Source organism: Mycoplasma sp. 246B, from assembly GCF_054353935.1.
Map to the genome: position 1 here is coordinate 1 of NZ_JBTHHM010000005.1, position 47,066 is coordinate 47,066.

Below are 47,066 nucleotides of genomic sequence, written 5' to 3' on the forward strand. Positions count from 1 at the left end.
CAAACTCTCGAAAAAATTGACTGTCATGTTTTATATCTAGTTTTCAAAGAACTTTTTTGAACTTTTTTTAAAAGTCGCTTAGATATTATAGCAGTAAAATAAAAAAGCAAAATTATTTTTTTATTTTTTTTTGATTTTTAATTTGTAATTTATCGAAAGAATAATTATTCTTCTCTTACATATTTTATATTTATTTTATATTATATAAATGAATTTGTGTGAAAAAGTAGTAAAATATTAGCAAACATTAAAAATAATATAAAAGGAGATTCAATGACAAGAAAGTATAAGCTTCTTTCAGTACTTTTTGGTACTTCAAGCTTAACTACACTAATTGCTGCTAGTTGTGGAACTTCGCAGCAAAAGAAAACACCAGGAACAGGCACAGAAACAGCTCAATATCCAACCGACAAAGCTGCTTCTGATAATACTGTTCGTCTAGCAACTGCACAAGGAAAGGTATACCCTTTAATGATTGCTCTTAAGCAACTTGTGCCTTTATATAATCAAACAATGAAAGATCAAGCAGGATATTTACCTGTTGTTTTAGAGACAGCTGATGAAACTAAAGCAAAAAGTGAATATGAACTTGGAACACAAGCTGAAAATTATATCAGAACTAATGATGCAAAACTTGCTAACTTACTCTTAGGTAACAAAACCACTGCATATCAAATTAATTCATATGGTAAGATTTTAGATGTTTCTGATACTTTACCTAACAATTTGTTTCCAACTAAAATCTTAAAGAATCACAACAACTTAGTTGGTGAAGATACATCAGGTGGAAAAATTTATAACCTTCCTTTTGATGTTTCTGATACTAATGGATTTAGTATTAACATCGACTTATTAAACAAAGCATTAGAACTAATGAAAACAGCCGGTGCTACTGTTGTGAGTGAAGGTAAAGTTTTTGAAAAACTTACTGCAAACAAAGACAAAGGAAATAACATCCCTGCTGAATCAGTAATTAACTACTTAAAAGCAAAACCTGGATCACTAACAGGATATATAGTTAATCAAAAAACTTTTGAAGGTGTTGAAAGTTTATTTGAATTTGCAAGAAAATTCTATTCAGCAGTCGAAGTTGATACTGCTAAAGTTGCTACAGCAACAACCGAACTTATTCCATTACAAGCTTTTTCAATTGACTACCAACAAGATGAGTTTTACAAACTTATCAATAATGATTTAAATTATAAAAAACTTTGAGAACTTGAACCTACAACAAATAATCAATTTGACTTGTCTAAAATCAAATACAACTTACCAAGTGATCAAGCAATGAAAGACAAATTTGTTGAAGTATTTAACAAATTTGTAGATAACCATTCAATACAAGTTCAAACCAAGGTAGGTGATAAAGATGTGTCTAAACCTATCTTATTTAGAGATGTAAAATTCGAAAATAACTCAAATGAATGAGCATCATGACATATGAGACAATATCAAACCATTTTTGCTATAGTTGCTTCTGTCGGTCTTGAGCAATCAGTTAATTCGCAAACATCTCGCAATTTCTTTGCTGCTAAAAACCCTGATGCTCCAAAGAAATGAACAACTCGTGATGATGTTTTCTTACAACAACAAATTACTAAAAACAAAGCAGATGATACTAATGCTACCTATTTTGAAGGTGGTTCTAGTTTAATCCCTGTTGCTGTTGGTAGTAAAGAAGATGCTGCTACAAAGATGTTTTTAAACTGATTGTATAACGGTAAAACCACATGAAATAATAAAGAGGTTAATGTTCGTGATTTAATGTCTGAACTTTCTGCATACATCATTCCATTAAACACAGATTTAACTCGTGGAGTAAGTTTTTACAACAATGTGGAATCAGATTTAGATACACAAATTGCTGCAAATGAAACAAAACTAAAAACTTTATCAGATGGTGAAGAAAAAACCAACCTACAAAAAGCAACTGAAGCATTAAAATCACAAGCTAACTATACACACTCAGCTGCATTATCATTCACTTCATTAAAAGAATTTAACGATGGTAATGAAGATTTATTTAGCTTACCAAGTAATCCTAAAACAACAAAGATTAATGCATACATCGCTACACAATTGCTTAATTCAACCCTTGATAAAAATGCAACTAAAGCAAACGGAACAGATGTGTTAAACCATGTTTTAGATTTAATCAGTAAAGAAAACTAATAATACGAAATCATGTGTATACATGATTTTAAATTTTAACTTTTAACTAGTATTAATAAAAAGGACACAAATGAAAAAATATACTAAACTCTTTTCTATTATTTCCCTTGCTTCAGTAGCTCTTGCAGCAAGTTGCTCACAAAGTAAAACAAAACAAACTGAATATCTAACAAACAATGCTGCAAAAGATAAGAAAATTGTTTTTGCCACTGCACAACCTAATTCTTGACCTTTAATGTATGCATTAGAAAAGATGATTCCTCTGTATAACAAAGAAATGAAAGACCAACCTGGGTTTTTACCTGTAGAGTTACAAACAAAGGAAATAACAAAAGCAGATGGCGAATTTGGTTTAGCTACACAAACTGAAAATTATATTAAAAGTAACGATTCCAGACTTGCTAACTTGCTTTTAGGTAGCAAAACCACTGCATATATTATCAATAAATATCAAAAACTTCTTGATACATCAAAAGAACTTCCAATTTCTTTATTTCCTAAGAAAATACTTGAAAATCATACTAGTGTTGTTGGAGAAAAACTAGGTAGCAAATTATTTAACTTACCTTTTGATGTCTCAGATACCAACGGATTTATATTAAACATTGACTTAATGAATAAGATGTTAGACTTAATGCGACAAGCAGGAGCAAATATCGACCGAAATGGAAAACTTTTTGATACCTTAAATGAATATAAAGATAAAGGAAATCACATCCCTGATGAATCAGTAATAAATTTCTTAAAAATAAAACCAGATTCATTAAAAGGTTACGCTATAAATTCTAAAACTTTCCAAGGGGTTGAATCGCTTTTTGAACTAGCACACAAGTTTTATGATTCAGTTGAAATAGATAATGATAAGGTTGCTAAATTCAACAAACCTATTATCCCTTTACAAGTCTTTTCAATCGATTACACATTAGATGAATTTTATAAAGTGCTAAATAATAGACTTAAAGGTAAAAAACTTTGACAACTAAACTCCACAAATGGTCAATATGATCAAAGTAAAATTACTTTTAATTTAGCAACAAATAAGAAGATGCAAGCTGATTTTATCGATGTTTTTAACGAATTTGTTAAAAACAAATTAACTATTGTACAAGCATCAAATGACAAAAATGTTAATGATGTTTTATTTAGAGATGTTAAATTTGAAGGAAAAAGCGAATCAAGTTCTTCACATATGCGTCAATATCAGGTAATTTTCAGCATCTTTGCTTCTGTTTCATATGAATACACATTTAATTCAAAGACTATTAGATATTTTAATAAACCAACTGCTGATGTGTTAGCAAAGTGAACCACAAGCGATGATGTTTATTTACAACAACAAGTTTTAAAAAATAAGGCAGACGATGATTTTGCAACCTATATCGAGGGTGGATCATCATTAGTCCCTATTTCAATTGATAATGGTGGCGATGAAGATAAAGCAACTACTATGTTTATTAATTGACTTTACAATGGAAAAACTACTTGAAATAATAAGGAAATTAATGTCCGTGACTTAATGACACAATTAGCTGCTTATGTTATACCTTTAAATAAGGATTTAGAACGTGGAATCAGTTTTTATGAAAATGCTGAAAAAACCTTAAAGGATGAAATTGATGCTAATGAAGCAAAACTCAAAAATCAACCTAATAAAACCTTAGATGATCAAACTGAAGAACTAAAAACAGAGACACATCACCTTCATTCAGGAGCATTGTCGTTCACATCTTTAAAAGAATTTGTCGATACAGATGTAGCAAAATTATTTGATTTACCAGGTAATGAAACTACCTCAAAAATCGATGCTGTAATTAAGGAATCATTAATAAATTCAACATTAAACAAAAATCCATCTTTTAAAACAGGACAGCAAGTTTTAGATGAAGTTCTACAAATTATTTCAAAAAATCAGTAATAAGATTGCACTATGTGCAATTTTATTTTGCTAATTCTTTTATTTATGATTTTGCATTATAATATAGCAATAATCCATAAGGAGTTATAATGAAAAAGTTACTGAGATTTTTATCAATCGCATCATTAGCAACATCAGCAGTTGCTATTAGTTGTTCAAATGCACAAAAACAAAGAGAAAGTAAAATTCTTTTTGCTACATCACAAGGTGATTATTTTCCTTTGATTATGGGACTAAAGGAAATTATCCCTTTGTATAATCAACAAATGAAAGACCAACCTAATTTTCTTCCTGTGCAACTACTAACTAGCAATGACACCAAAACTAATTCAGAATTAAAATTAGCAGCTCAAAATGCAGAATATATCAAAAACGATGATAGCAAGCTAGCAAACATTTTTTTAGGTAACCAAGCAGGTGCATTTTTAATTAATTCATATAATAAACTTTTGGATGTTTCAAGTGTGTTACCAGTTAGTTATTTTCCAAGCAAACTTGTTACAACTCACACTAATTTAGCTGGCGAAAAAATTAATAATACTCGTATTTATAATCTTCCTTTTGATGTTACTGATATAGATGGTTTTTCTATAAATATCGATTTGTTAAATAAAGCATTTGAATTTTTAAAACAAGCTGGAGCAACTATTGATGAAAATTCAAAAATATATCAATATGCTTTGCAGCACAAGGATTTAGGTAACCAAATACCAAGTAATTCATTAATCAACTACTTAAAAATCAAAGACGATACCAATTTAAAAGGTTATATAATTAATGATGCTACATTTAACGGGATAGAATCACTTTTTGATCTTGCTCGTAAGCTTAAAAGTATATTAGAATTTGATAAATCAAAGGTTGAAACAAGCGATCAAATTGATGATTTAGCGATTTTCACAATCGATGAAAGAGATGATGCATTTTTAAAAGTTTTAAATAACAAACTACAGGGCAAGCGAATTTGGCAACTTCAAAAAACTAATGATAAATATGACTTTTCAAAGGTGAAATACAATCTTGAAGATGCTAACATAAAAAAGGCATTTATAGATACATTTAATGAATTTGTCGCTCTAAATCATAATGAGTATTTAAATAATGCAGTTTTTCAAGATATAAAATTTGAAAACCAAATGGATGAATGAGGTTCATGAGCATTGCGTGATTATAAAGCGATTTTTTCTTTTGTAGCTAATGTAGGTTATGAGCAATCTATGGATAGTCCAATTTCCAGATTTTTTTATTTAAGCAAAGATGATAAAGAAAAATATAAAAAATGAGCTCAAAGAGATGATATTTATTTACAGGAGCAACTTACTAAAAACAGAGCAAATGATGCTTTTTCCACATACATCGAAGGTGGATCAAATTTAATCCCAATTTCAATTGATAATGGAGGAAAACAAGATAATGCAACTTTATTATTTTTAAAATGACTTTATCAAGGAAATGTAAATTATAATGGTGAATACATTAAGGTTACTGATTTATTAGCACAAAAAACTGGTTATATAATCCCACAAAAAAGTCAAATTGAATCTGCATCAGATTGATATGTTCAAAGACAAACTATTTTAACTAATAAATTAAAGTTACTTAAAAATCAACTTAAAACTAATTCAAATAATTCCGATGAAATCCAAAAACAAATTGATAAATTAAGCACAGAAAGCAATTATTTATATGCAGCTGATACAACTTTCAAAGGATTAAAAAACTTTGAAAACAGTAAAAGCGAAGATATTTTTTGAGTTCCTATCGACCAAACAACATCTGCTATTGTCGAAAAAATTCGCTCTTTACTTCTTGATTCTACATTGAAAAAGAATCCAAAAATAATAACAGGAGAACAAGCATATCAAATCATTTTAAATATGATAAAAAACTCATAGTTATTGTCATATTTATTTTTGTTTTTGTATATTTGGTAAAATTTATTTATGAATGGTATAGCAAGTGTAAAAAATCTTGTTTTTGTAAAACAAAAAAAAGAAATTTTAAATATCCCAGAATTATATATTCCTGAAAATAAAATAATATCGATAGTTGGGCCATCAGGAGCAGGCAAAACTACCTTATTAAATTTGTTATCTAAAATTGAAACACCAAAAAGTGCTGAAATCACTCTTTTTAACAATATGCAGACTGCTCAAATAGGTTATATTTTGCAAGAAAACTTTCTTTATGAGGAAATAAGTGTTTTTCATAATATTTATCTAAGCGCAAAAAACTCATTTGTTTGAAGACATGAAAAAAGGTTAGAATTCTTACAAAATTTTGATGCTAAATATTATTTATCACCTTTTTTACAAAAACTTATTAATAAGTATAAAGAAACAAAAAACGAAAAGAAAGAAAGATGATTATTCTATACAATATGACATTTTTTGTTTTTTAAATATATGTTTAAAAACCAAAATGCATTTAAAGTTTTACAAAAAGAATCAAAACTTAAGCAGTTTTTCAAAAAAGACCTAGATTTTATTGCTGATAAAGTAGAAATAAAGCAAATTTTAAAGCAAAAAGCACAAAATATCTCAGGTGGTCAAAAGCAGCGTGTATTAATTGCTAAAGCGATAATTAAAAAGTCTACTTTGATGCTTATGGATGAACCCTTTTCAGCTCTCGATGTTAAGATTAAAGAAAAAACTATTGAATGAATTTTAAAAATCAAGAAAGAATTTAATTTATCAATTATTTTAGTTACTCACGATCAAAATGATGCTTTAAAACTTAGTGATTATATAATGGTAATGAATAATGGCAGAATAGAACAATTCGATACAAAAGATAAAGTGTTAGAAGAACCTGCATCATACTTTGTAGCGCACTTCTTTTGCTCACCAAGATTAAATCTAATCAAAGAGGATGATATATATAAATATTTTGTAAAACCTAAAGATATTCAAATTTCCTTATCGACTGATTCAGAATGAATTGTTAGACAAAAGGAAAATATTGCTGATCTAACAATATATACAATACAAAATCAAGACAAAGAATATGTAGTTTCAAACACAAATTCAACATTGAATATTTTAGATAAAGTAGATGTAAATATACCAGAAAACAAAATAATGAGTTTTAAACATGAAGAAGTTATCGATCAACAAAACTAAATTATCTAATGTTTCACTTGCTTTATTATATATTCTACCTTTGTTAATCCTTGTAATCATCTTTTATATCTACCCCGTAGTGAATTTATTTCATGAATCATTTATAAATTTTCCATCAAAAACTAAGAAAATTTATTATTCTTATGGTTGAGATAATTATCGTCGTGTTATAGAAGATAACGACTTTCAGACAGGATTGAAAAATTCCACCTTTTTGTTTTTTGTACCTACATTTATCTCTTTATTTTTATCTATAATTGTTTCTTATTTAATCAGTTCTTTAACTTTAAAAAGAACTAGAAACTTTTTTTTAAAGTTAATTTATTCACAATTTTTTATTTCTGGTTATACAGTTGGATTAGCCTTTATCTTACTGTTTGGTGAAGAGAACTTGTTTTTTGGTATATTTAACTCGAAACGGAGTTTTCTTTACGGAAATAACTTATTAAGTATTAAATTTTATATGACGCTGTTTCAACTTTGACGATCAATGCCCTTTAATATCATTATTTTTGGTTTTATTTTTAGTCGCATTAATGTTAAATATGCTAAATTAATTAAAATAGATAATCTTAGATTCTGAGATCGACTTAAATATTTATATTATGTTGAATTCCGAAAATACTTTATTTTAGTTACATATACAAACTTAATTTTCTCTTTTTTAATGTATCCTGGTGCTATCATACCTGAAGAACGCATCGTACCAACTGGGGCCCATACACTTACAAGTTATATTTTTTCATTAATTAAACCTTTTGCAGGAACATTATCAGTAGATACAAACAAAGCATATGCAGCAAGTTTACTAGTAATTTTATACTTACTGTTTCTGTTTATAATAAGCTGATTAGGTTTATTTGTATTCAAAAAGACTTTTCAACTTATTATAAAGTATAAAGGAGCAAAAGATGTATAAAAAAGCATTTAAGGAAGCATTAATTATTATTTTAATAGTCATTTTAATCATTATCATCTTATTTCCGATTTATATTTTAATCGTCTCTGCCTTAATGCCTACCGATGATGTGGTTAATAAAAGATTTACTATAAGATTGAGAAAGTTTGATTTTTCTAATTTCAATTTCTTTAGTGATATTCGTTTTTGAAAAGCAGTTGGACTTTCTCTAAGTAGTTCCTTGATGCTTTTATCTATTCGTTTGATAACATACACACTATTTGTCATAGGTATTTCAAAACTCGGAAAAAGATCTAAGAAGGTTATCTTACTTATAATACTTATTTTATCTTTCATCCCTGAATTTGCTATATACTTATCATTAAATAAGGTGCTTAATGAACTGAACATCACAAACAGTTTAACACCTTTATCACTTGTTACAAATGGATTTTTCTCTTACTTTTTTATGTATAATCTACTTATCCATTTTGAAAAGAGTAAACAAAAATATTATAAAGCAATGAAAATTGATAATCTCACATTATGACAGAAAATATATTTAATTTATTGAAAAGAAATGAAAGAAACCTATATTCTCTTGATTATTTTTAGTTTTGTTTCTGTATGAAATGATTATTTATGACCAAATTATATACTTAGCGGAACAAATGATGCAACTGTCGGTATCTGATTTAGACAAATTGGACAAGTCCCTGCTGGAGGAAGTTTGCTAAACATTCAATCTGCTGGGGCATTAGTTGTTATTGCTATACCATTAACAGTTTACTTTATTTTTTCTAAGAAAATTGTTCGTTCTGTTTAAAATACTTTTAAGTCTTTATTATAACTTAAAAGTATTTTATTTATAAATATCAATATTTTGAATGTTTAATGTTTCTATTTTATTTTTCTTTTCTTTCATACCATTTTTATATAATGTAATAATAACCCCATTTATTTGGGTGTTGTTCGAACTTACAACAAATTTTTCTTTTTTACTTCCATCATCATTTATTTTAGCCATTATTTCAGCAGGATTTACACCAATAGCAGAATTAATAGGACCTACCATTCCGGCATCAGTTATATAGACTGTTCCGTTTGGTAAAATATGTGCATCGTTTGTTTGTACATGTGTATGTGTCCCACATATAGCATCAACTTTTCCGTCTACATACAAACCAAAAACATATTTTTCGCTTGTTGTTTCTGCATGAAAATCTATAAAATGAAAATCTGCTTTTTGGAAATTATTTGTTAATTCATCAAAGGATAATAAAAATGAATTAGCATATTGTTCCTGTCAAGGCTTAAACAGTTCGTTAAAACTTACTCCCATAAAAGAAGAAACTCTTAATGTTGAACCATTTATACTAAAAACCTTTGATCCAAATCCCTCATATTCATAATTAACATTAAAAGGTCTCACTATATCTGCTTTATTAATAATTTGCAATATACTTTCATCAGCTCAAACATGATTTCCCATTGTAAAACAATCAATTCCTGCTTTTTTTAAGCGATAATAATCTTCCACCGACAAACCTTTACGTCCTGTTACATTTTCTCCTTGTGCAATGACAAAATCAATATTGTGTTCTTTTTTTATCTTATATAAATATTTTTCAACAGTTATAATACCTGGTAATCCAAAAACATCACCTAAAAACAAGATTCTGATACTCATAATACATATATTATAAATGTTTATAAAAATAAGTAAGGCTAATGCTTACTATATTCTTGAACTTGACTTAGGATTTCATCATATATATCAGAATGTGTTAATAAATAATCACGTAGGTTTTTCTTACCCTGAGCAACATTTTGTCCTTGATATCCATATCAAGCACCCTTTTTATCAAGTATATCTTTTTCAGTCGCCATATCAATTACTTCACCAATTTTATCAATTCCTTTATCGAAGTAAAATTCACTTTGTCCACTACGATATGGTGGTGCAATTTTGTTTTTAACAACTTTAAATTTAATTTCAGCACCTATAACTTCTTTATCTTCAATAATTTGTTGTCCCTTACGAACTTCTACACGAATGCTTGAATAGAATTTCAACGCACGACCACCTGGTGTTGTTTCTGGATTACCAAAAATTACCCCAACTTTTTCGCGGATTTGATTAATAAAAATAATAGTAGTTTTATTTTTATTAAGATTTCCTGTTATTTTTCTTAATGCCTTTGACATTAAGCGGGCTTGAGCACCAATTTGTTGATCTGTCATTTCTCCGTTCAATTCTGCTTCTGGAACTAATGCTGCTACTGAATCGACTATTATTAAATCAATATTACCTGTTTTTGCTAAAATATCGACTATTTCTAGTGCTTGCTCACCACTATCAGGTTGCGATAGTATTAAATTATTAACATCTACACCTATTTTTTGAGCAAATAATGGATCTATTGAATGTTCTGCATCGATAAATGCCGCAACTCCACCTTGTCTTTGAATCTCTGCTACTGCATGTAATGATAAAGTTGTTTTACCACAACTTTCAGGTCCATAAATCTCTATGATACGCCCTTTTGGATAACCACCACCAAGTAAATTATCTAGTGTTATGCTGCCACTACTGAATGTTTCTACTGCTAATTCAGGAACATCTCCTAAAAGCATAATAGATTCTTTACCAAACTTCTTTTCGATTTGATTTATTGTTGTAGTTATAATGTCTTTATTGTTTTCCATTTCACCTCCAATATTATAATAAAATATTCAATAATACGGACCAATAAAGAACAAAATACAAACTATTTCACTGTATTTATCAATGTATATCTCATTTCTCTACCACCATATTCTTCTTCAAAAACAACTTTTGTAGCAGGTGATGGCGAAACATTCGGATCTGCTCATATTCTTGTGCTATTTACATATTTTTTTAAATCAAAATCTTCTAATTTTTGTTTACTTAATAGCAATTTTGGATATGTATAAATATATTCACTTAATTTTTTTCTTGTTATTGTCTTTTTACCACCTTTTTCAGTAGTTTCTATTTCAAAAGAAAGGATATATCCTTGTTTTGTTAACATAAATATTCTTTCTTCATAATGATATGTTGGTTTTTTTATAGAAACTTTTACATCATTTGCAATACTAAATAATTTTTTCTTAGGGAAAAATGATGGTGGGATTTTTGATAAATCATTGCATTTAAGTTCACCCTCATCCTCACATTCATCGTCATCTTCATCAACATCAGAAGCTTTGCTATTTTCTCCCTCCATATCCTCATCTTTTTCATCGGATTCTTGTATTTTTTTAGAGTCTTCTGGTTTTTTCAGTTCTTCTTCTTTTTGTTTTTTTTCTTCTTCCTCTAGTTGATTATTATCTTTTTGATTTTCATTTTGTTCATCTTTCTCTTTATCATCATCATCTGTTTTTTGGGTTTTTGGTTCATTGAATGAGTTCTTTAGTTTCTCTAACAAACTTTGATTTTGTGTTTTTTCATCTTTTTTAGGTTCAATATAATTTTCTTCTTTTGGTTTTTCTACAATCTCTTTATTTTCTTGCTTATCATCTACTATTTCTTTCTTTTCTTTAGGTATTTCTCGTTCTAATGGTTCTTCAATTTCATAAAAATTATATCTTTGCACAACAAAATCAATTATCTCATTATTATCTGCTATAAAATAATCTTTATAAATCTTTTGTTTAGTCTCTGCATCATCAACAACATCTGCTTTAACAAATTCATCTGTTGCGATATTTGGTGACTGCATAAATTTAAATTTATCTAAATTAAATAACAAAAACAATCAATTCTCTTCGAACAACACCCTTTTTTCATCTTCTGCTTTTTCTGTTGTAAAATTTCTTTTAGTCTTAAATGTTTTATAGTCAAAAGAACCTTTGTCATAGGAAGAAATGAAATTATTTGAGTATCTTAATCAAGTTTTTAAAGAAGTTAAATACTCTTGTGCATTAATACTCTTTTGCTTTTTAATATACTTTTGAATATCTTCATTATTATCATACAATTTGTGTAAAATTTCTTGGATATAGCCGTTTTTTATAAAGTTATCTCATTTATCATTTTCTGCATTTACAGAATTATTTACTAAGAAACTAACTTCATTTTGCTGTGGCTTAGAACAAGAAATAGCAGCAAGCACTGGCATAATAAATAATCCTAAACTTATAGTTTTTCTAACTCATTTTTTCATTCTTTCAAACTCCAAACATAAATGCAGGTTCACCATATTTTTGTTTTTTCACCATTACATCTTCAAATTCTGGATATGCATTAGGATATTGATGTATAAATAATGTGTGAACAACTGATGAAACTAGCGGAAGTGAAATGGTATTTGCTTTTGAACTACCAAAATATCAATTCATTGCTTTCATAGATAATTTAGGATTTTCAGTATCTAGATTTTCTATTAAAATTCTGAAAACCATCTTTCCTTTACTAATATAATAGATAACACTATTTCGAAATTCTACGCTTTCAATTCCTTGAATCTTATTATCTAAATAATTGTCATAAAATCTAAATGGTGGATATGAAATTTTTGAATCAATTGATTTTTTGTATTCTGAACTTGCTGTTTTCCCATTTTGCAGTCCATCATAGACATATTCGATAAATTCAAAATCGAATTTGTTTATATTTGTGAAAAAATAATATCAATTTTGGGAGAATATTTCATTTTGTTTTATCGCAAAATCTCTAAAATGAACTCTTATATCAGATAATTGTTTTATTTTATTTACGAGTTGTGATTCTTTTTCAATTATTTGTTTACTGTTTATTTTAGGTGTGAATTTTAGTTCCTTTAAATCTGTTTCGATATCATCTATTTCATCTTCTATATTACTTAACTGTTCTTTATATTTTTGTAATAATTTATTATATTCCTGTGACATAGTCAAAAAAGTCTTTTCAATTTCATCTTTACTTTGCTTTTGGTTATTTATAAATTCAAGTTTTTTAACCTCTGAACCTTTAAACAGATCATTTAAAATATCATTAATAATAGCATCTGTTTTCTTTTGTTTAATGTCATAAGGATTTGAACTTATATCTTCTTCGTTTGATATCAAAGCACTTAGTTTTTCGCCTTGTGAATAATTGGTGCAAGAAACAGATATCAAAGGAACTAAAAATAATGAATTTAAAAATATTTTTTTAACTTTCATCACTGTCTCCCAGACTAAAACGAGAAATATAATTATATTTGTGGTTTAGATTGTATTCATAAATGCTTCGATGTAGCATTTCTGAATAATTTTCTCTTTCGAATAATTTTGCAAAATTTTGGTCTGTAAATTTTGCAAAAACTTCTTTTTTTATTTGTGCATCTGTTTTATTTTCATCTTCATCTATTATCTTTTTTTGGTAATTAAATAAACTATCAAGTGATTTTTTATATGCATCTTTTCAACTTTGGATAAATACATCATAAACTTCATTGAATGTCCCTAAAACTCTTGTGGTTAATATTTCAGGTAATATAAAAATATGCTTTTGCGGTTGGTTATTGACTTGTTTTTTATATACAAAAACAGTCATAATTGAGCCATCGGTAAGTTCTATAAATAATATTTTTGTATCTATATATTTATTTAACTCAGATGCTGCTTCTTTGTATTCATCTGGTATCAAATTAATGAATCTTTGTTCATAAATTTTCTTAATTTTGAATTTATTTATTTTATACAAAAGCGAATCAGTATTTTTTACTTCATCATCTTTGTTTTTAATCATTAACTTTTCAAACAACAAATCCATTATATTTGTTGTTTGATTATTTAAATAATCACGATCATCTTTGAAATTTTCACCATATGGGTTATAAATAAAAGTGAATTTATTAATATTATTTAAATACCAAAACCAATTTTCATTTAACAATTTTGTTAAAACATTTATACCTTTTTTAGCATATTTACCAGTCAATTCACTTCGATCTTTCGAATTTACATAAATAAATAAAGGTGCATATGTTAAAGCAGATGATATATCTGATAAATAACCATTGTTTATTGAATTTTGTTCATTATAAAATTCGTTTTTAACTTGCTCGCTTGTGCTTTCATCAAAATAGTAACTATTAGCAATTGTTAATAAATCATCATTTTGATGAACTTGCTTTACTAAATAATTTCTGTAATCCACTTTACTTTCTTGTTTATTTGTATACGAGTTTATAAATTCGCTTTTGTTAGAGTTTATACTAACAAAAGCAGATACAAGTGATATCGCTGCTACACCCAAAACACTTGCTGATGTTATTAGACTAATTTTTAATCACTTTTTCATAAAAAACCTCTTCTAAATTATTTTCATTTGATCCAGAATACAAAATTTTGCCTTGATGAATCAGTGTAAATGAATCTACATATTTTTTAATTTCACTCAATATATGCGAACTTATAAAAATAGTTGTTCCGTTTTGGTGCAATTCTTTTAGTATTTTGAATAATTGATATCGTGCTGTTGGGTCTAAATTAGCAGCAGGTTCATCTAAAATTAATAATTCTGGATCATTCAGTAATGCTTGAATTAATAGAACTTTTTTCTTTTGACCTGATGAAAAATAAAAAGGTTTTTTGTTTTTTAGATCTAAAATACCGAAGTTTTCTAGCATCTGATCGATTTTTTGTAACAATTTTTCTTTTTCAGTTGCTTGTTTTAAATTTAACATCCCTAAATACTTTAAATATTCAAATGTAGTAATTTCTTTAGGGAATATAGTGTTTTCAGGAACATATCCTAATCTTTGTCTACTATCTGGTTTTTTAATGCTTATTCCATTTATTAAAACATCTCCTTGATAATTTATATATGATCCAATAATAGTTTTTATTGTTGTTGTTTTCCCTGCTCCGTTTTCTCCTATAAAAGCATGAAAACTTCCGGTTTTTACATCAAAATTTAAATCAAAAATACCAGTATTCTTCTTTTTTGAATAAAATTTACTTAAATTTCTAACTTCTAGAATATTCATTATTTATAATCCTTACGATAATATAATTTGTTATTTACTAATACCAATGCTGCTGATAAAATAATTCAAATCAAAAAGTAAATATTTTTTTCAACTACCTTTATATTTGTTCGACTTAGCTCATAAACATCTTCAACTGGTGTAAATAAATAATTGTTAGATTTGTTTAAATCATAGCGAATAATTATTTTTGAATTGTTTTTATCACCTGATACTTCTTGTTTTGCTACATAATCAGAATATCCACCTATATTGTAGTCAAAACCATCTATATTAATTGTATATGTATCAGGATCATAATTATTATTAATATCATTATGTAAAATTGCATCAAAAAGTTTTGTGTCTAAATAAGAAAAATATCCATAATAAATCAATGCAACTGCTAAATAAATTTTCTTTTCTGTCAAACTCTTTATTAACTTGTTTTTTAAAGAACTTGGATCCAATACAACACTCTGAGTTTGTAATCTTAATAAATGACTATTTTCACTATTTAATGCATCTGAAAGATATTTAAAATAGATATCCTTGCTTTCAAGTTGCTGTGTATTTTGTGTTTTATTAAGCACTTGTTGATAAAATTTCTGTGCATAATCATCAAATGCCAAATCTGATAAAAGTTCCTTAATATATTTTCACTTTAGTTCACCTACAATATTTTGCGAAGAGTTATAAACAAATTTATCTTCCGGAAATTCAGTCTTAAAAGTATCAGCACCATCTCTTGCATAAATAATATTGGTATTAATTAAATTATTGAATATAGTTTGATTTTTAAGTGCTGTAGGCACCAAAAATGCATTTTTATTTACTATAACAGCAGGTTGAATAATTTGAGAATCAGGATTTTTAACTTCAGATGTGCTTTTTAACTTATCAGTTACACTATATTGTTTTAGATTAGATTTAGGTAAAAGAATATAATTATAGATATAAGAATCCTTGTTTTTATAAAACAAGTATTTGGATAAATTGCTGTCTTGTTCATCTGAAAATGCATTAAAAATATTAGCATTATTAATATTAAATATATCCAGCATTTGATAAGGTGTAATTAAATATGAATATATTTGTCAATCTCTAGCAGATGCTTTTGAAGTAGCAAAAGCTTTATCAAGAAATTCTTTTTGATTTTTATTGAATTCTGAACTCTCATATCCATTAGGAACTATGTAATATTTATCATATCCATTGTTTAAATAGAATTTTTCTGCATTTACTCTATTTCCTGATAAATGATTCTGATATGGTAAATTTAAATAATATGCATAATTATTTGCTGTTGAAGTGCTTTTGGCAGCAATTATGCTTCCACCTATTGCTAGCGGACTAAAAAGCAAAATAGGTAGTGTTATAGCGACTTTTGTGTTGATTTTGTAAGCAATCAAAGATGTGAATGTTCCAAATAAAATGTATGCTAGAAAGAATGTAGCAAGACTTATAAAGATTAAATATCACATAATTACTAATAGTTTTAAACTTGCCAGAATAAATATATTAGAGAATATAATTATAACAGCTCAATATAGTCCAAAAACTATATTAGAAAATGTTTTTGCTCATATAATGCTTTTTCTCGAAATAGATTTTGATAAAGTAAGTAATTCTATCCCTTCTTCTTCTAAATCTTTATATATATTAATAGTTTTTATTGCTGAAAAGAAAACTGTAATTAATAATTCAACAAAGATTACTATATAAAAGGATAACATTTTTTGTTTTGTATTTATATTTAGTTGACTAAATACTATTGAACTTATTATTGAAATTATAATCCATATAATGGGTACTATAATTGTGTTCTTTTTCTTCAAAATTAATTTATGTATAAAAAATACATAATAGAAAAACTTTTTCATTTGTCTCCTTATATTACTTAATAGTAATATATTAATATTATAGTATAGTAATATAAAAAAGCAAATTATTTTTAATTTTATGTTTTTCTTGCTTTTTTACTTTCACACAAGCATAAAAAACAAGAAAAAAACTACATATAAATTTATGTAGTCTTATTTTTCTTTGTATAAGCAATAATTTTTTGAATTAATTCTTCTTTTTCCATATCAGCATAACCAAAAATATTTAATTTTTCTCCTATTTTATGAAGCTGGCTAAGTGGCAATCTAATAAGCTTTTTATATTCTTCGCTTTCTTGTGGTTTCGGTTCTTGTGGTTGCTGTGTTTGCTGGTTTTGTTGTGGATTTTGATTAGTAAATCCAAAAGGCGAAACAAAGGGATTATTATTTTGGTTTTGACTTACATTTTGCATAAATTCTTTTAATGCCTTAGTTTGTAAGATAATAATAAATGTTTTTCTTATTCGACTTACTTCTCTTTGAACCAAAACAAACAATAACACATAAATAAATAAAATAATTATTGATACAATGAATTTAAATAATATAATCTGATTTCCTTGTAAACCCTTGTAATTACTTGGAGTAAATAAAAAAATTGCTAATGTTATTATGTTATATAAACTAATTAATCAATTAAATAACAATGCTCCATTAGATAAATAACCATAATTTTTTTCTTTTGTTGACCTTTGAACTGACATTACAAAAAATATAATAGTAGAAGCAGAAAACACTAACGAAAAAAATGTAGTTGTAATGTCTTGTTTGTATGTATAAACAGCAGCGCCTTGAATATCTTTTGTTTGTTCATTTGGTTCAACAGTTTTATTAATTGTTTGATATAAATCTACATAAGAATTATAATTAAGACCTACAAATATAATTTGTGCTAAATATAAAGCAGTTAATACAGATAAAAGTCCGATAAAACTAAAAACTCAAATATTAAAATAGTTTTTGTATTTATCTCAAAGACTCTGTGTATCAGCAAATTGTTCGTTATAATACTTCTTCATTTTGTCCTTTCTTTGCTTCATATATTTTAATAAATTCATCAAAATCTAAATTAGCTACATCAAATTTTGAGTCTGGTTTGCTATAAAATTCTAGATATTTTTTGGTTATCGGATGCTCAAATTCTAATTTATATGCATGCAGTCTTTGACCCTTATCATCAACTGATTTACCATACAAAGGATCCCCATAAACAGGATTTCCTATATGTTTTAAATGAACCCTGATTTGGTGAGTTCTGCCTGTTTCTAATTCGCATTTAACTAATGTTTTAGGTAAATAATCAATATAAAAACTCTTAATCATTGTAATATGAGTTATAGCAGGTTTGGAATTTATATTTGTAATAGCCATCTTTTGTCTATCGATGTTCGAACGACCTATTGGTAGGTTTAAAAGTAACTTTTTATCTTCTATTATCCCATCGCATATTGCTAAATATTTACGATTTATTTGATGTTTTGCAAACTTTTCCGATAGCAACTGATGTACTAAATTATTTTTAGCAATTATTAATAAACCACTAGTATCCTTATCAATTCGATGCACTATCCCTGGACGCAATAATCCATTTTCATTAGATAAATTGTTTTTAAAGTGATATAAAAGTCCGTTTACCAGTGTTCCACTAGTATGTCCAGGTGATGGATGCACCACAAGTCCACAAGGTTTATTTATTACAGATATATATTCATCATCATATATTATATTTAAATCCATTTTTTCAGGTTGAACATGAATTTCTTTATCTAAAACTTTCTGTATTTCTATGTTTTGCCCAACTGAAACAACAAATTTAGGTTTATTTACTAAAATTCCATCTACTCAAACTACTTTTTGTGCAATCAATTCTTTTATATCATTTCGAGAAATATTAGAATTATTTGCTATATATTTATCAATCCTCTCTGTATATTTGACTGTTAAATGTAACATTTTCAAATTATACCAAATTTAAAAAAGTCACACGAAAATATTGTCTTAATGTATAATTGAATTATGTTAGGATTTTTAGAAAAAAGAATGCAAAAGGCACTTGAAAAAGTGCAAAAAAAAGTTACCTTAAACGAAGAAGATATTTTGGTAATCATGCGCGACATCAAAATGGCACTTTTAGAAGCTGATGTTAACTTGCAAGTAGTCAAAGAATTTATTTCTAAGGTTAAAGAAAAAGCTTTAGAAGAAAAAATTGTCGGTAAACTTAACCCATCGCAACACTTCATCAAAATATTGCATAATGAACTTGTTGAAATACTTGGTTCAAAAGTAAAAGAAATTCAAATTAGCAAGCGACCTTATATAATAATGATGTGTGGTTTGCAAGGATCTGGTAAAACAACTGCAACAGCAAAACTCGCTTACTGATTCCGTAAGAAGAAAATGGTGACTAAACCATTAGTTATAGCTGCCGATATTTATCGTCCTGCTGCTGTTGAACAACTTGTGACATTAGCAAAAGGTATTCAAGTAGATTTTTATGAAGAAGGTATAAATAACAGTGTAGATAATATTGTTTCCACAGCAATGGCAGTAGCAAAAGAAAATCAAAATGATTTAATCATCATCGATACCGCAGGTCGTTTATCAATTGATGAAAAATTAATGGATGAATTAAAAAGATTAAAAAAGATTGCAAATCCAGATGAAATATTCTTTGTAACAGATGCTTTAAGTGGACAAGATGTTATTAATGTTGCAAAAACCTTTAATGAGGCATTAAAACTTACTGGGACTATAATTACTAAACTTGATTCTGATGCTCGTGGTGGTGCAGCATTAAGTTTAAGATATATCTTAAACCTACCGATTCGTTTTATCGGAACTGGTGAAAAAACATCTAATTTAGACTTGTTCTATCCTGAACGTATGGCTGATAGAATTTTAGGTATGGGTGATGTTATGTCTTTAATCGAAAAAGCCCAAGATGTAATTGATGAAGATAAAGCAACTAAAATGTTTCATAAAATGATTACAGGTGATTTTGGTTTAGATGATCTTCTTGAGCAAATTAACCAGGTAAAAAACCTCGGTAAATTTTCTAAAATATTAAAAATGCTCCCCGGAAACCTTGCATCCAAAGTAGATGAAAGTCAAATAGAAAAAGCAGAAGAAAAGATGTATGTTTATCAAATTTTGATATCTTCTATGACAAAAAGAGAGCGTCAAAATCCAAAACTTTTAAAACAAGTTTCACGGAAAGAACGTGTATTAAAAGGTAGCGGTCGCTCTCCTCAAGAATTTAACAAACTTATTTCTGACTACGAAGCAATGGTAAAACGTATGACAGAAATGGCAAAATCACTTAAAAACGGAGGAGGATTGGGAGGATTAGGTGGAGGTTTTGGTTTCTAAAAAGTAAGTTCAATGAACTTGCTTTTTGTTTTTTTTGCAAAAAGCATATAATTTTTCAAATAAGTAGTTATGAAGCAAGGAATGAAAAAATTTACTGGTTGATCACAAGGAACCAGAGCAGTAGAAGGTAAAAAAGAAGGTGAAAACTTTCTAAAGAACATTTTAAATATCCTAAATATACAAACTCTGCAACTAACACCTGGAAATAAATTTCACAGTGTTAAAAGCGGATTAGAACCAAACAACTATATGTCTCCTGATTTTGTTATAAATTGTCCTAATACATTTAAAATTAAATTCAAAAACCGACCACAATATTTATTTTTAGAAAGTAAATTCAAACAAATAAATGGTTCTGACTGAGAGAAATTAGAATCTAATTTTGGATATCATCATCACTTTTATAATAACTTATCAGAATTATTCGGTCAAGATATAAGAATTCAAACAATTGTTATATTGGTAGGTTTTTGAAAAATATTACAGAAAAATTATTGAAATTTTATAGATTATTACAAAAGCACATATGGTGAATTTGTCATATTTGATTTTGGTTTCAAAGAAGATATTTATACCTTTGCAAGACTAATGGATATTAAATTAAACAAAGAACAAGAACAAAAAATTGAAGAAGCTTGAATAAAAGTACACAAAATAGATTAATTAAAATTCTTTAAGATTTGATAAATTACACCAGCAGGAATGTGTGATGTTTCATTTGCTTCCCCTATTTGCTTTGTATTAAAATCACCAATAGTTTTTAATGCATATTTTTGTTTAGTTAATTTTCCTAATGTCATTGAAGTTTTCTTTAGTGATGAGTGTCCTTTATCCCCAATTTTATAACCTATATCAACATATCACCTACGATAATATTTATAGCATCCAAATTCATCAAGAACTTTTTTAACATGTCTAAAATCACCTGACCCATTAAGGTAATTTTTCTTATATTCAACATTTTCAATTCATTTATCATAATATTCTTTGGACACTTCTTCTCATTGAGTTTCATATGTTCTAGGTCTGCGATCTTTTTTTAATTCTATTTTTATATTTGAATAAAAGCATCCAGATTTATTTTGTGGAAAATCATATGCACCATAGCATGCAACATTTTCATAACCATTCAATCCCAAATTTACTCTTAAAAATTGAAATAACATCGAACTATCAGGATTTTCTATATATCAATATTTTGGTTTAAAAGTTTTTATCAAATTCACGGAATTGACTGCGCATTTTTCACCTAATCTCTTTATAAAAAGTTGTTTTGGTCCGTTAAGTCTTTTAGTAAAACCAGATTTAAGGTTTTCAAATTCTTCCAAACTTCTTTCGATAAGTTTGGAATTTTTGTCACCTTTTATTTCTTGTTTTCAAAAACAAGTTCCTCCTCCAACCATTGATAAAACCTTACTAAAAGACTGACACAATGTTGAACTAAGAATAATGTCAGGTTTTTGTATAGTGTTTTCTTTAATTAATTTATTAAAATCACTGATTATTGAACCAGAACTTAAATCGATATCTATATAAGTTTGGAAATTATAGTCAGTTTGACCACGAAAACTTTCTTTATGTGTTTTAACAACATCGAAAGTATAAACTTTGTAATATTGATCTAAATTATATTCTTTTATTGCTCTTGATACAGAATTGCAACCACCACCAAATAAATCTCAAATAATTTTCTTATTAAATGATTGCATTTTTCTCCTTATATTTATTTTATCAAATTCTTTAATTTTGCTTTCGTTAATCTGTATGCTTCTGAATATTAATTATTTCAATATTTTGCTCTTTTTTAATACTATTTTTATAAAAATCTAATAATAAGATATGATTATTTAATATATATGAAAGGATTTGATGGCAAAAATATTATCTAGGAAATTGTTAATAATTCTTATCTTACTATTTACTTTCTTTTCAACTACATCTACCTTTTTATTGGTATATTTTACTACAGAACTAATAAGTCTACTACAAGAACAAAACCAACAATTTTATACAGATTTATATGCAGATATATCATTAATTTCTATATTTTTAATAAGTAGTATTATCAATGTTTTTCTTAGAAATAAGTTAGATAACGATATTTCAAAATTAGTAACGAATAATATTGTAGACAAAATCTTTAGTGTGCCAAATATAGAGCTTTCAAGTTCAAAATCACAAGAAAATATCAATTGAATTAAACATAAAATCCCAGAATTTCGAAGTATTGTTTTAAAAACTTCATTAGATGCAGCAACATCATTTATAGTAAATATTGGAACATTATTAGTATTAATTATCTTAAGTTATGAACTTGCTCTAATTGGTATAGGTGCACTTATATTACTACTTATTTTCCCTTCCTTTTTAAATCTAATAATTAATAAACATAAGCATACAAATAACCAAAAAGAAACAAGATTTTTAAACTCTCTACAAACAACTTTTAACGGATTTAGACTGTTTTACTATTTAGGAGATGATAGTCATATCATTAAGTATATAGATGAAATTTTGAAAAAGTGAATTATAAGAATAGATAAAGATCATTCTAAAATTAATATTATTGAGACAATTAACAATGCATTTACTTTTCTTATAGGACTCTTTTTAGTTTTTATTACAGGTTTTTTTATAGCCAACCAACATCAACCAGTTGCTATTATTTTTGTACTACCGAGTTTCTTTATCGCTTTTTCATCAAATATTCATAATTTAATTAAATTAAATTCAAAATTAAATGAATATAAAAGTTTTTATAAAAAATTTAATTTTGAATTTAAAGATGTACATCACGATTTTTCTAAAATTACTTTCGGTTCTATAAGTATTAACAACTTAACTTATCAAAATAATAATCACACAATCTTAAATAATATAAATTATGAATTTATCAAAGGTAAATCCTATGCAATAATAGCAAATGACAAAAATACTAGAAACTCATTTATCAACATACTTTTAAAACAAATAAATACATATAATGGACAAATAAGTTTTGATGATAAAAATATAAATAATATAAATACAGCTCAATTTCTTAAAAGTATTAGTTATATAACTTCCCATTATAAGCTTTTTGATGATAGTCTTTATAATAACATTACACTATGAGAAGAAAATCAGGTAAATAAGGTTAAAGTAGTTTTAGATATTGTAGAACTAAAAAACTTAGATATTGATATGCAAATATCAGAGCAATCGCTAAATCGTAGTCAAAAACAGCGAATACACCTTGCTAGAGGACTTTGTGAAGATAATTCTATTATTATCTTAGATGATGCTTTTTCAAATGTTGAAATGAATTATTTAAATAAGATTTTTAGTTATCTTAAAACAAAAAATATTATCGTTATCCATTCAACTGGTAGTATCAAAAATCTAAATCACTATGATTTTATTTTAAATCTTGATAATCAAACGGAGGAATATGAAGAAAGTATTTAAGGATATTAAATTAATATTTATATTTTTTACTCTTTTATCTATATTCATCTCTTTATTCGCTATTGCTATTACTTTTTTAGAAGGATATGCAATTGATGCTTTATTAAAAAGATTTGAAGTAATTAAAAATCATAAGATATTGAATTTTGTTATTTTATTATCTGTTGTATGCTTAGCTTATTTTATTTCTTTAATCGGTAAACATTACTATCAAAAAATAAACAATAAGTTTGTTTTATATATATCAAAATCAATTACCAGCAACCTTTTCTCACAATTTAAAGATGCAAGTATCGAAGTAAAACAAACTTACTGTGTACAAGATATTTTTAAAGAAATAATCGATCAATCAAAAACTATTGATATTCATACTTTTATCCCTTTATCACAATCGATTTCTATTTTATTTACTTATTTAGCTATCATAATATTTTTTGCTATTACAAACTGAATTGCTTTAGTCTTACTCTTGGTAGTTTTAAGTTTTTGCTCGATAATCTATCTTATATTTGCTAAAAAACTTAAAAAAAATTCAAAAGAGAACAATGTCGCTTTTAAGCAACTTATAAATAAATTATCCTACTATATGAAAAGATATCCAGTTCTTTATTTTGCAAATAAAGAACATCTTATCAAGGAATTTATGCAACAAGAAATTTATAAATATTATCAAGCGAACTATAAATATAATTTTATAAATTCTATAAATGATAGTTTTATTAAAATTGTCCTAGAATTTAGTTCTTTCTTAGGTTTGGTTGTTTTAGGAACATTATATTTAAATCAAAATCCCTTTACATCAATTGGTTCAATTTATATATTTAAAAAAGTTATTGAATTATCTAAGAATCAATTACCTTTATTAGCAAATAATATAAAAGTATTAACGACATATAAACACGAATTTACTGTTTATAACTTTCACCATGGAGATTCTAAGAATTTAAGTTTTTAAGTTCAAAAAAATCAATTTAATTTTGTAAAATTTAATAATGGAACACAAAAAGATAAAAAACTCTTTTTCACGCGAAGTAAAAAAGGAAATAATAAATCTAATTAAAAGAGATAATGAATTTGTTGCTTTTTTAAATGGATTTATTTTTTCTAATGCGATTATGTCCGAAACCGAATTTGTTTTAAATATAAGAAATGAATATATTTTTGAAAAACTTGTTAAAAAATTTGAAAAAAAAGGTTTGAAATTTACCCCTAAACAAAGTAAAATAAAAATTAACAAAAAAGATTTTCAAATAAATTTTGAAAATGAAATGAACCAGCAACCCACTTTCTTTTTTGCTGGTGTTTTTGTTGGTGGAGGAAGTATTTCAGATAAAAACTCTACTTCATATCACCTAGAATTAAAGACAAATTATTCAGAACATATAAAAACCATAATTGATAAACTTAATAAATACGAATTTGAATTTAACGTACTAGAAAGAAATTCAAAATTTATTGCTTATACTAAAAAACTTGATAATTTACTTGATTTTTTATCTGCAATAAGTGCTAAAAAATCTTGATTTTCTTTACAAAACATTAAGATAAATCGTGATATGGAAAATTTTTCAAATCGGCTGAATAATATTGATTTTTCAAATTTAAAGAAAGTTACAGATAGTGCAAAAAAACAATTCGATAATATTTGCTATATATATAATAATAATTTAATGAACCTTTTTAATGAAAATCAACTTATTGCATATAGAATAAGAATGGAAAATCCATGGATTTCATTAACTGATATAAAAAATACCCTAGAAGAACATCACAATATTTATATATCAAAAAGTGGAATTAGTCATTGATTTAGAAAGTTAGATAAAGTCGCAAAAGAAAGTCAGAAATAAGAGAAAAATATAATAAATTTTTTATATTTTTGTAATTTAGATATATGCTTTTTCGGAAAATTAAGATATTATAAATTTTAATACTTAATACCAGTTAAAAAAATATATTAATTTCTTTTGTTATCACTACACAAAAATACAAATATGATAAAATATAGAAGCAATAAATTTATTTAATTGCAGAAAGTAGATGAAATCTCACCTGATGGTCATAGCCTTGGGTTTAGCTACAATTAAATGTATCAAACTTCTGATACTTTTAAAGTAGGAGAGCGAATCAAACTTTTTTATAAGGAGACATTATCATACACGACAAAAGAAAAAAACCTACTTCAGAACATTATGTTAACAAAGATATTCCATTTCCAAAAGTTTTCTTAATCGGAAGTGGTGGTGAGAAATTAGGTGTTAAATATACTTCTGAAGCTATTGAAATAGCAAGAAACGAAAAAATGGATTTAGTTTTAATCAGTGTGGAACCTAAACCTATCGCTCGAATTTTAGATTACGGAAAATTTAAATATGATCGTAAAAAGAAACAAAAGGTTATTAAAGAAAAACAAACAACCATTCAAAATCGTGAAATCCGTTTGACTCCTATGATTGGTGAAAACGATTTAACTACCAAAGCAAAAAAAGCTCGCGAGTTTCTTTTTAAAGGTGATCGTATTAAGGTTTCTGTAAAACTTAGAGGACGCGAATTAGGTAGAAAAGACTTAGGTGAAAATATATTATGAAAGTTTTTATCTAAGGTCGAAGATATCGCTGATAAGACAACCGAACCAAAACTTGTAAATGAACGTTTCTTAGACATGAATCTCCAACCAAATAAAACAAAAATCGCTAAATACTTAAAAGAACAGAACCTAAATGCTCAGCATCAAGGTTCTATAGAAGGAGAAACAAATGCCAAAGATGAAAACTAAAAGTGCATTAAAAAAACGTATTAAAGTTACCGGAACAGGTAAGGTTATGAGAGAACAAGCCTTCCGTTCACATTTAGCACAAAACAAAACTACCAAACAAAAACGTCAAGCCCGTAAATCAACTCTTATGCACAGAAGCGACCTTAAAAGATTTAAATCATTGATTTAATCTTTCAGCTTGATATTTTATTAACTAAGAAAGGAAAATAAATATGGCAAGAGTTAAAGGTGGAACAGTTACAAGAGCAAGACGTAAAAAATGAATAAAATTAGCTAAAGGTTACTTTGGACATAAATCAATCGGTTATAAAGTTGCAAAACAAGCAGTTATAAAATCATGAACATATGCATTTAGAGACCGTAAACAAGTAAAGAGAAATTTCCGTAAACTATGAATTGCACGTATTAATGCAGCAACCAGAGCAGAAGGACTTAGTTACTCAAGATTTATTAACGGACTTAAAAAAGCAAATGTTACAATCAACCGTAAGATGCTTTCAGAATTAGCAATCAACGAATCAAAAACTTTTTCTATGCTTGTTAAATTATCTAAGGAAGTTTAGAAAGCACAAAAGAGCAGATGCTCATTTGAGTCAAAATGCAATCTAAAAGCTACACTATAAAAATTAGGTTATTGTGTAGTTTTTTTGTATAACCACAAATTATTTTTCGATGATAAATTTACAATATTAACTTAACAAAAGCAAAAATAATTTTAAACTTACAAAATCATTAACCCTAAAAACTCATTTAATGTAGGATGTAGGCGTGGTATCTCCCAATATCCTACTTTACTACTTTAAAAACCGTTTTTTTTTTTTTTTTTTTGGTTTTAATTTATAATATATTATATGAAACAATATAAAAAATTAAAACATTTGATTTTAGGTGCATCATCAATTGGTGTTATTGCTGTTTCAGCAACAACTACTACAGCACAAAATCAAGATACAACTTCTGCAAGACACTATGATATTGCACCAGAAGTTCAATCTATTACTTATTTGAATAAAACATCCTTGATTTCTAGAGATGTTAATTTAGTTTATGAATCTAATATTGATCAAGCAACTAAAAATCGTCTAAAGGCTGCATTAGCATTTAGAAATATTACATCTTCAGAATCAAGAAATATAGTAGAAGGGAAAACTAATATTCTCGTAGGAATACAAGGTGATAGTGACACCTTAGTTGATGATCAAATTAAAAAAATTGATTCATCAAATGATTTTAATGCTTCTAATTTTGCTAAAAACGATTCATATGTAATTAAAACACAAGATAACTATATTGAACTTTTAGCCAAAGATTCTGATGCTGCTTATTTTGGTGCTACTACTTTGTGACATATCTTTCAACAACTTGATGGATATAAAATAGAAGACTTCACCATTAATGACTATGCTGATATTAAAATGCGTGGAATGATGGATTCGTGAAAATTATATTCATATGCTCCAACTCAAAGTAAGCAAGATATTATTAACTTAATAAATTTTGCATCGTTTTATAAACTTAATACCTACATCTGAAACCCAGATCAAAAAATCTTAGGAGAAAATAAATCAAATCGCAATCAAATTGATAGCAAACCTGGTTGAAGTGTGTTATACACAGCAGATGAACTAAAAGATCTCAAAGATATCACCGAAGCATCAAAACAAAGTCACGTTCACTTTGTTTATACATTAGATGCACTAGGTGATTTTAATGCTAAAAATTCTTCGCAAACATATACCGATGCTGAATATCAAAAAGATTTAGGATTGCTTAAAGAAAAACTATTACAAGTTATCAAAGATGGTGGAGTTCGTCATATTGGAATGTTATCACCAGGTGAAGATTCTACAAAAGTATCGCAGTTATTTAATGATTTAGTAAGTTGATTAAAACAGTTACAAACAACCTATCCAGATTTAAGCACTCAAATTTTATTTGAAGGTAAATATGGTCAAGGTGGTTCTGATTTTACTGATACAAATCACACATCGTTAAATACGGGATATCTACCTTATTATGCTAATTTACCACACGAAGTAATTCCTTTTTTAATTAACGATGCATCAAAAAGATATATTGATGCTTTTACAGTTGATAGATATTCATCTGATTCATATAATATCAAACCTGTGTTTCACAAAACTTTTTCAGTTGATTTAGCAGATAATTCTTGACTACAAAATACCATATTAACTCGTGGAGCAGAAGATTTAATTAAGTTATCTAATAATAACAGTGACAATATCAATCCAGATAAATTTAGTGGATTGGTATTAACTGATGTTAATATCCATCCACAATTTTCTTTGTTTTCATATTATGATTTAGCTAACATCTCTTGAAAAATCTTACCTACACACTCAAATTCACGAAATGAAGCAAAGAAAAAGTTATACTACGATTCGTTTAAAGTGGTTGCATCAAATACACTCCTTGATACTCCAGCATCAATTGCTTTGCGACATGTTGCTAAATATTTATCAGTTGAGTATGCTGGACAAATTAATGTGTTTGGTGATGATCCTTTAAAAGAGGCAGCTACTAATTTTTCAAAATTAGATTTATATACAGGTAATCATTCTACTGAAGCGAATGCATATTTAGAACAATTAGAAAATATTATTTCTGAAATTCAATTACTACAAGATAACAAGGATAATTCATTATTTTTAGCAAACATCAAAGATAACTACTTATCTGCAGTTAAAGATATGTTTTCAGCATATAAATATTATGTGCTAGCTTATTTAGAAAACCAAAAAGTTGCTCCAGTTTTAGACCGAGTAGTTAATTTATATAACATCGGTCAAACTTATTTACAAAATTTTGCAACTTACAAATATGGTGATCCAAAATATGGACAAGTGATTATTAAAAACTTAAATGTAGGTGCAGATGTAATGAAAAATCTGCAATCATATCTACAAGATATAGTTTCAAAATATCTTGATAAAGTTCAACCAGTAGGTGATGATGATAGTGATAACCAACCTAGTGTCATTACTTCAATGTCAGATCCATCTAATGCTTCACTTTCAGATATTTTTATCTTAGGAAACCAAAGACAACTAGTTTATAAAAATAATGGTAGGGGAACTAATAAAATAAAAACAGGTGATTGATTTGGTGTTTCATTTAAAAAACCAATACATGCTAAAGATTTACAAGTAAAATTTGGTTCTAATAATAATAATGGCAATGAATACTTTAAATCCTTTAAAGTACAATATCAACTTTATGGACAAGATGTTTGAAATGATTTACAAAAAGATGCAGATACAGAACATTCAAGTAGTTCAACTAGTAATGATTACACATTAAATGATGGAGCATTAACTACAACTACCGATAATAATAAATGAAATATTAGTGTAAATAAAGATAATGTGTCTGCAATTAGAATCGTAGATACAGAACTTGCAAACACCCAGAGAAATGCTTGGTTTAGAATTTATGAATTTGTTGTAAATACTGATTCTGCACCTAGAATCGGGAAAATTTCAGATAATTTACCAATTTCAGAAGATAATCATAATCATAACAGTGCTGATTCATCGAATAAACAAATATTTAATTTTAAAAATATAACCAATGTTCAAAAATCAATCTTTGATTTATCTACTAATATAAATAACTTTGCTAATAACAAATACATCCAATTTAAATTAACAAATGAATCAGAAGTTACATCAGTAGTCATTGAACAAGGTAATAGTAAATTAAATTCAGGGGTGGTAGAATATTGAGATTCAAATGCATCTACAGTTTCTGATGAAGGTGCTTCTTCATCAGGTACTTGAAAATTATTTGGTAACATCCATAGTGGTGCATATCAAATTATCCGTGGTAAAGCTCGTGCTCAATTTTTTAGAATTAGATCAACAGATACATCACTAACAGGAACTTGAAATCTTGTTTCATTACATCTTTTCGGGCCTTCAAATCAGTTTTTATATACTGATAAAGATGATTCAAATAAAACTAATTTATTTACCACGAAGTTAAATAATAATGAATTTAACTTGTTTGTAGCAACCCCTAATTCTACAACTGCATCATCTTCACAAACTCAAACAACACAAATTACTTTAAATGATGACAAATATGTTGGATTAGACTTATTAAGAATGTATGAACTTACTAATATTAAGTTTAACGGAAATGCTACACTAGATAACAAAGTTGTTTTAGAAACATCAAGAAACGGAATTGAATGAACACAATATACAGGAACACTTGATGATACTAATAAGTTTGCTCGTTATATCCGTGTTAAAAGAGCAACAAATCAAACACCTTCTTTTTCAAATTTAGATGTAAGTGTTCAAAAACCTAAATCATTTGGTACATTGCTTGGTTCAAATGTGCAAATTATTAATGGTTGAGGTAATGATACTCGTTATTCAGATTCTGCATTAGACGGGGATTATACTACATCTGATAATTTTAAAGGATGACCAAAAGCAAATGATTATATTTTATATGATTTAGGTAAGCCTACTACACTTCAATCCCTTAAACTTTATGTAGATCCCAACACATCTGATTATCCACGATTCTTTAAGATATATGTTTCAGAAACAAATAGCAACGAAACAAATAACTGAGATGAAATATTTTATTCAGGGAACAAACAAGCTACATCTGATTCATCTACCACTGTAACAGGACCAACCACCTTTGAAGCAGTCAAAGATTTTCAATATCTTTTTGATAACACTCTATCAGATCAGAGATTAAATTATATGGTTAAAGTTGATCCTCAACGCAACAACTTTACCTATTTTGAAGCAGATGCTAGCAAGATTGCTGCATTAAATAACAAAAATATTAGATATGTAAAAATTGTATTTACCAAAGATATAAATGACTTATTACAAGGAACATCACATAATAAAAATCGTGGTGTAACAATTAATGAAATTGTAGTAAATGATAAATGAGATAATGTACCACATTCTGATGCAAGATTTTCAGGCACTAATTATGAATCTACTTTAAAGATTAATTCACCTAAATACTTTGTAGATGGTGATTATTATACATACTGAACACCTGCTCAAAATAATGGAAATTTAAAATTCTATATCAATCCACAAACATATAATGATAAAGATGTTAATGTCTTTTCTGATGGTAGCGCACAAGATGCAACATTTAATGCAATCTGATATAATACAACTACCAATAAAGAAGAAATTACTAAATTAGGAACCTTAAACCTTGAAGCACTGAGTTTTTCACTTAAAAACTCAGATAATACTAAAAAACTAGTAGGATTCCAAATTAATTGAACAGATAAAAAACCTTTAATTTATGAAATTTCTCCATCTCCACGAGAAACTCAAGACAGCGGAGATCAAACAAATAAACCAACCTTAGCAACCCTAAAAGAATCTTTAGCAACCGCTCCAACTGGATATAATGATTGAACTCAAGATTCTAAAACTCGTTTTGATAAAATAAAGACATCAATTGATGCGATGGCTGCTGAAAATGTTGCATTAACTGATCGTTCACTTCATCAACTTAAAGTTGCTGTTGATGCCGCTAAAGCAGGAACACCAGCAGTTTTGACAGCGAATGTTGCAACCTTAAATAACATCATCAACACTGCATATTCTAATCAATCATACATTCAAGATGCCAACTATGCTAAATATCAATTCTTATTAGATCAAGTGAAACAAATGGCTACTAATCCATCAAAATATTCAAATGATGATTTTAATGAATTAAAATCGCAGCTGGATGCAGCTAAACAAGGATTAAAATATTCTACATATAACCAACAAGTAGCTGAATTTAATATCAAAGAACTTGATAATCTGAATGCAAATCACTATGATCCGCAAACTTATGCACAACTACAAGAAACTAAAAAAGCACTTGAAGCAAAAATCAAGGATGGAACTGCTACTATCGATGATTTTGTTAAACTTAATGCCCAAGTTGCTACCAAAGTTGAAGAACTAAAACCAAATGATTTAGGAACCACATATACAAACCTTGCAGATGCAATTACTAAAGCAAAAACATTTATTGCTGAAAACGCTCTAAAATTCCCACAACAATCACAACAATTACAAAAACAAATTGATCAATGACAGGCAACTTTAAACAACAAAGATGCTAAGTTAGAAGATTTACAAAAAGCTTTAGATCGAATGAATCGTGCTAATGAAGATGCACAAACTCAAAAAGATGAATTAGTTGCTTCATTAGATAATTTATTAACACCACTTGCTAATACTGATGAAATCTATACCGATGCATCATACCAAACATATCTTGATGCAATCAATCAAATTAAAACAATCAATCACGATCCATCGATGTTAACTGCATCAGATATCCAAAAATATGTAAAACAAATTCAAGATGCACAAAGTATGTTAGCGATTTCACCAACTAAACTTGAAACTGCTAAAAAACAAGCTGTCACATTGACCGAAGGTCTAGATTCAGATGTTCAACAAGAATTTAAAGATCAACTTGCAAAAGCAAAAGATACTGCTGCATTAGTTAAAATCATTAATGCAATTAATGATAAAGTGCAACAAAGCAAGAAAAATAAAGAAGTTTTATCTAATAGCATCAAACGTTTATTAGATAAACTAACAAACGAAAAACTCAAAGCAGACTTAGAGCAAGAAGTTAAGGAAGCTAAAACCGAAAATGAATTAGCAAACTTTAAATCAAAAGTGTTACAACTATTAAGTCCAAAACCAACCTTACCTGCTCAGCCAGATACACCAGAAAATGGTGATAATGATACTCAAAAACCAGAGCAAGGCGGAAGCACTAATAACCCATCAAATACCGAAGGTTCAAAACCACAAGAAGGAGGCAATAGTGGATCAACAATCACTCCACCTACTTCCGAAAACAAACCAAAAGACCAAAATCCACAAGATAATAAAAATACACAAACATCAAAAACTGTTGAAAAATATACTGGACTTACTGGTGGAGCAATCGCTGGTATTGTAATCGCTGTATTAGCATTTGTTCTTGGTATAGCAACCTTTGGATATACTTGATTTAAAAACAAGAAGAAAAAATCAAATCAATAATTTAAAACTTCGCATCTGCGATGCCTAAATGCAATATAAAAAGCTACACTATAAAAATTAAGTTATTGTGTAGCTTTTTAAATTGTGTTTTAGAAGAGCAGATGCTCTTTTTGTTTTGTTTATCGTTTTGATTTATCATACGGGATTCCTGCTGCGGCAGGTCCATATGTATTGCGACTTGTAGCAACTAAGACTATTAAAGTTACAATATAAGGTAAGATTTGGAACAAGTCTTTATAACGACGGAATCCTTCCCCGAATGAGATCGCTCCATAAAATGAAATGGAAAGTAGAATTGAGAAGAATAGCGATACTATAATTGAAATTGATACCTTTCATCTTGAAGTTATCATAATTGCTAATGCGATGAAACCAAAACCAGAAACATCCTTAGTCAGTGAAAACTCGGTGAGTCGACTCGATTGAATAAAGATTGAACCAGCAACACCTGAAATTAACCCTACAATCATTAACCCTTGTCATTTCATGCGATTAACATTAATTCCAGCTACATCAGCTGCTTGTGGATTTTCTCCTATCGCTCTAAATCTAAGTCCTCATTTGGTTTTACGCAAGGCAAATCAGGCTAAAAATGTGATTACAACGGTTAAAACAACCTTTAGCGAAAGTATATTCCCATACTTGTTTTCATTGGTATCTAATGCTAGTTCAAAACGGTTTTTAAACTCTACATATTGTCCTGCATATACTTTTGAAGCAAGCAGATACACGATTAAAGCACCAATTCCACCAGCAAGTATATTAATTGCAAATCCTACAACGGTTTGGTCTGCTTTTAACTTTATAACAGCAAACCCGAATAGGAACGAGAGCAACAAAGTTGTAATTGAAGAAAGAAATACTAAAGGAATATTAGTTCAAACATTGTTGGTTTTAATTACTTCAGTAAATATTGTGCTATAAACAGCATATACAGAAGCACCAAACACCATAAATCCATTAATTGCAATGTTAACTATCCCAGCACGTTCGGAGAAAATACCAGAAATTGTTCCTAATAACAAGATACAAAGAAAGAATGCACCATGACTAATAATAATTTCCATTATGCAACCTCCTCTTTGATTTTAAAGGTCTTAAAGTATTTATCTTTTATTTTCTTAATAAATGTTAAAAACAGTTCTTCTTGAAAATGTTTAAAATTGTTTTTTAACATTTTTGCTTCATTTTTATGTTTTCCAAGTAAGTCTCGATAAATATTTAATCCTGCAACTTCTTTTTGGGCATTATGTTGAAATTTAATTTTTGATAACTCATCATACATCTGCATCAGTTGTTCGTTGCTAAAGTCTTTTGAAGCAATAATCCTTTGGGCTACATTATTTTGGTAATCTTTTTCGGTTTTAGCAAAAGCTCGTTTGAGTTTTTGACCTTCAAATCATTTATTTACTAATTTAAAGCGATTCGGAACAAAAATACTAAATTTTTGTTGATAGTATTTTTTAAATTCTTTCCAGTACACTTTATTCGTAATCAGATAACTTTGTTTAAACAATCACCGAAACGGTTTAAATTTATAAAAGATTAGTGACAGCGAAGCGATGAAGATAATAATTCCATAAATTAGCATAAAGAATTCTTCACGAATTGCTTCGCTTCCTTGTGGAATAGCTTGAAAGAAAGTTTCTGATGTATATAGCAGTGAGTATAAAAATGCAGATAAAATGACTCCTATTGGGGAATTTAAAGCAATCAAGGCGATAGCAATCGAATCAAATCCGATGACTATTGGGGAATTTGATGCTTCTAAGGAATTACGTTGTAAGACTATGTAATAAAATCCCGCAAATCCTATGAATGCTCCCGACAATCCCATCACCATTACAGTCAGCATTTTTTCATTTATACCTACATATTTTGCATTAGTTTTATTTAAACCAACCATTTTGATTTTATAACCAATTGATGTTTTTGCATAAATATATCAGATTAAAACTGCAAAAAACCCTAATAAAACTAGTCCTGCATAAATAAAGTTATATGTAACTGTTTCACTAATGAATATTTGTGTTGTTCCTTGGATTTGATCAAATCAAGGTTCTAAACCAGTTCCAAATGCACCGTTATCCTTTTTAAATAAATATTGTGCTAAGTAAGCGATAATTCAGTTAAAAAAGATGGTTGAAATTACTTCATGTACATTTAAATATGCTTTTAAAAGCCCTGATAAAGCACCCATAATAAATGCAACTATAACAAAGATAAATAGCATTATCACAAGGTATGAAACACTTATTTTATTAACGGGTGTTCTTGAAAGAATCAATACAGCAAAAAAGATAATTGCTGGTGTTGTCATCTGGTTTGCAGCACCAATATTAAACAATCCTGACTTAAATCCGATGGAAACACCTATTCCGGCAAAACCGAAGAAAATTAAATAAAGCAATAAATATTTTTGGTTTAATGAATCAAAAGCAAAAGTAAATACATATGTTATAAATGTGAAAAGTCCTGTTTGTCGACCATTTTGACCAGATCTCCCTAAAATCATATAGAAGACTGAAGCAATTAGTAAACCAAAAAATATAGCTCATAAGGATGAATAAATTTTTGTTCGAGTGTTTTTCTTTTCTTCAAACATAAAGAATCGTCGAGTTGATTCCATAAATGAAGCAAATTTACTATCTGCATATTTATGCATTTACACCTCCTTCTTTTTTATGTGCCATATATATACCAATTTCGGTTCTGGTTAAATCTTGAGCTTGTTTTACTGCTAATATTTCTCCACTGTTAATTACAGCAATTTTATCAGCAAGAGCAAGGACTTCATCAAGTTCATATGAAATTAATAAGATTGCCTTTCCGTTTTTCTTTTCTAATAAAATTTGTTCATGAATGTTTTTAATTGCTCCAACATCTAAACCACGGGTAGGTTGAACAATTAAAATAAAATCATGTGGAGTATTCATTTCACGACCAACAATAAATTTTTGTTGGTTTCCACCAGATAATTGTCTTGCTTGTGACAGACCACTTCTTGTCCCACGCACATCATATTTAGTTGTAATTAGGTTGTTTTCTTTTTTAATATTCATATCTCTTAAGATACCAAATCTCACATATTCACTATCTCATAAACGTCTTAATATTGTATTATTTTTGATGTTATAATCTAAAACAAGTCCGTGTTTGTGTCTGTCACTTGGTATAAATGTAACACCTAAACGTGATATGTTTTTTACTCCATAATCAGTAAGTGAAATATTTTCAGTAGTGTCTTTTTTAATCATAAATTTAGCCTGGTTTTGTTTAAATACAAAAAACATATATATAAGCAAACCGATTAAAAAGATACTACTAAAAACGATTACTAAACTTTGAAATACTAATAAAGTTGAACTTCTAATGATTAATGAGAAAACAAAATCAATCAATGCTATTAACGATAATAATCCTATAAGATGAGCACTTAAAAGTTCGTTTTTTTTGTTTTTAAACTTTCCGTAAATTGTTGAATATCAAAATGAATGTAAAACAATTAATCCGAATGCTACAAAACAAATAATCGATATCATTAATAAAACAATTAATGCTACAGTTTTATATTTAAATAACAATCCTACAAATATTAAGGTGAAAAGAAACATTATTATCATACTTGAAAAAGATCAGGTTGCTAGTTTTTGAAATGGTAGTTTCATTTTATTTAACCCATTTAAACGGAATTTATTTATTACATGTTTGATTTGAATTCCAAGTATCAATTTAAAGAATATCCCTAATAATAATACAAATCCAAAAATGAATATGCCACCTAAAATTCTAAATGTAAATTGTTCTGATACTTGCTTTGGTACTGCTATTAATACAATTCCGACTATTAGCATCAATAAACTTAAAACAAACAATCCGATGTTTTTAAATTTATTTGCTCTTGCTATCTCTTTAACACGTTTTTGTGATAACTGAGTTTGTGCTAGTAAAATATCACCAGATATCGGCTTTTTCATTCCACTAACAACATATTCTAAATCTAATTGTCCGTTCCCTTCAACTCCAGCAATTGCTAGTATTTCACCAGATTTAACATCTAATGAAACATTTTTAAGTGGTTTATCTCCTTGGGTTGAAACATTTTGAATGCTTAATACAACAGGATTTTTGGTGGTATCAGAATATTCGTTTCTGGTGATCTCAACATCTCCTCCCACCATTCTTGAAGCCATTTCTTCTATTGATGCATCTTTAACAGCAAAGTCACCAGTTACTTTTCCTAAACGCAGGACGGTAGCATTATCAGAAACTTCCTTTATTTCGCCTAATTTATGTGAAATAAATAGAATTGTCTTTCCTTGACTACGAAATAGTTTAAACGTTTCTAACAACCCTTGAATTTCTTGGTCTGTTAATACGGCAGTTGGTTCATCAAAAATTAAAATATCTGAATCACGATAAAGCATCTTCATAATTTCAACTTTTTGTTGAGTAGCAACCGTTTCAGTTCCAGTAACTTTATTTAAATCAAAGTATAAATTAAATGATTCTTGAATTGCTTTTATTTTCTTTATTGCGGGTTTAAAATCAATGATTCGGGTGTGTTTGTTATTATCTTCACTACCTAAAACGATGTTTTCTAGATTTGTATATACATCTACTAATTTAAAGTGTTGATGCACCATACCAATTCCAAGGCGATTTGCTTCATTTGGTCCATCTATTGAAACTTCTTTATCATTAACTTTAATTATTCCTTTATCAGGTTCGTAAAGTCCAAATAAAATAGACATTAAAGTACTTTTTCCGGCACCGTTTTCTCCTATTAAGGCATGAATCGTACCTTTTTTAACTTTAAATGAAATATTTTGATTTGCTTTTATTTCACCAAAGGATTTACAAATATCAATAAATTCTATTGCGTGTTTTTCCATCTTACTCCTTTAATGACATAATGATAGAAAACACATCAAATATGATGTGTTTTGATAAAACTAATTATTTGTTTACTCCTTCAACAAGTTCATTAATTAAATTAGCTAATTGATCATCTGTATATGCTGTTCCATCAGTAGTTGCTTTATTTGAATCGATAAATGCTTTTTGATCTGCTGTTAATGATCTAAATTTGGTTTCTGCTGCTGTTATAGCTTCATTCATTTTTTCTCTGTTTGTTGTGTTTTTTAATGTAGATGGTGCCAAACCAACTCAACCTTCAGCAAAGTCACCTTTTACACTGTTCTTGTCCCTGAATACAGGTTTTTTAGTATCACCAAATGCTTTTTCTAAAATTGAATCATAAACAGCTTGAGCCATATTTTTAAGCACTGATGTTAAGAATCTATCAGGTGCAGAAAGTGATTTACCTTGGTCAACATCCACTCCTACAATATATGTAGATTGGTTGTTTTGATTAAGCTTATCTAATGTCGCTTTTGTAGCAGGTCCAGCTACTGGGTAAATTAATACTGGGTTAGAAGCTAATGCAGATGTAATAACTGGGTCCATTTGAGGTCCGGGTTGAAACCCTGAATCTAATCTAACTGCTTCATGAGTAACTTTTTTGCTTGGATTTTCTTTGTTTCATTCTAAAATACCTTTTAGATATCCAGTAATATAGTCGGTTACACCGTGAAATGCTCCACCACCAAATGATGAAAGTTTTTTATCAACTTCATTTTCTGCAACATATTTAGCTAATGCATAACCAGCCATTCATGATGCTTCGTTTACATTAAAGTTAATATTATAAATATCAGGATAATTAAGTTCAGTTGGATTTAATGCAAAATCCACATTAAATATTTTTACTCCTTTTTGTTTTAATGCAGCATTATTTTGTTGAATAAAGTTTTTAATGTGATCAATATGGGTAAATCCTGAAAGAACTCAAATTTTTGCTCCCGATGTTAAAGCAGCTCTATATGAATCGTCATATTTACCTTCTCTTGGTTCACCTGATTTTACTTCAAGTTGATTTTTTCCATCTTTTCTTGTTTGATCTAAAATGGTTAATGCCGCTTCTCATTGTGATTGGTTAAATGATTTATCAGTTACATGTCCTGTGTCAGTAATAACATATATTTTAGTTCCTACCATACTATCTGGTAATGTAAATGTGTTATCTTTAGTAATTGTAGCAACACGTTCATTTGGATTAATGTAATTGCTTGGATTAGGAATATCAAGAACTTCCTTATTTTGGTTTTGAGTCTTTGTTCCACATGATGCTGCAATCAATGCAGTTGTAGCAGCAATCGGTGTTCCAAACCCAATTAAAAATTTCTTAAATTTTTTTGTCATATTATTTTAAATCTCCTATTTATATATGTATAAATTTTATAGAATTTTTCAGTTTTTATTTGTATTTAACTATGATATAAACAAATTTCTTGTTTCAAAATTGCAAAATTATGAAAATAAAATCATTTTTATATTAAATAAGCGAATAAACTTATTTATTTATATTTATCAGGATGTTCTTTTTGCATCTTTTTGATAAATTCTTTTTTATCCATTTGTCCATATTTTTGCATTAACTCAATGCATTCTTGGTATTCTGATAATGCTCAATCAACATCTTCAAATCCAGAAATCTCAGTAATATTAGGTCTTTTTCAGTTTTTATATGTTGAAAAGAAGGTTTTTACAGTATCTAAAAATGGTGCCGGCAAATCTTTTAAGGTTTTTATGTTATCTAAACGATAATCATCAGCATGTACAGCAATTAATTTTGTATCGGTTTCTCCATCATCAATCATTTTCATCGCTCCAATAATGCGAGCTTTCAACGAAACACCAGGAATAAATGTCTCAGGTGAATATAATAATACATCTAATTCATCTCCATCTCAATCTAGAGCATCTGGGACAAATCCATAATTGCATGGATAAACAAAATCGTTACGTAAAATTCTATCAACTTCTAGTTGCTTGGTTTTTCGATTATATTCATATTTTATCGCAGAATTCTTTTGAATCTCTATTTTTACATTAATTATATTTTTCATATTTATATTATATATAAAACCTTGAAATACTTTATATCCTGTTTTATCTTTTTAATATTTACAAAAATGCATTGAAATGTTTATATAAAAATATAATTTAATCAACTTATTGGAGAATGATGAATCTAAAAAGTGAACAATTAAATATTGATAATTCTGTTTGTGTCGATTTGGATCAAATATTAAGTTATGATGAAAAATTTCAGCTACTTAATAATTTGCTAGATAACAAAATAAAGATAGAAAAATGTAATAAAAATGCTAAATTTTTCAAATATTCCAGTTTAAATAACACAGACATTTTTCTTCTTATTGCTAATATAACTTATTTAGGTGGGAATGGACAACATCCCATTTATAAAAAGAGAATTCAACTAAAATCTTGATATAAGGATGTGATAAATACCAACAAAAATACCTTTATTCTTGGTATATACAAATATAATACAAATATCATATTTGTTTCTTTTGATACAAAAACTTATATAAACAAGAAAATGAATAATTCATCAGCACATGTATATATAAATGATTTAAGTCAGGGGTTGTTGTATGGAATATTTGAAAAATATGATAAAAATAACAATAAAATAACTGTAATCAGAAGCGATAAAATTAAAGATTATTTGAACAAACGAATAAATAATAATCCATCATTAATAAATCAAATAAATTTATTTAATCTTTCTTTAAAATGAAATATACAAATTAAAGGTATTGATGCATATAAACAGATGTTTTGTGCAAACTTTAAAAACACATTTCAAGTAGAATGAAGTGGTTGATATTTAGAATATTTATTTGAAAAATTCATTAAAGATAATAAGATATATAATATTGTATATACTAATTCAGAAAACATAAATAAAAAAGAATTTTTGGATTTTGATTTATATTTTAAAAATGATGATTTTTATGGTGATTTAAAATCAAGCGATGAAAATAACATACAAATTATTGGAAATGATATAGAACACATCAATGATGCTTTAATAAAACACAATAAATTATGATACCTAATTTATGAACATAGTTCATTAAAAGATAAAGATAGTAACACAAATTATCAAACTACTCGGTTTTGAAACAATTTAAAACAACATAGAAATATCAAACAAATTGATGATTTTATCTCCGAACAACAAGATATTTCTTCATTAAGTTATATCAACAGAATGAAACATTCTATAAAGTTTAAGAAGATGTATATTCTAGAAGTAAATAAGATAAATATCAAATATGTGTTCAACTTATTTAAACAAGGTAAACAACCTGATGGTAGTTTAAGAAAACCTAAATATTCAATCAATAAAAATGCTATAGATAACTTTATTATATATTCATTTGATGTAGAAAGGAAATAAAATGAAATTTGTCGATTTGTTTGCTGGTATCGGTGGTTTTCATCAAGCGATGAAAATTGTTGATAAGGATTCAATTTGTGTTCTTGCATCTGAAATAGATAAAGAATGTGTTGCTGCTTATTATGATAATTACCATCTTGATTCGAATCTAGATGTTGTTAATATAAAAGTGGATTCGATTCCACAACACGATATTTTATTCGCTGGATTTCCTTGTCAGGCTTTCTCAAAAGCAGGTAAACAAGAAGGTTTAAACGATACAAGAGGTACCTTGTTTTTCCAAATTGAAAGAATTTTAAAACATACTAAAACAAAATACATCTTATTAGAAAATGTTCGTAATCTTATTAGTCACGATGGTGGTAGGACATGAAAAATTATTCAAGAAAATCTATATAAATTAGGTTATAGATTAACTAAAAATCCTCTCATACTAAGCCCGCACCAATTTGGCATCCCGCAAATTCGCGAACGTGTCTATATACTAGGTAAATATGACCCAAAAAACAAAGATGTTCCTTTAAATATCTCATTTCATAATTTAATAAAAAAAGATGCAAATTCTGTTAATGATATTTTGGATAAAAATATTGATAATTCAAAATATCATATTAGTGAATATGATGAAGAAGTACTAAATTTTTGAAATGATTTTTATTTAAATATAAATCAAAAAGTTATTGGTTTTCCTGTTTATATTGAATATTTAAATAACAACGATGTCGATCCTTTATTTCCGAAATGAAAACAAGATATTATTAGAAAAAATCAAAAACTATATAATCAAAACAAAGCTTTTATCGACAAATGAATATCAAAAGATATTTCACACTTTAGGAAAACTCATCAAAAATTTGAATGACAAGCAGGGGATAAAATCAACAACATCTGAGAAGGAATCATTCAATTTCGTCCTTCTGGTATAAGGGTTAAAAAACCTGATGTATTCCCTGCATTAGTCGCGATGGTTCACATTCCGATAATAGGTAAATACAAAAGAAGACTAACACCAAGAGAATGTGCAAGATTACAAAGTTTTCCAGAAAATTTTAAATTACATCAAAATGATCAAAAAGCATATAAACAACTAGGAAATAGCATAAATGTTACAGTGGTTTCAGAACTTATTAAGAAACTTTTAAAGCAGTAAATAAATGTTAAAAACATAAATTATTTTGAAAATGTATAAGACTTACAAAATCACTATTTTAACACCAAATAGCAATTTATGAAAATATATGAAACGAATTACAAAATTTAGCACTCAAATGCTTGAGTTGCTTTGTTTTTTTTTTTTTTTTTGTAGAATAAAAAAGTATAAATGCTTATTATGCAAAAAAATTTTTAATTATAAATAGGAGGTTTTATGCCTGGAAACAAAGGAAATAACAGACCAGATAACGATCCAAATCGTGCTGGATTACCATCAAAAACCGGAAACCCATCTGGTGGTGGTCGTGGAAACAACAACCCTAAAAAATAAATAGTTTATTTTTATAAGGTTTATACATTTTAATATTTAAACATTTTACAAAGGAGATATTATGACAACAAAAGCAGAAAAATTATGAAGATTACAATTTGGTGATAGTAATACAGGAAAAGATTATGCAGGAACTATTGTTCATTTTGATGAATATGGTAAAAAATCAGTCTTTGGATGAAATATCGAACATATTACACCAGAATCATTAGGTGGAACCGATGCATATACAAATCTTACAGTTGCTAATGTGAATAACAACTCATTAAGAGCAGATCGTACTTCATGAAATTTAAACGGAACTAATTTTCAAGTTAAAAAGATTGATGGTTACAGCAGTAGTGGAATTTATGATATTTCAAATCCACATCAACCAAAGCTTCTTACAAAAAGTCACAAATTTTAATAGAGGTTTATAATAACAAGAAGATTAAAATACGAAATCTTATTATTAACTATCATTTCTGCATTATTAATTTTTCTTTCTTTATATGATTTAGATTCACTAATTTGAATTTGAGAAAGGGATATAGATACTTGGAAAAAGGTAGTTAATATTTTTGTTGCTTTTTCTGGGATATTGGGTGTTTTCTCTATTATTTTGTTTGCTAAAAGAAAGAAAATTGCTTATATTTTAGCTATTACTAATGCTATTTTATATCTTTTCTTTTCTTTTACAAACGGATTAGTTATAGATGGATTTATCCAAATTCTTTATATCTTTATTTTGTTTTATATCTATATAAAACAAATACTGATTCATAAGAACAATAAAAGGATTAGGGAACTAAGACTATCATCGTATGCAGCGATATTATTCTTTATAATCTTTGTAGTAATTTCAACATCATTTTACTTTTTAAACCCATACACCAATGATTTTATTAGTAAATTGCTTAGGATAAACTACATCGAATTTAGTTCTAATTTTAAGTATAAAACATCAGCATCTGCAATCCTTGCTATATTTAATGCAATATCTATTATCGCATTGATTATGATGGCGTTTGGATTTCGATCAAATTGAATAATTTGATGTTTTAAAAACATCATCTGCTTTGTTTTCTTCTCTGGTATTGGTTTTTTAAGTTGAACCTTGATATTTATTAACTTTATATATTTATCCATATCTATATATTTATACTTAATCACATCAAAAGAATCAAGATTATCAATTGCTTTTGTCGGTATGGGTGCAAGTGGAAAATCCAGTATTATCAATAATCTCAGAAAATTTTTAAATCAAAATAACATCCAAATTATTGATGAAAGACTAAAAGATGAAAAGATTTTCATAGATTATATGAATGATATGAAGAAAAACGGATATAGAACTCAAAAAATATTCTTTAAAGATCGATATATACAAATCAAGCAGATGCAAAATTTCAATAAATCCTTAATAGATAGACATATGATAGATGATTTCTTGTTCCCAAAATGTTTAATTAAGATAAATTATTTTACTAAATGACAAAAATTTGCTTGAAACTACTTCTATCATCCTTGATATAAGTTTTTGCTTTCTTTGGAACCAAAAATTGATTTAGTCTTTGTAGTTTTAAAAGATATAGACTTTATATGAAAAAATCGCTTATATGCAAGCAAAAACCACCAATTACAAACAGAACGATATCGCAGAACGATTGAATTGAAGAACAAAGAGTTTTTTAAAGTTGTAAATATTGAGTATTTAAATAATAGGCAACTAGGTAAATTACTTTCAAAGAATTTAAAAATTTACTCTAAAGAACATCATACATTTATAAATATTGAAAAAGATATAGCATCATCAAAAATTAAACAAATAATCAAATCAAAATTAAAAGAAAGTTTTAAATTATAATGGAATTTATTTTATAAGTCATGCCTTTGGTTTTCAAGGGTTTGCTTTTTATAATTTTTTCATAAATATTCTGTGTTTTTCTTTAAATTTCTTTGTTTTTTTTGTAATATTGATTTGATTCTTTAAGAAAAGAATTTGTTTACTATATGGAAAGCAGGTATTATGAGAATTGCAGGATATTGAAGAAGATGAGAAAGTCGTTTTATAAGCAGTTTACTAGTTACGGTAACCTTTGGAATTATGGGAATAGTTTTTCTAATTAATTTTATACAAGGTAAACAAAATTTAGTGATGAATGCTGTTAATATTACATATAGTCATGGAAGTGGAGAATGTTAAAATTATGACTTTTTAGAGCTATATGAAGAATGCTTATTTTTACATTTATCATAGACTTTTTTACTATTATAATGAAAAAAGGAACATTTCCTGAAAAGTGAGCAGATAACTATATAGTTATTAGAGATTAATTTTCCATATATAATACCTTTGATTCATTCAAAGGTATTTATTTTTATATTTTTCTTTCCTTTTCTCTGTATGAATTTCTTTTTAGTTTAAATATAGTAAAGTCTTTGAGATCATAGTAAAATATTTACATAATATATGTAAGGAGAATCATGACAAAAAACAAAACTAAGTTAACTGCTAAAGAAACTAAATCTTTAGAAATACTAAAAAATCAATATAAACAAATTATCGATGATCTTTCACCGACAGAATTTAATAAAGATCAAAAAGATCTTGCTAAAGAAATCATTGATAATTGCACAAATCCAAATAACATACAATATATTTTTCAATTTATTGCACAGAGGGTAAAAACAGGTTTTACCTTTGATGCAGCACCCGAAAGCAATAGCAAAACTATTGCTATCTTAAGAAAAGATGATAAATTATCATTTAATTTTGATGATAAACTGCCAAAAGACCAAAACACATTAATCATAGGTGAAAACTATGATGCATTAAAGAATCTAATACTCATAGAGAGAGAGAGAGAGAGCGGGGTTAGATTATAAATATGATGTAATTTATATCGATCCTCCTTACAACACTGAAAGATCTGCATCAGATGGAAATAATGTTGCAGATGATACTGAAAACAAGAAAAACAAAACTTTAATTTACCGTGATAAATATACTAGAAACGGTTGATTAAATATGATGAACGAACGACTTCGTATGGCAAGAGAACTTCTCAAAGATGATGGAGTTATTTTTGTTTCAATCGATGATAACCAACAAGCATATTTGAAAATTTTAATGGATGAAATTTTTGGTGAAAATAATTTTGTAGCATCATGTATATGAGTAAATAACTTTGGAGGAAGAAGTGATAAAAATAACGTTGCTTCTTGTCATGAATATATACATATTTATGCTAAAAACATAGACAATTTAAGTTTTAAAAAAGTCGGGATTCAAGAAAATACAAACAAATGAAAATTTAACGAAAAATTAAATTTATATGAAAAAGAATTATATCCATTGCAAAAAGGTGGTGGAGCAGAAACATTAAATGAGAGACCAAATATGGGTTATATTATTTGATGAAACAAAGAAACAAATGAGTTTATTATTGATAATGATGGTATAAAAAATAAGGTAAGCGATAAAACATCAAGTAGTGATTTTAACTTTATATATGACTTTAATACACCAAAACGAAAAACTCTTTTAGAATCGGGATTTATACATATCACTCCTGCTATAAAAAAGAATAAGAATAAAGTAGGACAAAAAGATTAACAATTAATTCTGTTAATCTTTTTGTTTTATTAA

General features: G+C 27.4%; 36 protein-coding genes. 21 read left to right on the forward strand and 15 right to left on the reverse strand.

Going from position 1 to position 47,066, the window contains the following annotated elements; genetic code table 4:
* Positions 1-273 precede the first annotated feature (273 nt).
* The 6 genes from ACXYRR_RS02690 to ACXYRR_RS02715 all read left to right on the forward strand — a co-directional run bounded on the left by ACXYRR_RS02690 (position 274) and on the right by ACXYRR_RS02715 (position 8,933).
* On the forward strand, positions 274-2,172 hold the full coding sequence (locus tag ACXYRR_RS02690; RefSeq protein ID WP_458597689.1) for a P68 family surface lipoprotein: 1,899 nt from the start codon (positions 274-276) through the stop codon (positions 2,170-2,172).
* Positions 2,173-2,242: 70 nt separating this feature from the next.
* Positions 2,243-4,087, forward strand: coding sequence for a P68 family surface lipoprotein (locus ACXYRR_RS02695; protein WP_458597691.1), 1,845 nt, complete (start codon positions 2,243-2,245; stop codon positions 4,085-4,087).
* Positions 4,088-4,176: 89 nt separating this feature from the next.
* Positions 4,177-5,982, forward strand: coding sequence for a P68 family surface lipoprotein (locus ACXYRR_RS02700; protein WP_458597693.1), 1,806 nt, complete (start codon positions 4,177-4,179; stop codon positions 5,980-5,982).
* 48 nt (positions 5,983-6,030) lie between these two features.
* A complete protein-coding gene (locus tag ACXYRR_RS02705; protein ID WP_458597695.1) occupies positions 6,031-7,209 on the forward strand; it encodes an ATP-binding cassette domain-containing protein in 1,179 nt (392 codons plus the stop codon).
* Positions 7,181-8,128, forward strand: coding sequence for a hypothetical protein (locus ACXYRR_RS02710; protein ID WP_458597697.1), 948 nt, complete (start codon positions 7,181-7,183; stop codon positions 8,126-8,128). Before ACXYRR_RS02705 ends, ACXYRR_RS02710 begins: the two co-directional genes overlap by 29 nt.
* Positions 8,121-8,933, forward strand: coding sequence for an ABC transporter permease subunit (locus ACXYRR_RS02715; protein WP_458597699.1), 813 nt, complete (start codon positions 8,121-8,123; stop codon positions 8,931-8,933). Before ACXYRR_RS02710 ends, ACXYRR_RS02715 begins: the two co-directional genes overlap by 8 nt.
* A 36-nt stretch (positions 8,934-8,969) precedes the next feature.
* Here ACXYRR_RS02715 and ACXYRR_RS02720 read toward each other — a convergent pair whose 3' ends face one another.
* The 9 genes from ACXYRR_RS02720 to ACXYRR_RS02760 form a co-directional block, all read right to left on the reverse strand.
* Positions 8,970-9,797, reverse strand: coding sequence for a TIGR00282 family metallophosphoesterase (locus ACXYRR_RS02720; RefSeq protein ID WP_458597701.1), 828 nt, complete (start codon positions 9,795-9,797; stop codon positions 8,970-8,972).
* A 38-nt stretch (positions 9,798-9,835) separates the two neighbouring features.
* Positions 9,836-10,816, reverse strand: coding sequence for a recombinase RecA (gene recA, locus ACXYRR_RS02725; protein ID WP_458597703.1), 981 nt, complete (start codon positions 10,814-10,816; stop codon positions 9,836-9,838).
* Between the two features lie 62 nt (positions 10,817-10,878).
* A complete protein-coding gene (locus ACXYRR_RS02730; protein WP_458597705.1) occupies positions 10,879-12,297 on the reverse strand; it encodes an aromatic motif membrane protein in 1,419 nt (472 codons plus the stop codon).
* The gene (locus ACXYRR_RS02735; RefSeq protein WP_458597707.1) at positions 12,281-13,276 is read right to left on the reverse strand and encodes an aromatic motif membrane protein; all 996 of its coding nucleotides are present in this window, start codon (positions 13,274-13,276) and stop codon (positions 12,281-12,283) included. The genes ACXYRR_RS02730 and ACXYRR_RS02735 overlap by 17 nt, the downstream gene beginning before the upstream one ends.
* Complete coding sequence (locus tag ACXYRR_RS02740; RefSeq protein ID WP_458597709.1) at positions 13,266-14,399, reverse strand: aromatic motif membrane protein; 1,134 nt, start codon at positions 14,397-14,399, stop codon at positions 13,266-13,268. The genes ACXYRR_RS02735 and ACXYRR_RS02740 overlap by 11 nt, the downstream gene beginning before the upstream one ends.
* Complete coding sequence (locus tag ACXYRR_RS02745; RefSeq protein ID WP_458597711.1) at positions 14,377-15,087, reverse strand: ABC transporter ATP-binding protein; 711 nt, start codon at positions 15,085-15,087, stop codon at positions 14,377-14,379. Before ACXYRR_RS02745 ends, ACXYRR_RS02740 begins: the two co-directional genes overlap by 23 nt.
* Positions 15,087-16,802 (reverse strand): ABC-2 transporter permease, encoded by a 1,716-nt coding sequence (locus ACXYRR_RS02750; protein ID WP_458597713.1) that lies wholly within the window; start codon positions 16,800-16,802, stop codon positions 15,087-15,089. Before ACXYRR_RS02750 ends, ACXYRR_RS02745 begins: the two co-directional genes overlap by 1 nt.
* 290 nt (positions 16,803-17,092) lie before the next feature.
* Positions 17,093-17,968 (reverse strand): hypothetical protein, encoded by an 876-nt coding sequence (locus ACXYRR_RS02755; RefSeq protein ID WP_458597715.1) that lies wholly within the window; start codon positions 17,966-17,968, stop codon positions 17,093-17,095.
* Positions 17,952-18,902, reverse strand: coding sequence for an RluA family pseudouridine synthase (locus ACXYRR_RS02760; RefSeq protein WP_458597717.1), 951 nt, complete (start codon positions 18,900-18,902; stop codon positions 17,952-17,954). Before ACXYRR_RS02760 ends, ACXYRR_RS02755 begins: the two co-directional genes overlap by 17 nt.
* A 63-nt stretch (positions 18,903-18,965) precedes the next feature.
* Here ACXYRR_RS02760 and ffh point away from each other — a divergent pair, with 63 nt between their 5' ends.
* Together ffh and ACXYRR_RS02770 are read left to right on the forward strand one after the other, a co-directional pair.
* Positions 18,966-20,318, forward strand: a complete 1,353-nt coding sequence (ffh, locus tag ACXYRR_RS02765) for a signal recognition particle protein (RefSeq protein WP_458597719.1) — start codon at positions 18,966-18,968, stop codon at positions 20,316-20,318.
* Positions 20,319-20,399: 81 nt separating this feature from the next.
* The gene (locus ACXYRR_RS02770; RefSeq protein ID WP_458597721.1) at positions 20,400-20,981 is read left to right on the forward strand and encodes a hypothetical protein; all 582 of its coding nucleotides are present in this window, start codon (positions 20,400-20,402) and stop codon (positions 20,979-20,981) included.
* On the opposite strand, the gene ACXYRR_RS02775 is transcribed toward ACXYRR_RS02770, so the two are convergent.
* Complete coding sequence (locus tag ACXYRR_RS02775) at positions 20,978-22,027, reverse strand: hypothetical protein (protein ID WP_458597723.1); 1,050 nt, start codon at positions 22,025-22,027, stop codon at positions 20,978-20,980. The two genes, ACXYRR_RS02770 and ACXYRR_RS02775, sit on opposite strands and share 4 nt — an antisense overlap.
* Before the next feature lie 160 nt (positions 22,028-22,187).
* Between ACXYRR_RS02775 and ACXYRR_RS02780 the strand changes: the two genes are divergently transcribed.
* From ACXYRR_RS02780 to ACXYRR_RS02810, 7 genes are all read left to right on the forward strand, one after another.
* Positions 22,188-23,765 carry an ATP-binding cassette domain-containing protein gene (locus tag ACXYRR_RS02780; RefSeq protein WP_458597725.1) on the forward strand — a complete coding sequence of 526 codons (1,578 nt, stop codon included), beginning with the start codon at positions 22,188-22,190 and terminating at the stop codon, positions 23,763-23,765.
* Positions 23,749-24,720, forward strand: a complete 972-nt coding sequence (locus ACXYRR_RS02785; protein ID WP_458597727.1) for an ABC transporter transmembrane domain-containing protein — start codon at positions 23,749-23,751, stop codon at positions 24,718-24,720. The genes ACXYRR_RS02780 and ACXYRR_RS02785 overlap by 17 nt, the downstream gene beginning before the upstream one ends.
* A 37-nt stretch (positions 24,721-24,757) precedes the next feature.
* On the forward strand, positions 24,758-25,615 hold the full coding sequence (whiA, locus tag ACXYRR_RS02790) for a DNA-binding protein WhiA (RefSeq protein ID WP_458597729.1): 858 nt from the start codon (positions 24,758-24,760) through the stop codon (positions 25,613-25,615).
* Positions 25,616-25,920: 305 nt separating this feature from the next.
* Positions 25,921-26,541, forward strand: a complete 621-nt coding sequence (gene infC, locus ACXYRR_RS02795) for a translation initiation factor IF-3 (RefSeq protein ID WP_458597753.1) — start codon at positions 25,921-25,923, stop codon at positions 26,539-26,541.
* Complete coding sequence (gene rpmI, locus ACXYRR_RS02800) at positions 26,522-26,710, forward strand: 50S ribosomal protein L35 (protein WP_435129700.1); 189 nt, start codon at positions 26,522-26,524, stop codon at positions 26,708-26,710. Before infC ends, rpmI begins: the two co-directional genes overlap by 20 nt.
* 43 nt (positions 26,711-26,753) lie before the next feature.
* On the forward strand, positions 26,754-27,104 hold the full coding sequence (rplT, locus tag ACXYRR_RS02805) for a 50S ribosomal protein L20 (protein ID WP_458597731.1): 351 nt from the start codon (positions 26,754-26,756) through the stop codon (positions 27,102-27,104).
* A 288-nt stretch (positions 27,105-27,392) separates the two neighbouring features.
* Positions 27,393-33,617, forward strand: coding sequence for a glycoside hydrolase family 20 zincin-like fold domain-containing protein (locus ACXYRR_RS02810; RefSeq protein ID WP_458597733.1), 6,225 nt, complete (start codon positions 27,393-27,395; stop codon positions 33,615-33,617).
* 119 nt (positions 33,618-33,736) lie between these two features.
* Here the strand turns inward: ACXYRR_RS02810 and ACXYRR_RS02815 are convergent, their stop codons facing one another.
* The 5 genes from ACXYRR_RS02815 to ACXYRR_RS02835 all read right to left on the reverse strand — a co-directional run bounded on the left by ACXYRR_RS02815 (position 33,737) and on the right by ACXYRR_RS02835 (position 40,588).
* Positions 33,737-34,684 carry an ABC transporter permease gene (locus tag ACXYRR_RS02815; RefSeq protein ID WP_458597735.1) on the reverse strand — a complete coding sequence of 316 codons (948 nt, stop codon included), beginning with the start codon at positions 34,682-34,684 and terminating at the stop codon, positions 33,737-33,739.
* On the reverse strand, positions 34,684-36,282 hold the full coding sequence (locus tag ACXYRR_RS02820; RefSeq protein ID WP_458597737.1) for an ABC transporter permease: 1,599 nt from the start codon (positions 36,280-36,282) through the stop codon (positions 34,684-34,686). The genes ACXYRR_RS02815 and ACXYRR_RS02820 overlap by 1 nt, the downstream gene beginning before the upstream one ends.
* Complete coding sequence (locus tag ACXYRR_RS02825; protein WP_458597739.1) at positions 36,275-38,512, reverse strand: ATP-binding cassette domain-containing protein; 2,238 nt, start codon at positions 38,510-38,512, stop codon at positions 36,275-36,277. Before ACXYRR_RS02825 ends, ACXYRR_RS02820 begins: the two co-directional genes overlap by 8 nt.
* 64 nt (positions 38,513-38,576) lie before the next feature.
* The gene (locus ACXYRR_RS02830; protein ID WP_458597741.1) at positions 38,577-39,881 is read right to left on the reverse strand and encodes a BMP family ABC transporter substrate-binding protein; all 1,305 of its coding nucleotides are present in this window, start codon (positions 39,879-39,881) and stop codon (positions 38,577-38,579) included.
* Positions 39,882-40,036: 155 nt separating this feature from the next.
* Positions 40,037-40,588 (reverse strand): inorganic diphosphatase, encoded by a 552-nt coding sequence (locus ACXYRR_RS02835; protein WP_458597743.1) that lies wholly within the window; start codon positions 40,586-40,588, stop codon positions 40,037-40,039.
* 119 nt (positions 40,589-40,707) lie between these two features.
* Here ACXYRR_RS02835 and ACXYRR_RS02840 point away from each other — a divergent pair, with 119 nt between their 5' ends.
* From ACXYRR_RS02840 to ACXYRR_RS02865, 6 genes are all read left to right on the forward strand, one after another.
* Positions 40,708-41,952, forward strand: a complete 1,245-nt coding sequence (locus ACXYRR_RS02840) for a hypothetical protein (protein ID WP_458597745.1) — start codon at positions 40,708-40,710, stop codon at positions 41,950-41,952.
* A 1-nt stretch (position 41,953) separates the two neighbouring features.
* Entirely contained in the window at positions 41,954-43,102 is a 1,149-nt protein-coding gene (locus ACXYRR_RS02845; protein ID WP_458597747.1) for a DNA cytosine methyltransferase, read from the forward strand.
* A gap of 394 nt (positions 43,103-43,496) precedes the next feature.
* Complete coding sequence (locus ACXYRR_RS02850) at positions 43,497-43,841, forward strand: HNH endonuclease domain-containing protein (RefSeq protein ID WP_458597749.1); 345 nt, start codon at positions 43,497-43,499, stop codon at positions 43,839-43,841.
* Between the two features lie 150 nt (positions 43,842-43,991).
* Complete coding sequence (locus ACXYRR_RS02855) at positions 43,992-45,281, forward strand: nicotinamide mononucleotide transporter family protein (protein WP_458597755.1); 1,290 nt, start codon at positions 43,992-43,994, stop codon at positions 45,279-45,281.
* A 620-nt stretch (positions 45,282-45,901) separates the two neighbouring features.
* Entirely contained in the window at positions 45,902-46,303 is a 402-nt protein-coding gene (locus tag ACXYRR_RS02860; protein ID WP_458597751.1) for a hypothetical protein, read from the forward strand.
* A 16-nt stretch (positions 46,304-46,319) separates the two neighbouring features.
* Complete coding sequence (locus ACXYRR_RS02865; protein WP_458597756.1) at positions 46,320-47,033, forward strand: DNA methyltransferase; 714 nt, start codon at positions 46,320-46,322, stop codon at positions 47,031-47,033.
* Positions 47,034-47,066: the final 33 nt, after the last annotated feature.